This window comes from Amorphoplanes digitatis (assembly GCF_014205335.1).
Taxonomy (GTDB): domain Bacteria; phylum Actinomycetota; class Actinomycetes; order Mycobacteriales; family Micromonosporaceae; genus Actinoplanes; species Actinoplanes digitatus.
In genome coordinates this window covers 8,810,967-8,868,637 of sequence record NZ_JACHNH010000001.1, presented here as the reverse complement: position 1 = coordinate 8,868,637, position 57,671 = coordinate 8,810,967, and the positions used below count along the sequence as shown (strand labels likewise).

The 57,671-nt window shown below is 69.5% G+C and carries 44 protein-coding genes, 2 tRNA genes and 1 pseudogene (2 of these 47 cut by a window edge); 26 read left to right on the top strand and 21 right to left on the bottom strand.

All coding sequences use genetic code 11. The features are described 5' to 3' along the window. Positions 1 to 1,785, bottom strand: partial view of a transglycosylase domain-containing protein gene (locus BJ971_RS39260; RefSeq protein ID WP_184998332.1) — the 5' portion only. It extends 1,014 nt beyond the left edge of the window; the window shows 1,785 of its 2,799 coding nt (coding positions 1-1,785); its start codon is at positions 1,783 to 1,785; its stop codon lies beyond the left edge, outside the window. A 189-nt stretch (positions 1,786 to 1,974) separates the two neighbouring features. Then, positions 1,975 to 2,442, bottom strand: coding sequence for a DUF5318 domain-containing protein (locus BJ971_RS39255; protein ID WP_184998331.1), 468 nt, complete (start codon positions 2,440 to 2,442; stop codon positions 1,975 to 1,977). A 164-nt stretch (positions 2,443 to 2,606) separates the two neighbouring features. On the opposite strand from BJ971_RS39255, the gene BJ971_RS39250 reads away from it, so the two are divergent. Both BJ971_RS39250 and BJ971_RS39245 read left to right on the top strand, forming a co-directional pair. Continuing rightward, the gene (locus BJ971_RS39250; RefSeq protein WP_184999338.1) at positions 2,607 to 3,203 is read left to right on the top strand and encodes a PadR family transcriptional regulator; all 597 of its coding nucleotides are present in this window, start codon (positions 2,607 to 2,609) and stop codon (positions 3,201 to 3,203) included. 20 nt (positions 3,204 to 3,223) lie between these two features. Next, positions 3,224 to 4,303 carry an inositol-3-phosphate synthase gene (locus BJ971_RS39245; protein ID WP_184999337.1) on the top strand — a complete coding sequence of 360 codons (1,080 nt, stop codon included), beginning with the start codon at positions 3,224 to 3,226 and terminating at the stop codon, positions 4,301 to 4,303. Between the two features lie 73 nt (positions 4,304 to 4,376). Here the strand turns inward: BJ971_RS39245 and BJ971_RS39240 are convergent, their stop codons facing one another. Together BJ971_RS39240 and BJ971_RS39235 are read right to left on the bottom strand one after the other, a co-directional pair. After that, positions 4,377 to 4,835: a methylated-DNA--[protein]-cysteine S-methyltransferase gene (locus BJ971_RS39240; RefSeq protein WP_184998330.1), complete on the bottom strand. Its 459-nt coding sequence runs from the start codon at positions 4,833 to 4,835 to the stop codon at positions 4,377 to 4,379. 30 nt (positions 4,836 to 4,865) lie between these two features. Beyond that, positions 4,866 to 6,296 (bottom strand): CCA tRNA nucleotidyltransferase, encoded by a 1,431-nt coding sequence (locus BJ971_RS39235; RefSeq protein WP_184998329.1) that lies wholly within the window; start codon positions 6,294 to 6,296, stop codon positions 4,866 to 4,868. Positions 6,297 to 6,345: 49 nt separating this feature from the next. On the opposite strand from BJ971_RS39235, the gene BJ971_RS39230 reads away from it, so the two are divergent. The 8 genes from BJ971_RS39230 (at position 6,346) to BJ971_RS39195 (ending at position 15,446) form a co-directional block, all read left to right on the top strand. Then, the gene (locus tag BJ971_RS39230) at positions 6,346 to 7,245 is read left to right on the top strand and encodes a hypothetical protein (protein ID WP_184998328.1); all 900 of its coding nucleotides are present in this window, start codon (positions 6,346 to 6,348) and stop codon (positions 7,243 to 7,245) included. 85 nt (positions 7,246 to 7,330) lie between these two features. Then, a complete protein-coding gene (gene murJ / locus BJ971_RS39225; protein WP_184999336.1) occupies positions 7,331 to 9,100 on the top strand; it encodes a murein biosynthesis integral membrane protein MurJ in 1,770 nt (589 codons plus the stop codon). Between the two features lie 177 nt (positions 9,101 to 9,277). Beyond that, complete coding sequence (locus tag BJ971_RS39220) at positions 9,278 to 10,822, top strand: protein kinase family protein (protein ID WP_239087868.1); 1,545 nt, start codon at positions 9,278 to 9,280, stop codon at positions 10,820 to 10,822. A 45-nt stretch (positions 10,823 to 10,867) separates the two neighbouring features. Next, on the top strand, positions 10,868 to 11,599 hold the full coding sequence (gene sigM / locus BJ971_RS39215) for an RNA polymerase sigma factor SigM (RefSeq protein ID WP_184998327.1): 732 nt from the start codon (positions 10,868 to 10,870) through the stop codon (positions 11,597 to 11,599). Next, positions 11,596 to 12,669, top strand: coding sequence for an RsmA family anti-sigma factor (locus BJ971_RS39210; protein WP_184998326.1), 1,074 nt, complete (start codon positions 11,596 to 11,598; stop codon positions 12,667 to 12,669). The genes sigM and BJ971_RS39210 overlap by 4 nt, the downstream gene beginning before the upstream one ends. Positions 12,670 to 12,813: 144 nt before the next feature. Beyond that, positions 12,814 to 13,773, top strand: coding sequence for a thioredoxin-disulfide reductase (gene trxB, locus BJ971_RS39205; protein ID WP_184998325.1), 960 nt, complete (start codon positions 12,814 to 12,816; stop codon positions 13,771 to 13,773). A gap of 16 nt (positions 13,774 to 13,789) precedes the next feature. Next, positions 13,790 to 14,113 carry a thioredoxin gene (gene trxA / locus BJ971_RS39200; protein WP_184998324.1) on the top strand — a complete coding sequence of 108 codons (324 nt, stop codon included), beginning with the start codon at positions 13,790 to 13,792 and terminating at the stop codon, positions 14,111 to 14,113. 181 nt (positions 14,114 to 14,294) lie between these two features. Beyond that, the gene (locus BJ971_RS39195; RefSeq protein ID WP_184998323.1) at positions 14,295 to 15,446 is read left to right on the top strand and encodes an N-acetylmuramoyl-L-alanine amidase; all 1,152 of its coding nucleotides are present in this window, start codon (positions 14,295 to 14,297) and stop codon (positions 15,444 to 15,446) included. Positions 15,447 to 15,491: 45 nt separating this feature from the next. On the opposite strand, the gene BJ971_RS39190 is transcribed toward BJ971_RS39195, so the two are convergent. After that, positions 15,492 to 16,160, bottom strand: coding sequence for a GNAT family N-acetyltransferase (locus BJ971_RS39190; protein WP_184998322.1), 669 nt, complete (start codon positions 16,158 to 16,160; stop codon positions 15,492 to 15,494). Positions 16,161 to 16,359: 199 nt separating this feature from the next. Here BJ971_RS39190 and BJ971_RS39185 point away from each other — a divergent pair, with 199 nt between their 5' ends. Together BJ971_RS39185 and BJ971_RS39180 are read left to right on the top strand one after the other, a co-directional pair. Continuing rightward, complete coding sequence (locus BJ971_RS39185; protein WP_184998321.1) at positions 16,360 to 17,661, top strand: aminotransferase-like domain-containing protein; 1,302 nt, start codon at positions 16,360 to 16,362, stop codon at positions 17,659 to 17,661. 8 nt (positions 17,662 to 17,669) lie between these two features. Continuing rightward, positions 17,670 to 18,632 (top strand): D-alanine--D-alanine ligase family protein, encoded by a 963-nt coding sequence (locus BJ971_RS39180; protein ID WP_239087869.1) that lies wholly within the window; start codon positions 17,670 to 17,672, stop codon positions 18,630 to 18,632. A 2,250-nt stretch (positions 18,633 to 20,882) separates the two neighbouring features. On the opposite strand, the pseudogene BJ971_RS39175 reads toward BJ971_RS39180, so the two are convergent. The 9 genes and pseudogenes from BJ971_RS39175 to rpmH form a co-directional block, all read right to left on the bottom strand. Then, positions 20,883 to 21,734, bottom strand: a pseudogene (locus tag BJ971_RS39175) (hypothetical protein); the annotation flags it as partial. A 5,570-nt stretch (positions 21,735 to 27,304) separates the two neighbouring features. After that, positions 27,305 to 28,369: a ParB/RepB/Spo0J family partition protein gene (locus BJ971_RS39170; protein ID WP_184998319.1), complete on the bottom strand. Its 1,065-nt coding sequence runs from the start codon at positions 28,367 to 28,369 to the stop codon at positions 27,305 to 27,307. Next, positions 28,366 to 29,643: a ParA family protein gene (locus BJ971_RS42440; RefSeq protein WP_275411423.1), complete on the bottom strand. Its 1,278-nt coding sequence runs from the start codon at positions 29,641 to 29,643 to the stop codon at positions 28,366 to 28,368. Before BJ971_RS42440 ends, BJ971_RS39170 begins: the two co-directional genes overlap by 4 nt. A gap of 1,419 nt (positions 29,644 to 31,062) precedes the next feature. Beyond that, entirely contained in the window at positions 31,063 to 31,818 is a 756-nt protein-coding gene (rsmG, locus tag BJ971_RS39160) for a 16S rRNA (guanine(527)-N(7))-methyltransferase RsmG (RefSeq protein WP_184998318.1), read from the bottom strand. Positions 31,819 to 32,208: 390 nt separating this feature from the next. Then, entirely contained in the window at positions 32,209 to 32,784 is a 576-nt protein-coding gene (locus BJ971_RS39155; protein ID WP_184998317.1) for a Jag family protein, read from the bottom strand. A gap of 151 nt (positions 32,785 to 32,935) precedes the next feature. After that, a complete protein-coding gene (gene yidC / locus BJ971_RS39150; RefSeq protein WP_184998316.1) occupies positions 32,936 to 33,970 on the bottom strand; it encodes a membrane protein insertase YidC in 1,035 nt (344 codons plus the stop codon). A 1-nt stretch (position 33,971) separates the two neighbouring features. Then, positions 33,972 to 34,241 carry a membrane protein insertion efficiency factor YidD gene (gene yidD, locus BJ971_RS39145; RefSeq protein ID WP_184998315.1) on the bottom strand — a complete coding sequence of 90 codons (270 nt, stop codon included), beginning with the start codon at positions 34,239 to 34,241 and terminating at the stop codon, positions 33,972 to 33,974. Further along, a complete protein-coding gene (rnpA, locus tag BJ971_RS39140; protein ID WP_184998314.1) occupies positions 34,238 to 34,594 on the bottom strand; it encodes a ribonuclease P protein component in 357 nt (118 codons plus the stop codon). Before rnpA ends, yidD begins: the two co-directional genes overlap by 4 nt. Before the next feature lie 34 nt (positions 34,595 to 34,628). Beyond that, positions 34,629 to 34,766: a 50S ribosomal protein L34 gene (rpmH, locus tag BJ971_RS39135; RefSeq protein ID WP_184998313.1), complete on the bottom strand. Its 138-nt coding sequence runs from the start codon at positions 34,764 to 34,766 to the stop codon at positions 34,629 to 34,631. A gap of 610 nt (positions 34,767 to 35,376) precedes the next feature. On the opposite strand from rpmH, the gene dnaA reads away from it, so the two are divergent. Further along, positions 35,377 to 37,296, top strand: a complete 1,920-nt coding sequence (gene dnaA / locus BJ971_RS39130) for a chromosomal replication initiator protein DnaA (protein ID WP_184998312.1) — start codon at positions 35,377 to 35,379, stop codon at positions 37,294 to 37,296. Between the two features lie 2,121 nt (positions 37,297 to 39,417). On the opposite strand, the gene BJ971_RS39125 is transcribed toward dnaA, so the two are convergent. Then, positions 39,418 to 39,810, bottom strand: coding sequence for a TIGR03668 family PPOX class F420-dependent oxidoreductase (locus tag BJ971_RS39125; RefSeq protein WP_239087790.1), 393 nt, complete (start codon positions 39,808 to 39,810; stop codon positions 39,418 to 39,420). A 1,068-nt stretch (positions 39,811 to 40,878) separates the two neighbouring features. Here BJ971_RS39125 and dnaN point away from each other — a divergent pair. The 4 genes from dnaN to BJ971_RS39105 are packed head-to-tail and all read left to right on the top strand — an operon-like array spanning position 40,879 to position 44,666. Then, a complete protein-coding gene (dnaN, locus tag BJ971_RS39120; protein ID WP_184998310.1) occupies positions 40,879 to 42,012 on the top strand; it encodes a DNA polymerase III subunit beta in 1,134 nt (377 codons plus the stop codon). A gap of 36 nt (positions 42,013 to 42,048) precedes the next feature. Next, the gene (gene gnd, locus BJ971_RS39115; protein WP_184998309.1) at positions 42,049 to 42,921 is read left to right on the top strand and encodes a phosphogluconate dehydrogenase (NAD(+)-dependent, decarboxylating); all 873 of its coding nucleotides are present in this window, start codon (positions 42,049 to 42,051) and stop codon (positions 42,919 to 42,921) included. Position 42,922: 1 nt separating this feature from the next. Then, on the top strand, positions 42,923 to 44,050 hold the full coding sequence (gene recF, locus BJ971_RS39110; protein ID WP_184998308.1) for a DNA replication/repair protein RecF: 1,128 nt from the start codon (positions 42,923 to 42,925) through the stop codon (positions 44,048 to 44,050). After that, the gene (locus tag BJ971_RS39105) at positions 44,043 to 44,666 is read left to right on the top strand and encodes a DciA family protein (RefSeq protein WP_377885049.1); all 624 of its coding nucleotides are present in this window, start codon (positions 44,043 to 44,045) and stop codon (positions 44,664 to 44,666) included. The genes recF and BJ971_RS39105 overlap by 8 nt, the downstream gene beginning before the upstream one ends. A gap of 3 nt (positions 44,667 to 44,669) precedes the next feature. Here BJ971_RS39105 and BJ971_RS39100 read toward each other — a convergent pair whose 3' ends face one another. Further along, a complete protein-coding gene (locus BJ971_RS39100) occupies positions 44,670 to 45,236 on the bottom strand; it encodes a hypothetical protein (RefSeq protein WP_184998307.1) in 567 nt (188 codons plus the stop codon). Between the two features lie 526 nt (positions 45,237 to 45,762). Between BJ971_RS39100 and gyrB the strand changes: the two genes are divergently transcribed. The 6 genes from gyrB to BJ971_RS39075 all read left to right on the top strand — a co-directional run bounded on the left by gyrB (position 45,763) and on the right by BJ971_RS39075 (position 51,670). Next, positions 45,763 to 47,715 (top strand): DNA topoisomerase (ATP-hydrolyzing) subunit B, encoded by a 1,953-nt coding sequence (gene gyrB / locus BJ971_RS39095; RefSeq protein ID WP_184998306.1) that lies wholly within the window; start codon positions 45,763 to 45,765, stop codon positions 47,713 to 47,715. Positions 47,716 to 47,851: 136 nt separating this feature from the next. Continuing rightward, positions 47,852 to 50,362: a DNA gyrase subunit A gene (gene gyrA / locus BJ971_RS39090; protein ID WP_184998305.1), complete on the top strand. Its 2,511-nt coding sequence runs from the start codon at positions 47,852 to 47,854 to the stop codon at positions 50,360 to 50,362. Positions 50,363 to 50,365: 3 nt separating this feature from the next. Continuing rightward, complete coding sequence (locus BJ971_RS39085; RefSeq protein WP_184998304.1) at positions 50,366 to 51,244, top strand: DUF3566 domain-containing protein; 879 nt, start codon at positions 50,366 to 50,368, stop codon at positions 51,242 to 51,244. A 98-nt stretch (positions 51,245 to 51,342) separates the two neighbouring features. Next, a tRNA-Ile gene (locus BJ971_RS39080) sits at positions 51,343 to 51,419 on the top strand. 37 nt (positions 51,420 to 51,456) lie between these two features. After that, positions 51,457 to 51,585 carry a DLW-39 family protein gene (locus BJ971_RS40780; RefSeq protein ID WP_221478940.1) on the top strand — a complete coding sequence of 43 codons (129 nt, stop codon included), beginning with the start codon at positions 51,457 to 51,459 and terminating at the stop codon, positions 51,583 to 51,585. Between the two features lie 12 nt (positions 51,586 to 51,597). Beyond that, positions 51,598 to 51,670 (top strand) — tRNA-Ala (locus tag BJ971_RS39075). Positions 51,671 to 51,754: 84 nt separating this feature from the next. Here the strand turns inward: BJ971_RS39075 and BJ971_RS39070 are convergent. The 4 genes from BJ971_RS39070 to BJ971_RS39055 form a co-directional block, all read right to left on the bottom strand. Further along, positions 51,755 to 52,309 carry a hypothetical protein gene (locus BJ971_RS39070; protein ID WP_184998303.1) on the bottom strand — a complete coding sequence of 185 codons (555 nt, stop codon included), beginning with the start codon at positions 52,307 to 52,309 and terminating at the stop codon, positions 51,755 to 51,757. Between the two features lie 241 nt (positions 52,310 to 52,550). After that, on the bottom strand, positions 52,551 to 52,925 hold the full coding sequence (locus BJ971_RS39065) for a YciI family protein (RefSeq protein ID WP_184998302.1): 375 nt from the start codon (positions 52,923 to 52,925) through the stop codon (positions 52,551 to 52,553). Between the two features lie 117 nt (positions 52,926 to 53,042). Then, positions 53,043 to 53,495, bottom strand: coding sequence for a bacteriocin immunity protein (locus tag BJ971_RS39060; protein WP_184998301.1), 453 nt, complete (start codon positions 53,493 to 53,495; stop codon positions 53,043 to 53,045). 10 nt (positions 53,496 to 53,505) lie between these two features. Continuing rightward, positions 53,506 to 54,006 (bottom strand): GNAT family N-acetyltransferase, encoded by a 501-nt coding sequence (locus BJ971_RS39055; protein WP_184998300.1) that lies wholly within the window; start codon positions 54,004 to 54,006, stop codon positions 53,506 to 53,508. A gap of 231 nt (positions 54,007 to 54,237) precedes the next feature. Between BJ971_RS39055 and BJ971_RS39050 the strand changes: the two genes are divergently transcribed. The 3 genes from BJ971_RS39050 to BJ971_RS39040 all read left to right on the top strand — a co-directional run bounded on the left by BJ971_RS39050 (position 54,238) and on the right by BJ971_RS39040 (position 57,198). Continuing rightward, complete coding sequence (locus BJ971_RS39050; protein ID WP_239087789.1) at positions 54,238 to 55,416, top strand: winged helix DNA-binding domain-containing protein; 1,179 nt, start codon at positions 54,238 to 54,240, stop codon at positions 55,414 to 55,416. A 105-nt stretch (positions 55,417 to 55,521) separates the two neighbouring features. Continuing rightward, positions 55,522 to 56,058: a helix-turn-helix domain-containing protein gene (locus tag BJ971_RS39045; protein WP_184999331.1), complete on the top strand. Its 537-nt coding sequence runs from the start codon at positions 55,522 to 55,524 to the stop codon at positions 56,056 to 56,058. 738 nt (positions 56,059 to 56,796) lie between these two features. After that, the gene (locus tag BJ971_RS39040) at positions 56,797 to 57,198 is read left to right on the top strand and encodes an NUDIX domain-containing protein (RefSeq protein ID WP_184998299.1); all 402 of its coding nucleotides are present in this window, start codon (positions 56,797 to 56,799) and stop codon (positions 57,196 to 57,198) included. Positions 57,199 to 57,542: 344 nt separating this feature from the next. Here the strand turns inward: BJ971_RS39040 and BJ971_RS39035 are convergent, their stop codons facing one another. Continuing rightward, positions 57,543 to 57,671 carry the end of a GNAT family N-acetyltransferase gene (locus BJ971_RS39035; protein ID WP_184998298.1) on the bottom strand. 357 nt of this gene lie beyond the right edge of the window, so 129 of the gene's 486 nt are visible here — the last part of the coding sequence; its start codon lies beyond the right edge, outside the window; it ends in the stop codon at positions 57,543 to 57,545.

The window sequence follows — 57,671 nt, the reverse complement described above, 5'->3', positions numbered from 1 at the left end:
CGGCGGGCACTTGAGGCTGCCGCCCTCGCGGCCGGAGTTGTTGATCTTTCCGCCGCCGTTGACCTTCTCCAGCGTGGAGTCCCAGATGGTGTCCATGCCGTAGCCCTCGCTGAGTGCCGCGAGCAGCGTGTAGATCTTGAACGTCGAGCCCGGCGGGCGGCCGCCACCGATGAAGGTCTTGCCGTCGTCGGTGTAGTTCGGTCCCGCGTAGTCCCAGCTCGCCGCGTCGGGGCCGCCGTAGTACGCCAGGACCCGGCCGGTGTCCGGGTCGATGGAGACCAGCGCCGACTTGTAGGTCTCGGCCATGCCGTTCAGCGGCGACTTCTCGCTGGCGCGGTTCGCCGCCTTCTCCGCCGCCTTCTGCACGTCGGGGTTGATCGTGGTCCTGATCTGCAGACCACCCTCGTTCAGCTTCGCGTCGGTGATGCCCATGTCGCGAAGCTCGCGCTTCACGTACTTGACGATCTTGGCGCTGGGCTTGTTGTTGGCGCAGGTGGTGGTGCACTTGTCGGGATTGAACTTGATCCATCCCAGCTTGCCGTCTTTCGCCTCCGCGGGGTACTCCGTCGGCGGGTTGATGCCCGCCGGGACCCCGGCCGCCGGCATGCCGGCGGGCAGCCCGAGCTCGGTCATGTTGCCGACGGTGTAGCGCCACCGGTCCTGGGCGTCCGGGAGGTTGTTGCCCGGGTCGTATCCCCGGTGCGTGGCGGTCGGCTCCGGCTGCTTGATGACCGAGGCCAGGATCGCGGCCTCGCCGGCGGTGATCGCGTTCGGCTTCCCGACCGGGGTCAGCGCCGAGCGGTTGTTCCCGAAGTACGCCTTGACCGCGGCCTCGACGCCGTAGGCGCCGCGGCCGAAGTACACGGAGTTGAGGTAGCGGCCGAGGATCTCGTCCTTGCTGTACTCGTCCTCCATCTTGCGGGCGATGACCGCCTCGCGGAGCTTACGGTTGTAGCTGATCTCCTTCAGCTTCGCGGCGTACCGCGCGTACTGCTGGGTGATCGTGGAGGCACCCTGGGTGTCGCCGCCGGTGAAGTTGTTCCACGCGGCGCGGGCGATGCCCTTCATGTCGATGCCGTTGTGGTCGTAGAAGCCCTTGTCCTCGGCCGAGACCACCGCGAGCTTGATCAGCGGGTTGATGCTGGCGTTCGGGACGATCGAGCGGTTGAACTGGCCGAGCGAGGCGAGCACCGTCTTGTTATCGCTGGCGAGCAGCTGGGTGGTCTGCGTCTCGGCGGCCGGCTCCTTGAAGTCGACGCTGTCGAAGAAGTAGGTGCCGCCGACCACGCCGGCGCCGGCCAGGATGACCAGCACGGCCGCGGCCGCGGTCAGGATGTTCATCCGGCGGCGGCGCTTGGAGGCCTTGTTGAGGATCTTGGCGGCGCTGCCCCGGTTGCCCTGCCCGGGCACACCCGGCCCGCCACCGACGGTCGGGGGTACCGGCCGCACCGCGGCGCGCGCGACCGCGCCGCTGCCGTATCCCGGGCCGTCGTCGACGGCGCCGACCGAGGCGCGGCCGCCGACCCGGGCGGAGCCGACGGTGCCGGCACCGACGGAGGCACGCCCCGCGCCGACGGAGGCACGCCCGGGTGCCGCGCCGACGGGTGCCGCGCCGCGCGACATGCCGCCGCCGACGCTCGCGCGACCACCGGCCGGACGCCGGTAGGCGTCGGGAGCCGCGCGTTCGTCGTAGCCGGACTGGCCGTCGTCAGGCGTGGAAGCAGCGGACGGCCCGGGCACTCGGGCCCGGGCACGCGCAGACTGCGGATCGCCGTACGAGTTCATTCGGTCACACCTGCCGGTCGCGGTGGCTCGCCAGAGAAGCCCTGGAGGGGCCTCGGAGGCGGTGCCACGGGCGGACGATTGTGGGCTGCATCTCCGCAGCCGCCCTGTCGGATGTCAAAATTGACCGACTGCGGCGCTGGATGCCCGTATCGGTCAGGATCGTGCCCACGTTAGCGTCGTTGAGACCAATCACTGTCGGCCCTCCCGGCGATGTGACGACGACCCTGTCTCGCGGTGGCGGCCCGAGGCGGACGAGGCAACGGCCCCGCCCTGGTCCAGTTCGTCGGCTTGAAGCGCGTCCCGGCCGAGCACGTACTGCTCGATCAGGTGGTTCCACGCGCAGGATTGGCACACCTCCACCACGAACACCTGAAACTCACGCAGCGTCATCGCCAGTACCGGCAGGTCAGCGAGCCTGTGCGCCTGCCCGGCGGAGTGCTTGAGCTCATCGCCGTAGATGTAGTGGACCAGGGTGAGGTTGTCGCGACGGCAGACCGGGCAACGTTCATCGGTCGGCTCGCCATGGAACCTAGCTGCGTTTTTCAGGTACGGCGATGCGTCACAGACCTCGAGGGTCCCGACCTTGCCGTTGTGCACGTCGCGCAGCAGCGCTCGCTTCTGAAGCGAGTAGTCGACGACCTGCCGCTGCGTGCGCATGGCGAAGAGAGTACGCGGTCAACACCCGTACGGCGACAGCCATCACACAGCGTGGCGCGACGACTCCACAACCATGCCCGGCCTTGCGGCGAGGCGCAACCCGATCTACGGTGACGATGTATCGGGCCGATACATCGTGCGAGACAGGTAAAGGGGTGAGCACGTTGTTGGAACTCGCGATCCTCGGCCTGCTCCAGGAATCCTCGATGCACGGCTATGAGCTGCGCAAGGAGCTTGCCACCAAGCTCGGCACGATCCGCGCCGCGATCAGCTACGGCACGCTGTACCCGACCCTGAAGCGCCTACAGACCGCGGGCTGGATCGGTGCTGCCGAGACCCCCGACAGCGAGATCATTCCCCCCTTGACCAGCCGCCGTGGCCGGGTTGTCTACAAAATCACGGCCGAAGGCAAGGAACGGTTCGCCGACCTACTCGCCCAGGCGGGCCCGGAGACCTACGACGACGCCGGCTTCGGCGTGCATTTCGCCTTCTTCTCCCGGACCGACCGGGCGACGCGGCTGCGGATCCTGGAGGGCCGCCGCCGCCGGATCGAGGAACGCCGGGAAGGCCTGCGCGACGTGCTCGCGCGCGCCTCCGACCGCCTCGACGCCTACACCCTGGAACTGCAACGCCACGGACTGGATGCGTGCGAGCGCGAGGTCCGCTGGCTGGAGGAGCTCATCACCAACGAGCGCTCCGGCCGCTCCCCAGCAGGGGAGACACCCCCCGAAGACCCGCGTCCGCATCAGGACCGGCCGTGATGAACAAGGAGGCAAACGCGATGGGCTCCGTCCGCGTCGCCATTGTCGGTGTGGGTAACTGCGCCTCGTCCCTCGTGCAGGGCGTGGAGTACTACCGCGAAGCCGACCCCAACGACCGCGTCCCGGGTCTCATGCACGTGACCTTCGGCGACTACCACGTATCCGACGTGAAGTTCGTCGCGGCGTTCGATGTGGACGCCAAGAAGGTCGGCATGGACCTGGCCGAGGCGATCGTCGCCAGCGAGAACAACACGATCACGCTGACCGATGTCGCGCCCACCGGCGTGACCGTGCAGCGTGGCCCGACCTTCGACGGTCTCGGCACGTACTACCGCGAGATCATCGAGGAGTCGTCCGCCGAGCCGGTGGACGTCGCGCAGGCGCTGCGCGACGCCGAGGTCGACGTCGTCGTGTCCTACCTGCCGGTGGGCTCCGAGGAGGCCGACAAGTTCTACGCGCAGGCCGCGATCGACGCCGGTTGCGCGTTCGTCAACGCCCTGCCGGTCTTCATCGCCTCGGACCCGGTCTGGGCGCAGAAGTTCACCGACGCCGGCCTGCCGATCGTCGGCGACGACATCAAGAGCCAGGTCGGTGCCACGATCGTGCACCGCGCGCTGGCGAAGCTGTTCGAGGACCGCGGTGTCGAGCTGCTGCGCACGTACCAGCTGAACTTCGGCGGCAACATGGACTTCATGAACATGCTGGAGCGCAAGCGCCTGGTGTCGAAGAAGATCTCCAAGACCCAGTCGGTGACGTCCCAGATCCCGCACGAGATGTCCAAGAGCGACGTGCACATCGGCCCGTCGGACCACGTGCCGTGGCTGGACGACCGCAAGTGGGCCTACATCCGGCTCGAGGGCCGCAGCTTCGGCGACACCCCGCTGAACGCGGAGCTCAAGCTCGAGGTGTGGGACTCGCCGAACTCGGCCGGCGTCATCATCGACGCGGTCCGCGCGGCGAAGATCGCCAAGGACCGCGGCGTCGGCGGCCCGATCCTGTCGGCGAGCTCGTACTTCATGAAGTCCCCGCCGGTGCAGTACAACGACCACGACGCGAAGAACGCGGTCGAGGCCTTCATCAAGGGCGACATCGAGAGCTGAGTCGGCGCCAGCCGACAGAGAGACCGGGTCGCCTCGCGGCCCGGTCTCTTCGTGTGAGCCTCACCACAAGTGATCAGCCCCAGGCCCGCTCCAGGGCGACCCGGGCCTCCAGCTCGAGCAGGTGCCGCTTGCGCGGGAGCCCGCCGCCGAAGCCAACCATCTTGCCGCCCGCGCCGACCACCCGGTGGCACGGGACGATGACCGGCACCGGGTTGTGGTTGCACGCCGTCCCCACGGCACGGGCCGCGCCCGGATCGCCCAGTGCGGTGGCGATCGCGCCGTACGTCAGCATCTCGCCGTACGGAATTCTGGCGATCTCGCCCCACACGGCCCGCTCGAAATCGGAGCCGCCGCGCAGCTCGAACGGCACGGTGAAGTCCGTCAGCGATCCGGCGAAGTAAGCGGCCAGCTGCTCGACGGCCGGGTGCCCGCCCGGCTCGCCGTGGCTTGCGCCGAACCGCACACCGATCACGACGTCGCCGTCGAGCCTGACGCCGAGCGGTCCGATGGGTGACTCCACGAGCAGCTGCATGACTCCGATTCTGCCGCGTGGGTACGACAGTCAGGAGATGTGGCCGTGCTCCCGCGCCCAGCGCCAGAGCTCGGCCTCCGCCTCGTCGCGGTCCAGCGGCCCGCGGTCCAGGCGCAGCTCCTTGAGGAAACGCCAGGCCTGGCCGACCACCGGCCCCGGCGGCACGCCGAGCAGCTCCATGATCGCGTTGCCGTCCAGGTCGGGCCGGACCCGCGCCAGGTCCTCCTCGGCCTCGATCCGGGCGATCCGCTCCTCGAGCGCGTCGTAGTCGGCCGACAGGGCCGCGGCCTTGCGCCGGTTGCGCGTGGTGCAGTCGGAGCGGGTCAGCTTGTGCAGGCGGGGGAGCAGCTCACCGGCGTCGGTGACGTAGCGGCGCACCGCCGAGTCGGTCCACTCGCCGCGGCCGTAGCCGTAGAAGCGCAGGTGCAGCGCGACCAGGTCCACCACGTCGGACGTGACGTCCTTGGGGAACCGCATCGCCTTCATCCGCTGCCGGGTGAGCCGGGCGCCGACCACCTCGTGGTGGTGGAAGCTGACCCGTCCGTCGCGGCCGACCGCCTTGGTCGCGGGCTTGCCGACGTCGTGCATCAGCGCGGCCATCCGCAGCACGAAGTCCGGGCCGGCGTCGCCCTCGAGCCGGACGGCGTTGGAGACCACGATCAGGGTGTGCTCGTAGACGTCCTTGTGCTGGGCGTGCTCGTCGATCTCCAGCTTGAGGCCGGAGATCTCCGGGATGAACCGGTCGGCCAGCCCGGTGTCGACGAGCAGCCGCAGCCCGGCGATCGGATCCAGCCCGCAGAGCAGCTTGGTGAACTCGTCGCGGATCCGCTCGGCGGTGATCCGGTCGAGGTCGGCGGCCATCTCGGTCATCGCCTCGGCGACCGGCTTGTCCACTGTGAACCGCAGCTTGGCCGCGAAGCGCGCCGCGCGCAGCATGCGAAGCGGGTCGTCGCCGAAGGAGAGCGCCGGCGAGTCCGGCGTCTTGATGACCCCGGCGGCCAGGTCGTCCAGTCCCCCGAACGGGTCCGTGAAGTCGTGGCCGGGCAGGCTGACCGCCATCGCGTTGATCGTGAAGTCCCGGCGGCGCAGGTCGTCCAGCAGGTTGTCGCCGTAGCGCACGACCGGGTTGCGGGTCAGCCCGTCGTAGGCCTCGGCCCGGAACGTGGTGATCTCGAGCCGCAGGCCGTTCTTCAGGATCCCGATCGTGCCGAAGTCCCGGCCGGTCTCCCAGATCCCGTCGGCCCAGCCCTTGACCAGCGCGAGCGTCTGCTCCGGCAGGGCGTCGGTGCAGAAGTCGAGGTCGTCGCCGAGCCGTCCGAGCAGAGCGTCCCGCACCGACCCGCCGACGAGGTGCAGCTCATGGCCGGCGGCGCCGAAACGGCGCCCCAGCTCATCGGCGACGGGTGAGACCCGTAGCAACTCCGCGACGGCGTTGCGTTGGGCTTTAGTCAACTCAGACATGGGACGACCAGGGTATCGGTCGTGGCGGTCCCCGAGCGCAGCGGGCAGGATGGTCAGCGTGCCCGTTTCCGAGGCGCTGCATCGCCTCAGCGAGGACCCCCGGTTCTGGTCCTTCCTGTTCGTGAACGACGGCGCGTACCCCGACACCGACCCCGCCGAGGTCCGGGTCAGCCTGCCGGTCACCGGTGGCTACGGCCTCGTGCTCGACATCGACCTGGTCACCGGCGAGCAGACCCTCGGCCTGCGCGTCCCGTCGAGCAACGATCCCGTGCAGCTCTGCTCGGCCGAGCCGGGACGGCCCGCGCCGGCCGCGCTGCGCTGGCACGAGCTCGAGCTCTGCGCCCGGGTGATCGCCCTGGAGGATCCGACGCTGCCGCACCCCGGCCTGGTCGTGGCGTTGTTGTCCCCGTTCGCGCCGGCCACGCCCGACGACGACGGTGACGCGGTCGCGGCCGTGCGCGAGGCCGCGTACCGGTCGCTGCGCCGGGAGGTGCACCCGGTCACGTCCGGCGGTCCCGAGCAGGCGCCGCTGCCGCTCTTCGCCTCCGACGACTGGTGGCCGCGGCCACCGTCGCCGTCGCCCCAGGTGATCGACGAGGCCGCGATCGCGGCCTACACCGCCCCGGCGTCCGTGCGGCTCGAGGTCCGCGGCGGCTCCCGCTTCCCGCGCGAGGACCTGGCCGAGCTGGTACGGCGGGCAGCGCAGCGACTGTCCCGACTCCCCGAGGAGCGGTGGTACGCCCAGGTACGCCCGCTGGCGCGGCGGATGGCGGACACCGGCGACCTGGGCCCGGTCAAGGATCTCCTCGGGGTGCTGACCGAGGCGGGCTGCGACCACCCGACCGTGCTGGACGCGCTGAGCGAGCCGATCGTGGAGGCCGAGGCGTGCTGGATGGTGGAGACGCTGGCCGGCGCGGTGCCCGGCAGCCTGCGGCGGCGGCAGCCCTAGACGCGAGGTGGATCATGGTCGGACGGCACCCCGGGCACGTCCTGGCTAGGGTGGCGTCTGTATCCGCACCCCCGTGGAGGTCTTGGTGAACGGCGGCCTGTACCGCAGCGCGCACTCCGCGAGCGACGGAGACCCCGAGCGGTCCGACGGCGCGATCCTGATCTCGGTCGACGGCTCCCCCGGCACGACCGCCGCCGGCGACCAGGCGTTGCCGCCGGAGGACGTCCCGCCGACCGGCGGCGGCACCGAGGGCGGCAGCACCGCGGGCAACAGCGCGATCATGGCGGCCGGCAGCATGGTCAGCCGATTGATCGGCTTCGTCCGGAACATGCTGATCGGCATGACGCTGGGCGCCGGCATCGGCGACGCCTACACCAGCGCCCAGTTCCTCCCGGGTCAGATCTACGAGCTGCTGCTCGGCGGGATCCTCTCCAGCGTGCTGATCCCGCTGCTGGTGCGGCGGCGCAAGGACGACCCCGACGGCGGCCAGCTCTTCACCCAGCGGCTGCTGACCTTCGCCATCGTCGCGCTCGGCATCGCGACGGCGCTCGTCGTGGCCGCGGCGCCGTGGATAACGGCGATCCAGGCGAGCAACAAGAGCACCGAGGCGTACCAGGACCTGGTCACCGCGTTCGCCTACCTGATCCTGCCGATCATCTTCTTCACCGGCCTGTCCGCGATGATCGGTGCGGTGCTCAACGTGCGCGGGCACTTCGCCGCGCCGATGTGGGCACCGATCCTGAACAACCTCGTGGTGATCGCGACCTGCGGCGTCTTCATCGTGGTCTTCGGCACCACGAAGGGCTTCCAGCCGGAGGACATGACGCCCGGCCGGATCATCCTGATCGCCGGCGGCACGCTGCTCGGCATGGTCGCGCAGGCCGTCGGCCTGCTCCCGGCGCTGCGCAGGGTCGGCTTCGCCTGGCGCTGGAAGTGGGCGCCGCGTTCGCTCGGTCTCGGCGAGATCGGCCGGCTCGCCGGCTGGATGCTCTGCTATGTCGGCGCCAACCAGCTCGCCGTCTTCGTCGTGGTCCGCAAGCTCAACGCCGTCTCGGGCGGCAACAACGCCAGCGTGCTGGCATTCAACAACGTCTACCTGCTGACGATGATGGCCCACGGCATCATCGGCGTCTCGGTGATGACCGCGCTGCTGCCCAAGATGAGCTCCGCCGCCGCCGACGGCCGCTACGCCGATGTCAGCGCCGACCTGAGCCGCGGCATCCGGCTCACCACGACGGCACTCGCCCCGATCGCCGTCGCGTACGGCGTGCTCGGCGTGCCCATCGCGGTCTCGCTCTTCCAGGGCGGCGCCTTCACCGACAAGGACGCGTTCGCCACCGGCACCGTGCTGACCGTTGCCGCCTTCGCGGTGATCCCGCTCTCGATCAGCTACCTGTGCACCTATGCCTTCTATGCGCTCCAGGGCAACAAGACGGTCGCGCTGATCAATGTCCCGGTCGTGCTCGTACGCATCGCCGGCTACGTCGTCCTCGCCGAACTGCTCTCCGAGTCCTTCGCCGCGGCCGGCATGACCGCCGCCAACGCGATCTCGTACCTGCTCTCGGCGCTGATCTCGCTCGTCGTACTGCGCCGCCGGATCGGCCGGCTGAACCTCGGCTCCGTCGCCAAGGCGCTGCTGAAGGTGCTGGTGGCCGCCCTGGTCGCGACCGGGGCCGGCCTGCTCGTCGTGTTCCTGCTGCCCGGCGGTGACACTCCCGGGCGATTGACAGCGGCGCTTCAGGTTGTCGTCGGCGGCGGCGTGATCGTGCTGGTATACCTCGGGACGGCGGCGCTGCTGCGGGTTCACGAGGTCAGTCAGGTGGTCGGGATGGTGCGGCGCAAACTCGGCCGCTGACGTTGTGGAAAACCTGTGGATAATTCTCTGATCAGGTACTTTTCGGCCACCGAGCGGCGGAAACGTTCCTGGCGAGCGGCCTCGGACGGGTACGGCACCAGGGGTTGACCTGTGGGCCGCTGGTCCGGTGCGGGTAAGGTCGTGTGCGACACGTGCGGACTCACCGAGGGAGGACGGGTGACCCAGGTCGGCGAAGGCCACGAGACCGCGGCCGATGAGGCCGGACCGGTCATGACCTTCGGTGCCCCCACCGTCGGTGAGATCCTGGCCGAGCGGTACCAGCTCGAGGAACACGTCAACAACGACAGCGCGGGCCGGCAGGTCTGGCGCGGCATCGACGTGATCCTGCGGCGCCCCGTCGCCGTCGTGCTCCGATACCCCGGCGGCGACTCCGCTGCCGAGATGCTGCAGGCGGCGGTCGACGCCAGCCGCGTCATCCACCCCAACCTGGTCGGCGTCTACGACGCGATCGACGAGGGCACCCGGGCCTATGTCGTCCGGGAGTGGGTCGACGGCGAGGCGCTGCGCGAGCTCGTCGGGCAGGACGGTCCGATGGACCCGGCCCGCGCCACGTCCATCGCGCACTCCATTGCCGACGCGCTGGCGGCGGTCCACGCCACCGGCATGGTCCACGGAAACGTGCACCCCGGCACCACGCTGATCGGCGACGACGGCCGCGTCGTACTCGCCGACGCGCGGGCCGACTCCGCCGACAGCACCGAGCGCGACGTCCGCTCCGTCGGCGGCATCCTCTACTACGCGCTGACCGGCCGCTGGCCGCACGCCGAGATCGGCCGCTCCCGGCTGCCCGACGCCATGCGCGACGCCAACGGCGTGATCGCCGCGCCCCGGCAGATCCGTGCCGGCGTCCCGGCGTACCTCGACGACCTGACGATGGACCTGCTCGACAAGCGGGTGGTGGCCCCCGAGGCCGACGCGCTCGCCGCCGAGCTGGCCCGCCTGGACTCCGCCGACGACGACTACGAGGATGTCGGGCCGCTGCGGTTCGCGCAGGGCAGCGCGGCCGAGCCGGTGCGCAGCACCCGCAAGATCATGATCGGTGTCGGCGCGCTCGCCATCATCGCGGTGATCGGCCTCATCTTCGGCATCAAGGCGATCAGCGACTCGGGCTCCGAGAAGCCGCCGGCGACCACCCAGGCCGGCAACACGCCCCAGGACGACACGGGCGACGACACCGGCGACGGCGGCACCGAGAACGAGGCTCCGGCCGCGGCGCCGACGAAGATCCCGCTGACCGCCGACATGGTCCGCATCGTCGACCCGCCGAACGGCGACCGCACCGACGAGGGCGAGGCCGCCTTCACCGTCGACAACGACGAGGACACCGTCTGGCGGACCTCGGGCTTCAACCAGTCGAAGATCTACAACAAGCCCGGCATGGGTCTGCTGATCAACCTCGGCACCCCGCGCACGGTGAGCGATGTGCGGGTCGAGACCTCACAGCCCGGCATCGCGATGGACATCCGGACCGGCCCCAGCGATCCGGGCAACAACTCCAACGGCGACGACCAGATCGTGAAGACCTACAAGAAGCTGGGCGACGGCGACACGGAGAAGACCAAGGGCACCAACGTGGTGTTCCCGGTCTTCGATGAGACCCAGAAATACCAGTACATCATGGTCTTCATCACCGATCTGCCGCGCGACACCGACGGCAAGTACCGCGCCGAGATCAGCAAGGTCGAGGTCTACGGCAACTGACAGCGCGGTCAACCGCCTGTCGCCCCTCTCGGCTAGATTGCTGGCGTGACCCCCGGCGACGCGCAGCCCGACGCGACCGCTCCGGCCGACAGGCCCGATCGGACCGACGCGGAGCTGCTGCGCGCCCACGTCGACGGTGACCCGCAGGCGTTCAACGAGCTGGTCCGCCGGCACCGCGACCGCCTCTGGGCGGTGGCGCTGCGGACCATCGGCGACCGCGAGGAGGCCGCCGACGCGGTGCAGGACGCGCTGCTGTCGGCGCACCGCGGCGCGGCCCGGTTCCGCGGCGACTCGGCGGTCACGACGTGGCTGCACCGCATCGTGGTGAACGCGTGCCTCGACCGCATCCGCCGCCGCCAATCCCACCCCACCGTCCCGCTGCCGGACGGCCGGCACACCGACGACGGCGGCGCGGGCGGACCCGAGCCGGCCGCGCCGGCGCAGGACCACGACACAGCCCTAGTCGTGCGCGCGGCCCTTGCGGCGCTGCCGGTGGAGCAGCGCGCGGCGCTGGTGCTGGTGGACGTTCAGGGCTACCCGGTGATCGAGGCGGCCGAGATTCTCGGGGTGGCCGAGGGCACGATCAAGAGTCGCTGCGCCCGCGGCCGCGCCCGGATGGCCCTGTCCCTCGGCCACCTGCGCACCGGCTCCGACGAACCGCCGGGCCGGGGAGACGGCGGTCACGCGGGGAACCGGACGGCCACCGGACGCGTCCCATCCGGGTCGGGAGCGGCAGCGCAGCACCCGTCCGCGCCTGACAGAGGGGACAAGCAGTGACCGGGGCAGAGTTCAGCGGGGTCGATGTCGACCTGCTGGCCGACTATGTCGGCGGCGCCCTGGACGGCACCCCCGACGAGGCCGTCGTCACCGCGCTGATCGCGGAGGACCCCGCCTGGCACGACGCTTACGCCCTGCTCTGCGGCGGCGTCGAGGCCGTCAGCACCGAGCTTCGGACGCTCGGCTCGACGCCCGAGCCGATGCCCGCCGACATCTTCGCCCGGCTCGACGCCGCCCTTCTCGAGGCCTCGGCGACGCGGGGCTCCTCGCCGGACGCCGGCACGGGCTCCGCCGACAGCACGCAGGGCGCCCGGCACGACCCGGTCGATGCCGACGACCCTGGCGGCGCGAGGGTCATCGCGATCGGCACGGCCCGCGAGCGCGCCTCCGGTCGTGGCACGGCCGCGCCCGGTGCGCCGGCGAGCGACGGTGCCACACCCGATCAGCGTCCGGTCGCCGTACCGTTCGATGCCCGCCGGAGGCGGACGCGCCGCCTGCGGGGGGCCGCCGGTGTCGGAATCGCCGCCGGGGTGCTCGCGTTCGCCGGTTTCGGCGCTCAGCAGCTTGCCGTTTCGACGGACTCGCAGACCGCCTCGTCCGCCGGATCGGCGGCGGACCGGGCGGCGGACCAGGGGGCGCCGCAGTCCGCGGAGCTGGCCGTGCCCGGAGTGCCGCCGATGCAGATCACCGAGTCCGGCCTCGACTACCGCCAGGCAACGCTCGGCCAGGCTGGCGCGCACACGCTTGCCGCGCCGAACGCGTCGGACGCCGACAAGCTCGACGGTTCGCGCAGCAGCGCGTCGGCACCCACCGCGAAATCCGAGACGACCGACGCGCTGAGCCGGCTGCGGGTCCAGGCGGCGCTGATCGCCTGCATCGACGCCATAGCCGACAAGAGCGGCCTCGCACCGATCACCGCCCAGTCCGTCGACTTCGCGCGCTACGACGGCGCGCCGGCCGTGATCATCCAGTTCGCCGCCCCCGGCGGCAGCTGGGTGTGGGCGGTGGGTCCCGGCTGCGGCGCGTCCGGAGTCGGCGCCGACAAGCTCGGTTCGGTGCAGGTAGGCTGAACAGACGCCGTCCCGTCCTCCGTGAGGTCGGCCACGTATGCCCTCCCACACATGCCGTGACGCGTGGGAATGCGCCCTCATACGATGACGTTCCAGCACCCGATGGCGCCGGTGGATCGGCGAAACCAGACTGAGGAGTCGGCAGTGGACGAGGTCCGAAACCTGATCATCATCGGCTCGGGTCCGTCCGGTTACACCGCGGCGCTCTACGCGGCCCGGGCGAACCTCAATCCGCTGGTCATCGAGGGTGTGCAGTCCGGCGGTGCCCTGATGACCACCACCGAGGTCGAGAACTTCCCGGGCCACCCGGACGGCATCATGGGCCCTGAGCTCATGGACAACATGCGCAAGCAGGCCGAGCGTTTCGGCGCCGAGTTCATCACCGACGACGTGACCCGCGTCGAGCTGGCCGGTAAGCAGACCGAGGCCGGCACCGAGGCACTCAAGACGGTCTGGGTCGGCGAGACCGAATACTTCGCCCGCGCGGTCATCCTCGCCACCGGCTCCGCCTGGCGCCCGCTCGGCGTGCCCGGCGAGCAGGAGCTGCTCGGCCACGGCGTCTCGTCCTGTGCCACCTGTGACGGCTTCTTCTTCCGCAACCAGCACATCATCGTGGTGGGCGGCGGCGACTCCGCGATGGAGGAGGCGACCTTCCTCACCCGCTTCGCCGAGACCGTGACGATCGTGCACCGCCGCGACTCGTTCCGGGCAAGCAAGGTGATGGCGCAGCGCGCGCTGCACAACCCGAAGATCAATGTCGAGTGGAACAGCACGGTCGAGGAGATCCTCGGCGCCGACGGCAAGGTCTCCGGCGCCCGGATCCGCAACGTGCAGACCGGCGAGACCAAGGTGCTCGACATCACCGGCGTCTTCGTCGCCATCGGACACGACCCGCGCAGCGAGCTGTTCAAGGGCCAGATCGCGCTCGACGACGAGGGCTACGTGAAGGTCGAGCACCCGGGCACCCGCACCAACGTCGCCGGCGTCTTCGCCGCCGGTGACCTCGTCGACCACACCTACCGCCAGGCCATCACCGCCTCCGGCACGGGTTGTGCCGCCGCGCTCGACGCGGAACGCTTCATCGCCTCGTTCGTAGAGCTGTAATCAGGAGGAATTTCCCGTGGGAGCAACCAAGGCGGTCACCGACGCCACCTTCGTCACAGACGTACTTCAGTCCGACAAGCCGGTGCTGGTGGACTTCTGGGCCGAGTGGTGCGCGCCTTGCAAGAAGGTCGACCCGCTGCTCGCCGAGATCGCCAACGAGATGGGCGACAAGGTGCAGATCGTCAAGGTCAACATCGACGAGAACCCGGAGACCGCCCGCGCCTACCGGGTGATGTCCGTGCCGACGCTGACCATGTTCAAGGGCGGCGAGGCGGTCAACTCCGTCGCCGGCGCCAAGCCGAAGGGCGCCCTGGTAAGCTTCATCGAATCGGCGCTCTGACCTGCGCTTATGCCCCGCATCCGCCCGGATGCGGGGCATTTGCTCAACCGCGTGACGCCCGGTCGACACGACCGTGAATCCACGTACGGGGCGTACCTCGCCACCCGGCCGATCCGGGCGCCGAGGAGTACGCTCCGGAGGTTGCCGTCTGCTCTTCCCCTCAGTCGTTAGGGAGCCGCCCGTGCGTTCGATCCGACGTGGAGACACCGGACCGGCCGTGGAGGAGATTCAGTCGATCCTGGTGGGCCTGGAACTGCTTCCGGCGATCGGCGAGGACTTCGACGAAGCCACCGAGAACGCCGTCCGCGCCTTCCAGCAGAGCCGCGGCATCGGTGTCGACGGCATGGTCGGCTCGGAGACGTGGCAGGCGCTCGACGGCGCGCGGTGGAAGCTCGGCGCCCGCACCCTCTACCACTCGGTGCCGACGTCGCTGGTCGGCGAGGACGTCCGGGCGTTGCAGGAGCGGCTCCTGGAGATGGGCTTCGACAGCGGGCGCGCCGACGGCATCTACGGCCCGCGCACCGCACGGGCGGTGGCACAGTTCCAGCGCGAGGTCGGGCTCACCCCGGACGGCTCCTGCGGCCCGCAGACCATGAAGGGCCTGCGCCGGCTCGGCCGCAAGGTCGTCGGCGGCCGCCCGCAGTGGCTGCGCGAGGCCGAGGCGTTCCGCCAGTCCGGTTCCAGCCTGGTCGGCAAGACGATCGTGATCGACCCGGGCCACGGCGGCGCGGAGGACCTCGGTGTCGTCGTGCCCGACGGTCAGCTGCGCTGGACCGAGGCCGACCTGGCGTTCGACATCGCCACCCGGCTCGAGGGCCGGCTGCTCGCCGCCGGCATGCGCGTGCACCTGACCCGCGGCCCGTCGCCGGTTCAGCCGATGACCGGCCAGGAGCGGGCCGCGCTGGCCAACAGCCTCGGCGCCGACCTGCTCATCTCGTTGCACCTGGACGGCCAGCAGACGACGACGGCCGACGGCGTCGCCAGCTACCACTACGGCACCGGAAACGGCGTCACGTCGACGGTGGGCGAACGGCTCGCCAATCTGGTGCAGCGCGAGATCGTGGTGCGCACCGGGATGCGGGACTGCCGCATCCACTCCAAGACGTGGGAGCTGCTGCGCCTGACGCGCATGCCCGCCGTACGCGTGGATCTGGGTTATCTGACCTCGCCCATCGACCGGGAGCGGCTGATCGATCCGTCCTTCCGCGAGCAGATCGTCGAGGCGATCCTGGCGGCGGTGCAGCGGATGTACTTCCCCGTCGAGGCGGACGTGCCGACCGGCTCGATCGACGTGCGGCAGCTACGCCTGGCGCTCGCCTCGCGCAACGCCTGACCAGACCCGAAACGGAAACGGTGGCCTCCGGGCCACCGTTTCTCGTCAGCTCGGTGTCGAGGTCGTCGCCGCCGCCGGGCGGACCGGGCGCAGCAGGGTGTCCGGGCTCATCGAGCCGAGGAGCTTCTCCAGCGCGTACTCGACGTCGGACTTCCACGACAGCGCCGTGCGCAACTCCAGCCGCAGCCGCGGGTAGCGCGGGTGCGGGCGGACCGTCTTGAAGCCCACCGAGAGGAAATAGTCGACCGGCGCGACGCAGCCCTCCGCCTCGCCCTCGCCGGCCTCGCCGAACTTCGCGTCACCGAACGCCTCGATCGCCTTCACGCCGCGCTTGGTGAGATCGCGGGCAACGCCCTGCACCAGCATCCGCCCGAGACCGCCGCCCGCGAACGCCGCCACCACGTGCGCGGTCATCAGCAGCGCCGCGTCGGCCGAGACCGGAGACGTCGGAAACGCCATCGAACGCGGAACGTAGGCCGGAGGCGCGTACATGACGAACCCGGCGGGCATGCCGTCGACGTATGCCAGCTTTCCGCAAGACCCCCATTCGAGGAGGGTCTGCGACACCCAGGCCTCCTTCTCGAGACCAGGATCACCCGACGCGCACGCGCGCTCGGCGGACACCGGATCGAGCTCCCAGTAGACGCACTGGCGGCAGGGCCGGGGCAGGTCCTCGAGCGTGTCGAGCGTCAGGTTGACGAGGCGTCGCGACATGCGGGACCCCCTGAATATCGGCGGACTTTCCGGACTCGAAGCACGGTCCCGTTCACATGCTTGTCCGCGCCCCCCGAGGGATACTACGCCGCAATGGGCCTTAACGGGAGCGCATCGGTGCTTATCCACAGGCACGGGAAGGCGCCGGGCGCCTAGCATGTACCCCAATGTGTCCGACGATCTTTCGAGGTGAAGCCGCATGACCGGCACTACTCAAGACGACTACACCGAACGGTACGCGCGGCGGGTCCGCGGCATGACGACATCCGAGATCCGCGCCCTATTCGCCGTCGCCAGCCGCCCCGAAGTGGTGTCGCTCGCCGGCGGATCGCCGTACATCGCGGCGCTGCCGCTGGACGCGGTCGGCGACATGATGGGCCGGCTCGCGTCCGAACTCGGCACGACAAGCCTCCAGTACGGCATCGGCCAGGGAACCATCGAGCTGCGCGAGCGCATCTGCGAGGTCATGAGCCTGTCCGGCATCGACGCGTCGAACGGTGCGTCCCCCGACGACGTGGTCGTGACCGTGGGCGGTCAGCAGGGCATCGATCTGGTGGCACGGCTGTTCCTGGACCCGGGCGACGTGGTGCTCGCCGAGGGGCCGACCTACGTCGGCGCACTCGGCGTGTTCCAGGCAGCCCAGGCACAGGTACGGCACGTGGCAATGGACGCAGACGGCCTGATCCCGGCGGCACTCGAGGAGGCCGTGGTCGCCGCAGCGGGCCGCGCCAAGTTCCTCTACACGATCCCGACCTACCAGAACCCGGCCGGCGTCACGCTGACGGACGCTCGGCGCGACGAGATCCTCGACATCTGCGAGCGGCACGGGCTGCTGGTGGTCGAGGACGACCCGTACGGGATGCTCGGCTTCGAGGGCGAGGCGCCGCGGCCGCTGCGCGCCCGCCGGCGCGAGGGCATCATCTACGTGAGCACGTTCTCCAAGACCTTCGCCCCGGGCCTGCGGGTCGGCTGGATCCTGGCGCCTCACGCCGTACGCGAAAAGCTCGTCATGGCCAGTGAGGCGAACATCCTGTGCCCGAGCGCGTTCGCGCAGGGCGCGGTGACGCAGTACCTGTCGACGATGCCCTGGCGCGAGCAGATCAAGTCCTACCGCGAGATCTACCGGGAGCGCCGCGACGCGCTGCTCGAGGGCCTGCGCGACCTGATGCCGGCGGGCACCACCTGGACGCGGCCGAAGGGCGGCCTGTTCGTGTGGGCCACGCTTCCGGAGGGCCTGGACTCGAAGGCGATGATGCCGCGGGCGATCGCGGCCCGCGTCGCCTACGTGCCCGGCACCGGTTTCTACGCGGATGGGACCGGAACCGGCCATATCCGGCTCAACTTCTCGTTCCCGCCTCCGGAACGGATCCGTGAGGGCGTACGAAGGCTTGCCGGGGTGATGGAGCAGGAGCTCGCGATGCGCGCGGTCTTCGGACCGACCACCACCCACCGCCGTCGTGGGCACGCCGGTGCCGACACGCCCGGCCCCGACTTGGCATGATCACCGCCATGGGTACGCCTTCCGAAACGCACGTCCTGGTCCTGGCCGGTGGCCTGTCCTACGAACGCGACGTGTCGCTGCGCTCGGGCCGGCGGGTGCTCGACGCCCTCCGCGCCGCGGGCCTGTCGGCGGAACTCCGCGACGCGGACGTGTCGCTGCTCCCCGCCTTGCAGGCGGATCCGCCGAGCGCGGTGGTGATCGCCCTGCACGGCGCGACGGGCGAGGACGGTTCGCTGCGCGGGGTGCTAGACCTCTGCGGAATCCCGTACGTGGGCAGCGGCGCTCGGGCCTCCCGGCTGGCTTGGGACAAGCCGTCGGCGAAGGCGATGCTCCGCGAGGCCGGTATTCCGACGCCGGACTGGGTGGCGCTGCCGCACGACCGGTTCTCGGAGCTGGGTGCGGTCGCGGTGCTGGACCGGATCGTGGAACGGCTCGGGCTGCCGCTGATGGTGAAGCCGGCGCAGGGCGGCTCCGGCCTGGGGGCGGCGGTGGTGCACGAGGCGAGCGACCTGCCGGCGGCGATGGTGGGCTGCTTCGCGTACGACTCGACGGCGCTGGTGGAGCGCTTCGTACCGGGTACGGATGTTGCGGTTTCGGTGGTGGATCTCGGGTCCGGGCCTCAGGCGCTGCCGGCGGTGGAGATCGTGCCGCGGGACGGGGTTTATGACTATGCGGCTCGTTACACGGCGGGGCTGACTACCTGGCATGCGCCGGGGCGGCTGTCGGAAGGGGTCGCTGACGCGGTGGCGGCGGCGGCCTTGGCGGCGCATGGGGCGCTTGGGCTTCGGGACCTTTCGCGGGTTGACCTGATCGTCGACTCGGACGGGCGGCCGCATGTGCTCGGGGTAAATGTCTCTCCGGGGATGACGGAGACGTCGCTGCTGCCGCTGGCGGTGCAGGCGGAGGGACTCGACTTCGGAAAGATGATGGCGACGTTGGTCGGGCGGGCCGGCGCACGCGGGGTCGGCTGAGGGTGTAGTTCCGGACCGCGGTCCCAGGCCCCGGCCTCGGACCGCGGTTCCGTGTCACGGCCTCGGTCATAGCCCCGGACCGGACAACGGGCCACGGCCTCGTGTTGGTCGGGCGGGCTTACGCGCGCGAGGTTGACCGAGCGGCGCAGTCCCGGACCGTCGTCCCGGGGTCACGGCCACAGCCACGTTGGTCGGGCGGGCCGGCGCGCGCGGGGGTTGGCCAAGCAGCGCAGCCTGGGACCAGGTTCCTGGGGTCACGGCTTCGGGCGATCGCCTAGGCCCACGATCCTTGGAACGCTGCACACGGGCCACGTTGGTCGGACGGGCCGGCGCGCGGGGTCGGCTGAGAGGCGCAGTCCCAGAGCACGGTCCCGCCCCTCAGCCTCGGACCGCGCGCGGTGCCGGGCCACGGCCTCGGTCAGCCTCGAACCGAACCACGGGCGCGACCGCTGATCGGGCGGGCTGGCGGGCGCGGGTTGGCCGAGAGCCGCAGTCCTAGACCACGGCCCGAGCACCCAGTCCCGGACCGCAGTGCGGATCACGGCCTCGGGTCAGCCTCGGACCGGACCACGGGCAGGACTCGTCGGTCGGGCAGGCTGGCGCGCGGGTTGGCCGAGAGCCGCAGTCCTAGACCACGGCCCGAGGACCCAGCCTCGGACCGCAGTGCGGATCACGGCCTCGGGTCAGCCTCGGACCGGACCACGGGCAGGACTCGTCGGTCGGGCAGGCTGGCGCGCGGGTTGGCCGAGAGCCGCAGTCCTAGACCACGGCCCGAGCACCCAGCCTCGGACCGCAGTGCGGATCACGGCCTCGGGTCAGCCTCGGACCGGACCACGGGCGCGACCGCTGATCGGGCGGCCTGGCGGCGCTGGTTGGTCAAGAGCCCAGTCCCAGACCGCGGTCCCAGGCCCAGCTACGGGCTATCGGCTACGGGGCACGACTACGGCCCACAGGCACGTTGCTTGGGCAGGCTGGCGCGCGGAGAAAGCCGAGAGGCGCAGTCCCGGACCACGGACTACGGCCACGGCCTCGCGCCACACGGGCTACTGGACACGACTACGGCCAGAGCGCAGGGCAACGGGCACGTTGCCCGGGCAGGGCTGCCGCTCGATCCAGCACCTCTGCCGATCCAGGAGGCGACACAGGCGCCTCTGGATCACTGACGCGCGGAGATGGCCGAGAGGCGCAGTCCCGGACCACGGCCTCGGGCCCCGGGCCTCGGACCACGGTCTCGGGTGGCTCTCGGGCCACGTTTCACAACTTCGGGCCACTGGCTGCAGCCACGTTGGCCGGGCGGGCTGACGCGCGGGGGTTGGCCGAGAGGCGCAGTCCCAGACCGCGGTCCCAGGCCCCAGCTTCGGTCCGTGGTCCCGGGACCACGGACCACGGCCATGGATCACGGTCCGGAACATGGCCATGGGCCCACCGTCCGGCACGCGGCCACGGGCCACCGCCTCAGGCGAACGCCCCGGGCCACCGTGTCGGACCACCGCCCCGGATCACAATCATGGATCGCGGCCTAGGCCACCTTCTAGGAGGCCAATCCACAGCGACGGCTACAGCATCGGGGCCACTGTCCAGGCCATGGTCCCGGGTGTCACGGACCGACTCATGACATCGCGCCGCAGCTCTGGACGGCGCTGGATCGCGGCACATGATCGTTGTCCAGGGCCACAGCTCGGAGGACCACACGACGCCGGTCCCAGCTCAGTGCCGGGTCGCAGTTCCGGATCGCCACCCGATCCCGGCGATCCGGCGCTCGTACTCACGCGCCGCAGAACCGTTCCGACGTGTGGCTTTGAACTCGACTCAGCGAGCCTCTGGTACGACGGTTGCGGCGCCCTGATCGGCCTGCGGACGAGGCTCCTCGCCACCCGCCTCCCGGTCGTCGCCGTCGCGCTCATTGTGGGCCGCTGGACCGCTGGGCCGATACTGCAGCGGAATCGCGCCGGCCCTGACCGCGTCCGGCGCTGCGCCCGCCTCGGTCGCCCCACCCACGGCGGCTGCGACGGCGCGGGGATCCGGGGAGCCATCGCCGTCCGATTCTGACTCGTCCGAGTCAGACACGGCCAGCTCGCCCGCCGTGTCGGAGGAGGCGTCCACGACTCCCGGCTTGGGCGATTCAGCATCCCCAGAACCGATGGCCGCAGGAACCTCCGAGGGGTCGTTGCCCCGCCCGGTCCCGGCATCCGCGGACACCGCTTCGCCAGATCCGGTGTCAGCTGAGTCGGCGTTCACGGGGCTGCTCTGGTCGGCCGGGGCGGTCGGGTCGGCCGGAGCGGCCGGGGCGGCCGTGGCGGCTGCCGTGACGGTGTAGGCGGACAGGTTCCGCGTCTCCGCGTCAACATCGGTCACCCCGCCGCGACTCGGACCTCCGATGCCTGATTCACCGGTAGCCGCGCCGTCAACAGCCGCGTCATCGCTCGGACTGCCGCCGGACTCCGGATCCCCGGCGCCCAGGACACCGGACGTGGAGCCTGCTCTCGGCAGATTGGACTCGGGGTCCGCGGTGCCGCCATCGTGCCAAGCATCGGCAGCGACAGTCGTGTCCGCCTCTGCCGTTGGCTCGTTGCTGAACGTGGATGGCGACTGCCAGTGGATGTGGGGAGGCTCGGCGATCGCGCGCCCGCCGAAGTCCGCGAGCCACGCAGCGACAAGCGCCAGGTTCTCGAGCCACTGCTCCTCCGGGATGACCGGAAGGATGTCGTCCCAGAGCGACAGGAACGTCCCGCGCAGCTGCAACTGCCCGTAGGGCCGCGCCAGGAACCACATGTGCAGGTGCGCCGACCCGTCGCCCCAACGATTCACGTGAACCCGGGCCACGCCGTCGAGCGTCCTGATCGCCCGCTCCAACCGCACGGTCATCACGCCGAGCTCGGCCGCCAAGAGGTTCGGCAGGTCGCCGATGTCCAGGTGTGAGCGGCACTCAAGAATAAGGACCATCGGCAACCCCGTGGGCCGGTCCATGCCGCGAACCCGCCATCGCTCACTAACCCAGATGTACGCGTCGTCGGGAGTGTTGCAAGCGACGCAGTCGCCGGCGTCCTCGCCACTTCGCGGAGGCTCTACGGCGACTGGTTCGGCGAGCGTCTTGACACGCATGTCGCCCTCAAAAGGGAACGAAGGCCAGCGCGTGAAGTCAGGGAGCGAAGCGGTGTTCTCGGGCACGACGCTGACCCTAGCCCAGCCTGCCAGGCACTGTCCCGGGTCAATTTCGAGCGAAGCCGCCGATCCGACCTCAGCCGTTCAGCCAACCCCCGAAACGAAGATCGCCATCACATTCCGTGGGCGCCACAACACAGTGCACGTTATCCACAGGAGTTATCCACAGGCGGCCCAGTTTCACGTGAAACACGACGTAGAACGCGTGCACCCCCTGTGGATACCGCAGTGGAGAACGCCCAGTTCATCGGCGTTGTTTCACGTGAAACACCCAACCCGCGGTTCCACACAGCCTGTACGCACAGCTTGTGGATACTGCTGCCCACCGATCTCAGAACCCGCTCCCGATGCACCCGATGCACACAGCGGCACCGCCAACAACACCCCTCGCCGTCCTCCTTCACTGGCCTCCCAATGCTGTAGCCCCGGGAAGGTCACAGTTGGCGTTTCACGTGAAACTCCTCCATCCGTGAAAGATCCACTCGCCCAGGCCCGCACTCCATCAACCCCCACGCCGCCACTGAGAACCCCCGAGCAACGGGCCGCCTGAAGCGACCCCAACGACCCCACAGACCTCGCCCCTGTCGTAGCTCAAGCGTTCAGTAACGACACGCAAGCCCCCGCGCAGCGACCAAGGCGCTAGATCCGACTCGGCGGGCAGACCAGCCACCACCCAAGGCCGATTCGTCGACCAGCTACGACCGCGGTCACGCCTGGAGTTGAAGTCCCCTCCCCGCATCGCCAGCGGGCCGACAGCGAGAGCTCCTCCAGCGAGCAACCCACCGACCGCGGCCGGGCCCAGCGACTCGGCGGCTCAGCGGCTCAGCGGCTCAGCGGCTCAGCGGCTCAGCGGCTCAGCGGCTCAGCGGCTCAGCGGCTCAGCGGCTCAGCGGCTCAGCGGCTCAGCGGCTCAGCGGCTCAGCGGCTCAGCGGCTCAGCGGCTCAGCGGCTCAGCGGCTCAGCGGCAACGAAGGGGAATGGGCCTTGGATTCGGCCCCTCCGTGGTCGGTCGCCTGGCCCACGTTTCACGTGGAACATCGGTCTCACCCGGCACTAGCGCACCGGGCGGCCGAGAGGCACGGTGCGATTGCGGGACTCGACGAGGCGCCTGCGACTGCGACCGGCGCCCAGGCCCTGGCGCGGGACACCGCGTCCTACGGCCGGCGTCCAGCTGATCCCGGGCCGGACGGAGGCCGTGGCCCGGTCTGGCCTTGATCGCCAAGAACCCGCGCGTAGCCGACCGAGAGCGATAGCGCAGTGCCGTTGGTAGCTGCCGCTCGATCCAGCACTTCTGCCGATCCAGGAGGCGACACAGGCGCCTCTGGATCAGATCGGCCGGACCACTCCACTCAGCCTGACTAGACCGCCCGCTCGGCGCCAGACAACATCCCCGTTTCACGTGAAACGGGGGCTCCGGGCTCCGGGCTCCGGGCTCCGGGCTCCGGGCTCCGGGCTCCGGGCTCCGGGCTCCGGGCTCCGGGCTCCGAGCTCCGAGCTCCGAGCTCCGAGCTCCGAGCTCCGAGCTCCGAGCTCCGAGCTCCGAGCTCCGAGCTCCGAGCTCCGAGCTCCGAGCTCCGAGCTCCGAGCTCCGAGCTCCGAGCTCCGAGCTCCGAGCTCCGAGGGATTGTCGGACGGGTGGCCATGTTTCACGTGGAACGCCCTGCGCCCAAATCTTCCGGCAACACCCAGCGGCCCTAAAGCGAAGGCGAACCCAGCCCGGTGCTCCTGCACCGCACCCAGGTGTTCCGGCTGGGGGCACCGACCGCGCCCGAGACAGCGTTGCCGTCTGGGCGTCCCGGAATAGCGCAGCCTGAGACTTAGGTCGGCCGGTCTTGGTGCGCCCATGCAGTTCGCCAGCAGACCGGCTCCGACCCGAGTCGGGGCCGAATCGAGATCTCGAGTCGACCGAGATTCCCGCCCGGGAGTACCCAGAGGCCGACTGCCACTCAGGCCGGGAACCGGACCTGGTCTGGCCGGATCATGCCGACCCGGAGCCCCGCTGTTAGCCACTCACCCCGCCCATGAATGCCGCTCGCGTCTCGACCGCTGACCGACGCGAGGGACGCCGCAGATTCATCGCTGGCCGCGGCAGGCCACAGGCTCGACCCCTTGCAGGCTAAAGCACCACCGACCACCGTTTCACGTGAAACAGCCAGACCCCGGCACGGCCCAACACCGTTCAATGCCGAGCCAGCATGATCCGCAGCCCGATTGGAACCTCGCTCGCACGCTGCCCCAGCCCCACGGCGATGAAGGGATCGGGAAGGCGCCACGTTCGCCGGAGCGTCGATAGCGAGTTCCGGGGAGGCGAAACGGCGGCGCCGAGACTGGCAGGTCGGGTTGACGTCTGTCGGGCACAGGACTGCCTTCGCAAAACAGGCACAGGTCTTGCCTTCGCTAAAGGGAACATCGCCAGACCACCAGCCGGCGCCGCCGTCTTCGACAGGGAACCGACCCAACCTCGGTGGGTCACCGAACAGGAGCCTTGGTGGGTCACCGAACAGGAAAGATCGGTCCCAGCTCCGGACCCCGTTCCGCCGGCACCACCCGCCAATGCGGACCCCGCCTCCCACGCCCGGAGACTCATCGCCGGCGCCGGGCGACGAGCCCTGCGAGACGGGACACGATCCCGGCGCCGCAGGAATTCGTGAGGAGCACCTGGGCGAGCGACCCCCAATTCGGCCCTGCACCCAGATCGAGATTGATCCTGCGCTCAGGATGCCGTGCGGGAGTCAGCCAGTCAGAGAGCACGCCGGCAGAAGAGCACCCCCGACGTTCCAACCAGATGAATCGTCGTGGCGCCATCCCTATGGCTGGTGGTGGCAGCATCCCCGGCAGGGCACACCATCTCGGGCCCTCGCCGGAGATCCTCGCCGAGGTGCGCGGACGGCCGCCAACAACCCCAACGCCGCGCTTCATGGCCGACACGATGTGTCGTCCGGAAAGGCTGGCCCATCCGGTTTGCCACGGCCACCGAAGCCGCCGGCTGATCTGTGCCTCAACGCACGACCTCCCATGCCTTAGGCGAGAAAGCAGCAGGGAGGTGAGGCCCATCGCCCGAAGCAGTCCCTGAGCCCTGGCGCCCAGGGACTCTGATCACGCAGGACCAGGAGGGCCTAGTTGAACCCCCCACACGTCACGCTCGCGCTGTAAGGCTCCAAGGGCTTCCCGGGCATCGGCGGCACCTCAGCCTTGGCCCAAACGCCGGGCCTCCCGCTCGAGAACCGCCACCAACCCGACCAGCCGCGATCACGGCCCCTGGTTTCACGTGAAACACAGATCTCGGCTCGAGCGAGTAGCCAACTCAAGAACCAAGCCATGAGGCTTGGCGACTCCGACTCCACCTAGCATCCCCACGGTCGCCCCACGAACATCTCGCCGGACCAGGCCCGCGTCTGCCTCCGCATCCGACTCCAGCACCCACGCCCACGCCCACGCCCACGCCCACGCCCACGCCCACGCCCACGGAATCATCAACAGGCAGCGCCATACGCACCGAGTCACCGGCAGGCAAGGAAGAGCCGTGGGCTCCGGGTGCGCACTCCGCAATAGCTCGCACCATTCGGTCGCAACCGCTCGCGCGATCAAGGCCCTTTGGCCTGTGGGTGGATCGAGGCCGCAGCCCAAAATCGAGGTCGACATCACGGCCAATACCCGTGGCCACGAGTAGAGATGGCGGCCCGATCCTCGTTGGCCGGGGTAGGCGGTATATGCCAATGCCTGTGGACGCGGTCGAGATCATGGCCTCGGTATTCGACCGCGGCCGAGATCGACGACTCGGTCGCGGCCCGCGCCCCAGGGTGAGCCCAGGCCAGTGGACATGTTCAAGGTCGACGTCGTGGCTCGTGGCCAAGGTCGAGGACCAGTCGCGGCTCGTGCCCAAGGCCAGGCGCCGAGATCGGGGCCAGGACGAGGACCATAGCCGAGACCGGAGCCGGGACCGAAGCCGAAGGCGGGACTGGTATCGAAGCCGGGACCAAAAGCCCGTAGCCGGGACCGAGGCCGGGATCGGGAGCGGGAGCGGGGGCCGGGACCGGGGAGCGGGCCGGGACCGAGGCTGGGACCGAAGCCGGCCGGGGCCCGCAGTCACAGGGCGGTGGGCACGGTCTAGTTCGACGCTGTGGCTTGTGGTTGAGGTTGTGGTCTTTAGTCGCGGCAGAGGCCGAGGACACGGCCGGCGAAGTGGTTGAGGATGTGGTCAATGCCGTTGCGTCGGACGGGCTCCCCGGGGAGTTCGATTGAGACTCAGGTGGGCTAAGCAGCCGAAGCTTCTAGGGCACGGCGGAGCCGCACTGGATGGGAGTCCGGCTGAGGCGCGCTGGTCCGCGCGGCACCAGCGTTGGGGGGACTCATCAAAGGTCTCCTGGCGTCCGTGCGGGCCTCGTTGGGTTCTCGTCAGATCCTGACGGCAGGAGGGGTGTGACCGCGCATCCTCGCAACTCGGCTCTACCAACGGCATGCGCGTCCTCAGGACAACGTTCTGGTCCGGGCCCGCGCCGGGAGAAGCGATCCTGACAAGCCGGTGCCGAGCTGGCAGACGGCGGGCTGGCAGCTGGCGGGCCATGCCTGGACTCCGGTTGCGCGCCGAGGCCAGGCCGCCCTGGTCGACGGATCGACAACAGATGCAGAGCCGCCAGTGCCATGACCGTAAAGGTTCGCTCGCCGCGATCCGCCTTCGCCAGCAGGTGCTGCCGTGTCGGACAGCAACGGCGCCGAAGCCGGGATCCCTCCAGCTCCACCACCCGCGACCATCGCCTGCCCTGAGTCGCCAGCATCGAACCGACTGGCAGGGGGTCGGCGACGCTCTTGACTGAGACACAACGTAGGTCAGGACTCCGCCGGCGTCCCGCCGTCCAATCCCTCAAGCCGGGCCTGCATGACTGGGGCAAGACGGCCAACAGCTCGTGGGCGATGCGCCGGGCTGCCAGGCCGCTCGATTCGGAAGTGATTCCAACTCGGTCAGCATCGGCGTGATGTCGGGTGCTTGTACCGAGGGCCGGATCCTGAATCCGCACAACTGCTCGAAGCAGCGAAGCGGTGAAACAAGATGGACCCGCTGACGCTGACACCGGCGAAGCCGACGAACGAGACACAGTCGATCGAGACACCATGAGGTACCTACGCGATCCAGCCGGCCATCAAATTTGTGCGCCTACATAGCTACATAGGAGCATAGGTTCATCAAGACATACCGCCCTGAAATGGCGACGGCAGCTCGCGTTTTGGGGGTGAGCTGGGCTCGTCGCGGGTCCAATGGGCAAATCATGATGTTTCGGGCGCGGAGTTTGGGTGGCTAGGAAGATCCGGATGATCCGGAAACCTCAGGAGAATGGCTCTGACAGAACCGATGATCATCCAAAGCCGACCTGACCTCACGTTTCACGACTCCGGCTCGGCCCCCGAATCGGCTCCCAATCAAGATCAACATCGGGATGTGAAGAAGGCACGTGATCCGGCGGATCACGTGCCTTGCATTCCGAGCCTTGGCGCCGGTAGCCAACCCGGCTCAGTCACTCCTCGATCGCGTCGGAGCCTTCCTCTTCGACTCCGATCATGCCGACGATGCGTTCCAGGTCGTCGACCGTCGCGAACTCGATCGTGATCCTGCCCTTGTTGCGGCCGATGTCGACCTTGACGCGGGTGTCGAAGCGATCCGACAACCGGTCGGCCAGATCGTTCAGGGCCGGCGCGTGAACCTTGGGTCGGCGTGTGGGTGCGGACTTCTTCACTGGGCCGTCGGCGATCGCCAGCGACACCAGTTCCTCGGTCGCTCGGACCGACAGGCCCTCGGCCACGATTCGAAGCGCTAGCTTCTCCTGGGTCTCGCCGTCGTCCAGGCCCAGCAGTGCGCGCGCATGCCCGGCCGACAGGATTCCCGCCGCGACGCGGCGCTGCACCGGAGCCGGCAGGTTCAGCAGCCTGATGGTGTTCGAGATCTGCGGACGGCTTCGACCGATCCGGCGCGCCAGTTCCTCGTGCGTCGCGCCGAACTCCTCAAGCAGCTGCTGGTACGCGGCCGCCTCTTCGAGCGGGTTCAGGTTCGCCCGGTGGATGTTCTCCAGCAGCGCGTCGCGGAGCATCGCGTCGTCGCGGGTGTCCCGGACGATTGCGGGGATGGTCTCCTTGCCGACCGCCTGCGCCGCTCGCCAGCGACGCTCACCCATGACCAGTTCGTAGCGGCCGCCGCCGGCGTCGCGTACGACGATTGGCTGTAGGAAGCCGACCTCCTGGATGGAGGTCTTCAGCTCTTCCAGCGCGTCCTCGTCGAAGACGAGGCGCGGCTGCTTTGCGTTCGGCTCGATCGCGGAGACAGGGAGCTCAGCGAAGCGGGCGCCGGGCACCGGCGCCAAGCCGCCGTCGCCGTTGTCGACGGAGGCCGCGGGCGGCGGGGTCTCGGCGGGCGCGATGAACTGGGTGGACGCGGGTGCCGGCTCGGAAGGAGTCGACGGATGCAAGGCAGGGGGTATCGAGGGGGGCGGTTCCTCCGACGTCGCTACCCCGGCACCGGCCGGGGGCGCGGTTGGGATCAGTGCACCCAAGCCGCGGCCGAGGCCGCCCCGTGGACGGTTCTTCATGCAGCGCCTCCCGTGTTGACCCCGCGCATCGCGATCTCCAGAGCGGCCTCGAAGTAGCTCGTGGCGCCCCGCGAACCCGGATCGTAGGTCATCACGGACTGGCCGTAGCTCGGAGCCTCCGACACACGAACGTTCCGCGGAATCACGGCCTCGAGGACCTTCGAGCCGAAGTGGTTCCGGACGTCCTGCTCTACGGCGTCCGCGAGGCGCGTGCGGCGGTCGTACATCGTGAGCAAGATCGTGGAGACGTCGAGCGTTGGGTTGAGGTGTTGCCGTACCAGGTTGATGTTGTTGATTAGTTGGTTCAGGCCCTCGAGCGCGTAGTACTCGCACTGGATCGGGATGAGGACCTCTTGGGCCGCGCAGAGCGCGTTGACCGTCAGCAGGCCGAGTGAGGGCGGGCAGTCGATGAAGACGTAGTCGAACTTCTCGGGGTGTGCCGTGATCGCGCGCTGGAGCCGCGACTCGCGCGCGACGACCGAGACGAGCTCGATCTCGGCACCGGCCAGATCGATCGTGGCGGGTACGCAGAACAGGTTCGGGATCCCCTCGACCGGCTGCGCCACGTCCGCGAGCGGCACGTTGTCGATGAGACAGTCGTAGACATCGGGTACGCCTGCGTGGTGCGGCACGTTCAGACCGGTCGACGCGTTGCCCTGCGGGTCGAGGTCGACCACGAGCACGCGGTTTCCGTGCAGCGCCAACGCCACCGCGAGGTTGACCGTCGTGGTGGTCTTGCCGACGCCACCCTTCTGGTTCGCGACGCAGAACACCCGCGGACGGTCAGGGCGCGGCATCACGATGTCGCCGCTCGGGTTGAGGATCTGCACAGCACGCAACGCTTCCATGGCGAGCGGCGGATCACCCTCGTACCCATCCGGTGTTTCACGTGAAACATGTTCGTTTGCGGACGCGCTGTCGCCGCCGACTGGCTGCGCCACCACCGCAACCGGATGACCCGATCCCGATGAGCCGGCGAGCTGGGCCGAAGGTGACGAGGCGACTGAAATGCCATGACCATCCGGATCCGACGGGCCGGAGCGTGGCGCCGGGGCAGACCGTCGAGGCTCGCCTGTGGTGGCGTCGGACTCGTTCACCGGGGCGCCGTAGACCTGGCCGCCGTTCCCAGCTCGTGGTTGAGGCACGCCCTGCTCCCCACTCTCGAAGCTCACACTCAAGCTCGCGCTTCGATCGGAGTCGGCGTATGGATCTGTTTCACGTGAAACACGATCCCAGCCTGGGGCGCCTTCGGGGCCCCTGCCATAGTCATGCACCGTCTTTTCCCTGCCTGCTTGGATTGGGTCGGCACCGCGAACGTGCGGTCCGGCAGGAAGCGGCGGGGCGCCTGGCTCTCCCACCGTCCGGTCCACACTATCGACGCGCGGCCAGCCTACGGCCGCCGGGCGAACGTCGCCACGATTGTCCGCCTGATGAGTCGATGTCAACAGCCCTTCCGACGTCTCGAAGACCATGAATCCGGACACGTTTCGCAGCCTTCCGGCGTACCCCCGAGGTTTGTTCGTGGGACGGCCCTCGCCGGGCCCGGAAGTGAAGCCTGCGATGGGGGTCGACTCGGTGGGATCTTGAACCCTTCTCTGTCCGGGGGGATCACCGGGAGACCGGCCCGCCACCGGGCCCGGGCCTGGGGGATTGGGCCGTGTGAAGGCCGGACGAACGTGGTCTGGGACCTCGCCCGTCGACGTCGATGTCGACGTCGGACCCGGAGGCGGATTGGACGTCGGACCCGGACGCGGACTGACTGCGCGTGCCGCTTTAGAGGTGGGCAGCGCTCCTTGTCGCGTAGCGGGTACCCCATCACGGTTGTCACCAACCGCGAGCTCGCCGGAATTCTGGGTGTCGTCCGTTGGCGTGGAGGCCAAGTCTGAACGCGTATGGCCGTCCGCTGACTTCGAGGCTCGGTGGGACCGCGAAGAACCACCCGCCGGCTTCAAACCCGGATCCGGACGCAGAGAACCACTCGCCGACTTCAAGCCCCGGCCCGACCGCGAAAGAACATCCGCCGACTCGGAACCCTGGTCCGACCCCGAAGGACCACCCGCTGGCTCCGAACCCCGGTCCGACCCCGAAGAAGCACCCGCTGGCTCCGAACCCCGGTCCGACCCCGAAGAAGCACCCGCTGGCTCCGCACCCCGGTCCAACCGCGAAAGACCACCCGCTGGCTCCGCACCCCGGTCCAACCGCGAAAGACCACCCGCTGGCTCCGCACCGCGGTCCAGCCGCGAAGAACCACCGGCTGGCTCCAAACCCCGGTCCGACCCCGAAAGACCCGCCGACTCCAACCCTCGGTCAGATCGCGGATGGCCATCTGCTGTCTTCGAACCCAGGTCTGACCGCGAATGACCGTCTGCCAGCTTCGGATCCAAGTCTGGCCGTGAATGACCGTCTGCGATCTTCGGACCCCGGTCCGGCCGCGAAAGACCCTCCGGCGGCCTCGGCCCTCGGTCAGATCGCGGATGACCGGGCGCCGCTAGCGAAGGGTCAGTCCTGCCCGCGGGCGCGGAGTCCGCGCCGGGCCGGGTCCGGTCTGCCATGGAAGAGGGAGAGGGGCGATCCGGCGAGCCGTCGGCCTCCGACTCGGGCGGGGGCCACTCCGCCGAAAGGTCCCCCCTCCCGGAGCCTCGACTGGGTCGTGGGAGTTTCCCCGTTCGCTTCCGCACGCCCCGCCTGGCCATCTATCCCCTCCGCGATCTCCTCTTCCCGGAGCCGCGACCGCCGGCGCTGCCGGTGGAGCGGCCCGGGTCGGCCGTCCTTCCGGACGTCCTCGGCCTTGGTTTCACAACGGCACGCTCCCGGACGATCTCGACGACGGTGGTCGGCGGATCGATCAGCCCTTCCCCGCAGAGCCGGACGACCGGATCGGCGCCGCCCAGCCGGGCGATCGCCTCGCGGTGCTCCGCCACCTCCTCCGCGGCCGAGGCGCCCTTCAGCGCCAGGAGCCTGCCACCGACGGCGGCGAGGGGCAGGCACCAACCGGCGAGCCGGTCCAGCGGCGCGACCGCGCGCGCGGTGACGACATCGGCGGCGGGGGGTCCACCAACGAGATCCTCCGCGCGGCCCCGGACGACCGTCACGGTCGCGTCGAGCCCGAGTGCGGTCACCGCCTCGGACAAGAAAGCGGTTCGTCGTGCCAGCGGCTCGACCAAGGTGATCGTGAGATCAGGTCGGGCCACTGCAAGCACGATACCGGGCAAACCGGCACCAGACCCCACGTCGATCACCGAAGCGCCGATAGGGATCATCTCGGACATAACACAGCAGTTGATCAGATGGCGTTCCCACACGCGGGGGGCCTCGCGCGGGCCGATCAGGCCCCGCACCACGCCGTCGGTAACCAGCAACTCCGCATACCGCACGGCAAGCGGAAGCCGATCACCGAAGGCCCGCTCAGCCGCAGCCAAATACTCAACGGGCGGATCAACGGAAGGCACCCCAGACCCGGAACCTGACAACCCGGAACCTGACGACCCAGAACCCGACGACCCAGAACCCGACGACCCAGAACCCGACGACCCAGAACCCGACGGCGACGATCCCAGGGTCGTGGAAGGCCCAGACTCGCTGACTGGCCCGGACGAACCAACAGGACCCGACGATCCGACGGGACCAGCGGAACGCGCAGCACCGGACGAACCAACGGAACCAGCCGAACCAACAGAACCAGACGAACGCACAGGACCATACGAACCAACAGAACCAGCCGAACCAACAGAACCAGACGAACCAACAGAAGCGGTGGAAGGCAGCGGAGACGACGACGGCCCGGGCACGACATCACCCGGGCCGTCGTCACCCGCGCCGAAGCGTGGGTTGGTCATAGCTCAGTCAGCCGGCCGAACCACAATGCGCCGACTCGGCTCAACGCCCTCGGACTCGCTCTGCACGCCCTGGATCGCGTTGACCACGTCATGCACGCACTTGCGCTCGAACGCCGACATCGGCTCCAGCCGAACAGCGTCCCCGTGCTCCTTGACCTTCTCGACCGCATTACGCGCCACCGCGGTCAGTTCCTTCCGGCGCGTCGCCCGGTACCCGCCGATGTCCAGCAGCAGCCGGCTCGGCGAGCCGGTCGCCCGGAAGATCGCAAGACGGGTCAGCTCTTGCAACGCCTCCAGCGTGGCGCCGCGCTGGCCGACGAGCGGCTGAAGCCGGCCGCCGACGACCTCGACCATCGGCCGGCCGGCCGACACGAGCTCGTCGATGTCGCCGTCGTAGTCGAGGATGTCGAGCAGGCCCTCCACGTAGTCGGCAGCGATCTCGCTCTGCCGGAACAGGTCGGAGTCCGTGGTCGTGGACTCCGACTTCTTGGTCTCCTCGGTACCGGCGGACTCCGCGGCGGTGGCGGAAGCGGTCTCCTCGGAGGACTGCTCTGCGCTGGGAGTGCTGGTGTCGGTCACGGTCTCATCTCCGTACTCACTCGGGCCGGACCTGCTCGGTCCGCTGTTTCCCGCATCGGTGCCCGGTGGGCAAGCCGGCGCGGGGAGGTCTTTGTCGCCACGCCGTCAGGGGGCGCATGCGGCCCGGGTCGGAACCCGGGCCGCTGCCGCGTCATCCCTGCGGTTTGTTGGCGGGTCTGGCGCCCTTCTTCGGGTTCACCGGCTTGGCGCCGGGCTTGGGCGCCAGCGCCTTGGTGTCCACCACCGGGCTCTTCGACTCCGGCTCCGCGGCCGGCTTGCGGCCGAACAGGCCGCCGGTGCGGCCGCTCTGGATGGGGCTCTTCGGGCCCTTGGCGCCGGGCTTGGCCGCGGAGCCGCTCGGGCGGGTCGTCGAGCCCGACTTGGAGTTGGCCATCTGCGGCGGCGGGAACTTGCGCAGGACCCACTGCTGCTGCGCCAGGCTGAAGAGGTTGTTCGTGACCCAGTAGATGACCACGCCGATGGGGAACAGCGCGCCGGAGACGAGCAGCGAGAGCGGGATGCCGTACAGCATCAGGCGCTGGATCATCTTCTGCTGCGGGTCCTCGGCCCAGCCGGTCTTGAGGATCATCTGGCGGCTGGTGAGGTACGTGGTCGCCATCATGATCAGAACCAGGATGCCGGCGACGATCTTGACCGTGGTGCCGTTCGCGCCGAGGGCGGCGAGCTCGGCCGGGGAGGAACCGAACTTCGACGGCAGCGGCGCGGTGAACAGCGCCGCGTGGGTGGCGCTGTCGAACTGCTCGACCGTCCAGCCGTACAGGGTCTTCTGGGTGTTGTCCGGGGAGAGCCGGCGCAGGACGTGGAACAGGCCGAGGAAGACCGGGATCTGCAGGAACATCGGGAGGCAGCCCATGAGGGGGTTGGCCTTCTCGACCTTGTACAGCTCCATCATTTCTTTCTGGAGCGTCTCGCGGTCACCCTTGTGCTTCTCCTGCAGCTCCTTCACCTTGGGCTGCAACGCCTGCATCGCCCGCTGGGACTTGATCTGCTTGACGAAGACCGGGAACAGGATGATCCGGAGCGTCACCACCAGGAAGACGATCGCCAGGATCCAGGCCCAGTTGGTGCCGAGCACCGGGGTCGAGGGGATGCCGATGGCCTCCCACAGGCCGTGCCAGCGAAGGAGGATCCACGAAATGGCGTAGTAGATCCAGTCGAGACTCAATTCATGCTCCAGTCACATCAGCAGGACGGTGACGGATCGGGTCAGGCACCGGATCGAACCCGCCAGGGTGGAAGGGGTGGCAGCGCAACAGCCGCCAGATCGCCAGGGCGGTCCCTCGAAGAGCGCCGTGCTTCGCGATGGCCTCCAGGGCGTACGCGCTGCACGAGGGGTAGAACCGACAGCGGGCCGGCAGTGCCGGGCTCAAGTAACGACGGTACGCGACGATGCCCCACGTCAGCACCCGGGCGACCGGTCCGCGTGGCGTGGTCATCGCCGCCGCCGGGGCGACCGTGCCGCCGCGAGGGCGGCGTCCAGATCGGTGCCGAGCCTCTCGAAGGAGGCGGAGGCCGAAGCCGGGAGCGCGCGGACCACCAGCAGGGTGCCGTCCGGCAGATCGGTCAGGCGGGGCCGGACCAGGTGGCGCAGCCGCCGCCGGACCTTGTTGCGGACCACGGCGTTGCCGACGGCCTTGGACACGACGAAGCCGGCGCGCGCCGTGGAGGCTTGCGCCGGCTCATCGAGAAGTAAATGGACGACCACCGTGCCCCGGCCTGCCCGACGACCACCGCGAACCGCTGCGGCGAAGTCGGTGCTACGCCGCAGTCGTTGCGCCGCGGCCAGCACGACTACCCGGGCATCCGGCCTGACCAGCTTCGGCTCAGGCCGACAGCTTGTCGCGGCCCTTGGCGCGACGGGTGGCGAGGATGGCACGACCGGCACGGGTGCGCATGCGCAGCCGGAAACCGTGGGTCTTCGCGCGCCGGCGGTTGTTCGGCTGGTAGGTGCGCTTGCTCACGTCAGAACTCCGTCTTCGTCGGACGACCCGCAGGCGTCCAGGGGGCATCAAAGCTGCAAGACGCCACTTTAGCAGAGGGCGGCGGAGCAACCGCCCGACCCTACGCAGCGCCCCTACCGTGGTCAACCATCACCGGGACGGCACGCCGACAGATCCTCTCCCGGCTGCGCTCCGTCACTGAGGTCGGCCATTCTGCGTACGGAGTGAATCTTTTCGTGCCAGGTCTTACCCGGGGTGGGTACCGGCGGTTGATGCAGGACCGGCCGCGCTGTTAGCGTGCCCGTTTGCTGGTCTTCAGCGCTGTTCGCATACCGCGTCGAGCTGGCCAAAACCGGACGAGGCGGTAAATCGTTCGGCACGGTGAGCCTGTTTTCCCGCGCCAGCACAGGCTCCGGGAAGTCTGCCGACCATCCGGCCGGGGAGCGACCGCCGACAAGTGCACAGGTTGTGGATAACCTGTGGATAGCCGGCGCCGCCGCGCACGTTCAGCAGGTTGAATGTGCTGGGTTGGGGGAAGCCGGTCCGTCGCCCCTACGGGCGACGACAGGCAGGATCGGCGGAAGCCGGACAAGGCCACCGGGGAACCGGCGGCGATGGGGGTGGCGCGGCGGTGGCCGATACGGTCGACCTTGGCGGGGTATGGACCGCTGCGACGGACGAGCTGGCGGACGAGATCGCGTCCGCCCAGCAGCGTGCGTACCTGCGGCTCACCCGCCTGCGCGCCATAGTTGAGGACACCGCGCTGTTGTCGGTGCCCGACACCTATACCCGCGACGTGATCGAGTCCCGGCTGCGGCTGGCCATCACCGAGGCGCTGTCGCGCAGGCTGGGCCGGCCGATCCAGGTCGCCGTGACCGTGCGCCCGCCGGAGGACGGCACGGGTCACCCGGGCACGGTCTACGGCACGCCCCCGCCCGAGCCGGCGACGCAGCTGCCGCCCGCGCACTACGCCGACCAGCAGCCGCCGTCCTACCCGGACCGCTATCCCCAGGCGCCGTCGTTCGGTCATCCGGAGAGCTACCCGCAGACCTTCGACGACCAGTACGAGCAGAACTATGAGTCGGCGGACGGCCCGACCGGTTCGGCGCAGGCGCCGTTCCCGCGCCCGGCCCAGTCGGGCCACCCGCGCGACGGCCAGGACGCGCTGTTCGCAGCGCCGCTGCCGCAGCAGCCCGAGCCGGCCAAGTCACCGGCACCGGAGCAGAAGGACCCGAAGTCCCCGGCGCCGAACCGCGCCGACTCGGAGCCGCAGCGCCGCGAGGCACCCCGGCAGATGCCGCACTTCGCGGACCCGTCGAACGACCAGGGCGGCCGCCGGATGGCCTCCGACCAGGCACAGCTGCGGGACAACCAGCGCCGCCCCGACGACCGCCCGGCCCTGCTCGGCCAGGACCGCCGCGACGACAACGTGCAGATGCGCCACGGCGGCGACAACGGCCCCGGCCGGGCACCGATGGACATGCGCGGCCAGCCGGGCGACCGCCGTCCGGGCGGCAACGACGGCAACCGCCTGAATCCGAAGTACATGTTCGAGACGTTCGTCATCGGCTCCTCGAACCGCTTCGCGCACGCCGCCTCGGTTGCCGTCGCCGAGTCACCGGCGAAGGCCTACAACCCGCTGTTCATCTACGGCAGCTCGGGACTGGGCAAGACACACCTGCTGCACGCCATCGGCCACTACGCGACGACCCTCGGCCACGCCCGCTCGGTCCGCTACGTCTCCACCGAGGAATTCACCAACGACTTCATCAACTCCCTGCGCGACGACAAGACGCAGGCCTTCCAGCGCCGCTACCGCGACGTCGACATCCTGCTGATCGACGACATCCAGTTCCTGGAGAACCGCGAGCGCACGCAGGAGGAGTTCTTCCACACGTTCAACACCCTGCACAACGCCAACAAGCAGATCGTGATCAGCTCGGACCGCTCGCCGCGCCAGCTCGCCACGCTCGAGGACCGGATGCGCACCAGGTTCGAGTGGGGCCTGCTCGCCGACATCCAGCCGCCGGACCTCGAGACCCGCATCGCCATCCTGCAGAAGAAGGCCGCGCAGGAGCGCATGTACGCCCCCGACGACGTCCTGGAGTTCATCGCCTCCCGCGTCTCGAACTCCATCCGCGAACTCGAGGGCGCCCTCATCCGCGTCACCGCCTTCGCCAGCCTGACCCGCTCGTCGGTGCAGCTCTCGCTGGCGGAAGAGGTACTCCGCGACTTCATGCCCGACGGCGCCGGCCCGGAAATCACCGCGGACCAGATCATGGTCTCGACCGCGGACTACTTCGGCGTAAGCCTCGAAGACCTCCGCGGCCACTCCCGCTCCCGCGTCCTGGTCAACGCCCGCCAGGTCGCGATGTATCTCTGCCGCGAACTCACCGAACTCTCACTGCCCCGCATCGGCCAGGCCTTCGGCGGCCGCGACCACACCACCGTCATGCACGCGGACCGCAAGATCCGCCAGCACATGGCCGAGCGCCGCTCCCTCTACAACCAGATCGCGGAACTAACCAACCGCATCAAACAAAACACCTGATCAAACCCCAAATCCTCCAGTACGCCCACCGGCCACCCCAACCGCAACAACCGCGCCGACCACCTCACCGGACCGCCCCGTGGCCGGTCCCTCCCCGACCCACGCCGCCGGGCTGACCCGCCACCACCCAAACCCCGGCGCCACCCAACCCAGCCGAACCCGCACCCGGACACCCGCTCAGCTTCGGCCTGGCCGGAGGGCCGGTTCTACGGCTTCGACCGGCGGCGAGGGCCAGTTGCGCGGTCTGTGCACCACCGGGGCGAAGCGGTAGTACCGGCGGCGGGATCGGCCGCCGCGCCGCAGCCAGTAGGGCCACCACAGACCTCCGCAACGGCCGGCCGCTCAAGCGCCCAAGCCACAAACCCGGCGCGCACCCACGACGAAATCGCGACCGCTCGCACCACCGTCACACTCACCGCGGTAGCAATAGCTGGATCGCCAAGCCAACCGGCACATCGCTATAAATACAGCTGGTGGGCCGCGCTGGTCCGGAGCTGAAGGGCAGGCTCAGCCCGACGGTGACCGCAGCGAGGTCGACGGTCAGGCCAGTGGCGAAGCGACCGATGCCTGGCAACGCGGCCTGCTCGGCGTAACGCGGCCTGCTCGGCGTAACGCGGCCTGCTCGGCGTAACGCGGCCTGCTCGGCGTAACGCGGCCTGCTCGGCGTAACGCGGCCTGCTCGGCGTAACGCGGCCTGCTCGGCTGCGGTGATCCACCCGGCGAGACGTCTCCCGTTCAGTCGGTCATCGTGTCGGCCAGAGCGGACCAGTTCCACAACGGATCGCAGCTCTGGGCAGCGGTCCAGCATCTGCCGGGGCTGCTCGATGTCGCGGTCGACCAGGTTGTCCGGGTGCCGGCAGATCCACCCGTCCACGTGTCGCACCGACCGCAGGCGGGGCGTTACCGCAGGCGGGGCGTTGTCGCCAGGTCGGGTTTGCCGCGGACGCCGGATCGGGTCGCCATCCACCCGACCACCCGCAGACCCATCGCCCGGCGGCGGCACCCTGTTCCTGCTGCTGGTCATGGTCGCGCTGTCGCTGATGATGGCCCGCGCGGTCGCCCGGCCGCTGCGCCGCCTGACCTTCTCCGCCGACCGGATCGCCCGCGCCGCGGAGACCGAGCTCGAGTTTGCCGGGGCTGCGGCCGTTCGACGAACTTACGGACAGCCGGGTAGCTGTCGGTGTGACGCCATGAGCCGTGATCTCGCGACACAGGGTGCTGACCTTGACACGGCATTCACCGATGCCGCGAAGCGATCGGGCTTGAACGGTTCGACCAGGCACGGTCGTGGCCTCTGTCCACCACCGACTCCTGCCAGGTGGCGAGGTGGTCAAATTTCGATACCCGCGCGGTGCGACCAACCATGATGCCCGGCAATCTGCCGGAATCCGACACCGTGCGCCAGCAGCTCGTGGACCAGGGCACGATGGGCGCGGCTGCGTTCGGCCATCCCCCGGTCGGCTCGACGGCCACGCCCGCGCACCTGCCCCCGCACCCCGGGGATGAGCCGGCCGTCCCGCCCCAGCCGGCTCGACCGCCACCGCCCCAGCCGGCTCGACCGCCACCGCCCCAGCCGGCTCGACCGCCACCGCCCCAGCCGGCTCGACGGCCATCGCCTTGGTGGGCGTGGCGGGGTCGGGTCGATCGGTTCGTCGAGGTAGCTCTCATGCCGGTATGCCGGGCGACGGCCTTATCCACAGCGGCGGCTAGGTACTCCCAACACCGGGGCCAGGTACTTCCAACAGCCGGGGGCAGGTATTGCCAAAGGTGGAAGCGGTCGGCGACCTCAACCGCCTTCAGCCGTGCAACGACTCGTCGGCCGACGTCCATCACCTAATCTGCGCCAGAGCCTCGAATCCGCGGAGATAGTCAACCGCCGCTGCGCTACCCACTAGTGCGGCCGATCGACCCCGTCGTCGGTGAGCCGAGCCGGCCGGTCGGCGCCCTCGTCGGTGAGCCGAGCCGGCCGGTCGGCGCCCTGCCGAGCTGTCTTCGGTGCCGTTGGGGCCGCGTTGGTGGATGTCGCCGCGGTCTGGCCGGGTGAGGCGAACTAGTGCCGTGACAACAGGTAAGAGAAGGGGCAAGCGGCGGGCCGGCGCAGCCGCACATCCTGCCTCGCCCTCAGCGCGCAGACCAGGACGACCAGCGGTGCACCTCGATGCGCAGGAACGGCCCGGCCGGCGGCATGGCCGTGTACTGCGGGTACCTGGCCACGAGGGCCGCGCGCCCCTCCGCCGAGTCGGGCAGTACGGCTGCGGTGCCATCGGCGCGGACCCACCACAGTCGGGTCCAGTCGTCGTCGTAGTGGTCGGCGAGCACACTCACCCGCGGCTCGTGTGCGACGTTGGCGAGCCGGCGCAGCCGGCGATGCCGCTTCGGCTTGTCGTCGACCGCGCTGTAGATGACGTCGCCGACCAGGGCGAAGACGATCGGCACCAGGTGCGGCGCGCCGGTGTCGTCGACCGTGGCCAGGTGGGCGACCCGCGCCCCGGCGAACAGCTCGGCGGGCGTCACCGACCGGTGACCTCCGCGATCGCCAGCACCGCGATCGCCAGCACCGCGATCGCCAGCACCGTGATCGGCGGCACCGCGATCGGCGGCACCGTGTTCCGGCCGGTCACGGCCCGCACGATCATCGCCCGGCGTCATCGGATCGGTGAACCAGTGCCTCGACGGGTGACACGTAACGGCTGCTGACCTTCCTGGTCATTGAGCCGCCGTGCCTGAACGGGATCTGCCACCGTCACAGCCTGAAGCCCGTACCGCCGCCCACCCAACAAGGCGGACGGCGTGTCGGGCGGGGTGACGAGAGCGGGCCGGGTGACGTGAGGCGAGTGCTTCACGGGCCATCTCGGACGGAGGTTGTCGTCCCTACAGGATCGTCGGCCGGCCACAAGCGGTCCCCGATCGCGGGGTTTTCCCCAACTCGTTCGTGTCAACGTCGGGACGGCACCGGATCGTGCCAACGTTATCCACAGAAGTTCACAGGCGTTCACAGGTAGTTATCCCCAGCGGTGGACAACCCTCGCCGCCGTTCCCCACAGATGTGGATGAGCCCTGGGGAAATCGATGTGGACAGACACGCACCGTCACCAGACTCCACACAGGCTGTGGACGCGTGTGGATTTCCTGTTGAAGGTTCTGGGGACGACGAGCCGGTAGCGTTCCGGCGTTATCCCCAGGGCTGGGCACAAACCCCGTGGATAACCGGTGGATAGCCGGTGGACAACGGTGGACAACTGCCGTCGGGTCGACGACTGTGGACGCAGCCCGGGGTTTGTACCCTGGTTTTCCACCTGTGAATCACCGGTGGATAACCTGCTGGCCTGCGCAAACAAGAGTTCTCCACACTTTGCACAGGACCGATGAAGACGACTAGATATTTCTCTGAGACAACAAAAAGCAATCATCAGCGTTGGGGAAGGTGTGGATGAGCGGCTTGCCGCCTCGAAGCACCACTGGCTCACTTCGCAGCACCGGGGCCGGGCGCACACAGCACCGACCCGAGCCATAGAGTTCAGTAGGCGCCACCAGCACATCCGAAGTTGGTTCGTCGAGGAAGAGTGACGCGGAGGGCATGGCATGAAGTTCCGGGTGGAGCGAGACGCACTCGCCGACGCCGTGGCGTGGACGGCGAAGAGTTTGCCGAGCCGCCCGTCGGTACCGGTGCTCGCCGGCGTCATGCTGCGGGTGACCGACGGCAGGCTGCACGTGTCTGGCTTCGACTACGAGGTCTCCAGTCAGGTGAGTGTGGAGGTGCAGGCCGACGCCGACGGCGCCGCCCTGGTCTCGGGCCGCCTGCTCGCGGAGATCACCAAGGCACTACCGAACAAGCCGGTCGACATCGCGGCCGTCGGTGCGCATCTCGAACTGGTCTGCGGCAGCGCGCGCTTCACCCTGCCGACGATGCCGGTCGAGGACTACCCGACCCTGCCGGACATGCCGTCCAGCGCCGGGACGGTCAACGCGCAGGTGTTCGCCGCCGCCGTTCAGCAGGTGGCCATCGCCGCGGGCCGGGACGAGACGCTGCCGATGATGACCGGCGTCCGGATCGAGCTGAACGGCACCTCGATGGCGATGCTCGCCACCGACCGTTACCGCCTCGCGATGCGCGAGCTCGAGTGGAGCCCGGACGACCCGGAGATCAGCCTCAACGCGCTGGTGCCGGCGAAGACGCTGAACGACACCGCCAAGACGATGGGCCCGCTCGGTGGCGAAGTCACCCTCGCGCTGGCACAGGGCAACGCCGGCGAGGGAATGATCGGGTTCGCCGGCGGCACCCGGCGCACGACGAGCCGCCTGCTCGACGGCGCGAACTACCCGCCGGTGCGCTCGCTGTTCCCGACGAACCACAACGCCGAGGCGCGGCTGAGCGTCTCCGCGCTCGTCGAGGTCGTCCGCCGCGTCGCCCTGGTCGCCGAGCGCACCACCCCCGTCCTGCTCAGCTTCGGCGAGGACGGTCTGGTGGTCGAGGCCGGCGGCACGGAGGAGGCGCGGGCCAGCGAGGCCATGGAGGCGACCTTCACCGGCGAGCCGCTCACGATCGGCTTCAACCCGCAGTACCTGATCGACGGGTTGCAGAACCTCGGCGCGCAGACCGCCGTGTTCTCGTTCGTCGACGCCTTCAAGCCGGCTGTGATCTCCCCCGCAGCGGAAGACGGCGAAATCGTGCCGGGATACCGCTATCTGATCATGCCTATCCGGGTAACGCGCTGATACTGGGCTGACAGAGCCAACACCTAGGGGGACACCATGCAGCTCGGCCTCATCGGTCTCGGCCGGATGGGCGGCAACATGCGCGAGCGGATCCGTTCCGCCGGGCACGAGGTCGTCGGCTACGACCGCAACCCCGACGTCTCCGACGTCGCCAGCGTCGCCGAGCTGGTCGGGAAGCTCGCGGCGCCGCGGGTGATCTGGACCATGGTCCCCGCGGGCGAGATCACCGAGAGCACGATCGACCAGCTCGCCGACCTGCTCTCGCCCGGCGACATGATCATCGACGGCGGCAACTCGAAGTTCACCGACGACCAGCCGCGCGCCGCCCGGCTGGCGCCCAAGGGCATCGGCTACCTGGACTGCGGCGTCTCCGGCGGCATCTGGGGTAACCAGAACGGCTACGCGCTGATGGTCGGCGGAGCCGCCGAGCACGTGGCGCACTGCATGCCGATCTTCGAGGCGCTCAAGCCGGCCGGGCCCTACGGCTTCGTGCACGCCGGCCCGGTCGGTGCGGGCCACTACACCAAGATGGTCCACAACGGCATCGAGTACGGCATGATGCAGGCCCTGGCCGAGGGCTGGGAGCTGCTCGAAGCCTCGGAGTACGTCGACAACGTGCCCGGCGCGATCAAGAGCTGGCGTGAGGGCAGCGTCGTGAAGTCCTGGCTGCTGGACCTGCTCGACCGCGCCCTGGACGGCGACCCGGAGCTGGCCAAGCTGAAGGGCTACGCCGAGGACACCGGCGAGGGCCGCTGGACGGTCGACGAGGCGGTCCGGCTGGCCGTCCCGGTGCACGTCATCGCGGCCTCGCTCTTCGCCCGCTTCGAATCGCGACAGATCGACTCTCCCGCCATGAAGGCGGTGGCCGCGCTGCGCCAGCAGTTCGGTGGCCACGCCGTCGTCGGCTGAGATGTACGTACGCCGGGTCGAACTGACCGATTTCCGTTCGTACGAGCGGGTGGCGGTCGACTTCGATCCCGGCACCGCCGTGCTGGTCGGGCAGAACGGCATGGGCAAGACCAACCTGGTCGAGGCGCTCGGTTACGTGGCCACTCTGGATAGTCACCGGGTGGCCACGGACGCGCCGCTGGTCCGGGCCGGCGCGAGCTCGGCGGTGATCCGCTGCGAGATCGTCCACGATGGCCGTGAGCTGCTGGTCGAGCTGGAGATCGTGCCGGGCCGGGCGAACCGGGCCCGGCTGAACAGGTCACCGGTGCGCCGCTCCCGCGAGGTCCTCGGCGCGCTGCGCATGGTGCTGTTCGCGCCGGAGGACCTAGAGCTGGTCCGCGGCGATCCCGGCGAGCGCCGTCGCTACCTCGACGACCTGCTCGTCGCCCGGCTGCCCCGGTTCGCCGGTGTGCGCGCCGACTACGACCGGGTCGTCAAACAGCGCAACGCCCTGCTCCGCACGGCGTACCTGACGCGCAAGGTCGGCGGTTCCCGCGGGCAGGATCTTTCGACGCTCGCGGTCTGGGACCAGCACCTGGCGCAGCACGGCGCCGAACTGCTCGCCGGCCGGCTCGACCTGGTCGCGGCCCTCGGGCCGCACCTGACCAAGGCCTACGACGCGGTGGCGGCCGGCCGGTCGGCGGCCTCGATCGCGTACGCGTCGCGGCTCGGCGAGTCGCTCGTCGCCGATCGCCGGCAGCTCGAACAGGACCTGCTGGCATCGCTGGCCGAGCGCCGCCAGAACGAGATCGAGCGCGGGGTCACCCTGGTCGGCCCGCACCGCGACGACCTCTCGCTCACGCTGGGCGAGCTGCCCGCCAAGGGGTACGCGAGCCACGGCGAGTCCTGGTCGTTCGCGCTGGCCCTGCGGCTGGCGGCGTACGACCTGTTGCGGGCCGACGGCATCGAGCCGGTGCTGGTGCTCGACGACGTCTTCGCCGAGCTCGACTCCGGCCGCCGGGAGCGGCTGGCCACCCTGGTCTCGGACGCGACGCAGTTGCTCGTCACCTGCGCCGTGCCGGAGGATGTGCCCGCGGCCCTGCGAGGGGCACGCTACGACGTCGGAGCAGGGACGGTGACCCGTGGCTGAGCCACCCGCGGAGAAGTCGCCGAAGGCCGCCAGGGGCGGGCCCGCGCGCAAGGCGGGCTTGCCATCCCCACCGCCGGCGGTCGCGGCCACGGCCGAGACCACCGACGCGGCCGCGTCGGGCGGCCCCGAGCTTGCTCGTGCCGTACTGGATGCGGCCCTTGCCAAGCGCCGTGCCGCGCAGCAGGCACCGCGCCGCCGCACCGGGGCCGGCGAGGGGTCCGGCCGGCGGCTGCGCGGCTACTCCGGTCCCGGACCCGATCCCCGCGACCCGCAGTTGTTCGGCGTGATGCTCGAACGGATCATGAAGCAGCGCGGCTGGCAGAAGCCGGCCGCCGAGGCGACGGTCTTCGGCGCCTGGGAGAAGGTCGTCGGGCCGGACGTCGCGCAGCACAGCCGCCCGATGAAGCTCGACGCCGGCGTGCTGACCGTCGAGGCCGAGTCGACGGCCTGGGCCACGCAGCTGCGGCTGCTCGCCGGCAACCTGCTCAAGCGGATCGCCGCCGAGGTCGGCCACAACGTGGTCACCAAGCTCAACATCCACGGCCCGGCGGCGCCCTCATGGAACAAGGGCCCGCGCCGGGTGCAGGGCCGCGGCCCGCGCGACACGTACGGGTAAGGCTCAGTAGTCGGCGAAGACCGCGAAGCCGCGCTCGGCGCAGCGCCGGTAGAAACCCCCCAAGATCGCCAATTCGGTACGCGCGAAGCTCCAGTGCGGTGCGTTGCCGGATTCGTCGCGCAGCGCCGCGAGCCGATGGTCCAGCCACCGCAGCTGCTGCTCGGCCAGGCGCCCGGCCGCGACGGCGGCCCGCATCACGCTCGCCACGCTGTCGAAGGTGACCAGGTCGCCGTGCTCCTGGTGGCCCTCGACGAAGCGCTCCAGCCCGCCGGCGATCCACGCGCAGCCGTCCGGGTCGATGACCGGGTCCTCGTCCTCGGCCGCCGCGTCGGTGGCGTAGAGGACACCCTCCAGCCCGAGCAGCAGATCCACCAGTTCGGTGTACGCGGTCGCCCGTACGGTGCCGGTTTTGGCGATGTGCAGGGCCAGGGCTCCGGTGGGCGCGGCGATGTCCGGCGCGTCGGCGACGGCGCCGAAGTCGACGAACTCGGCGGGGGCCACCGGGTCGTAGAACCGGTTCGTCCGTGGCCAATGCACGGCGACGTTGTCCAGCCCCTTGTCCAGCGCCATGGGGGCCCACCTCTCCTCGACTGCCGGCTGCGGACCCTCATGGCCGTGTTGCGGCCCGCGCGGGCGAGGTTACGACACTGCCGCCTGCCGCCGTCAGGCAGTGTCGCAGCGCGTGGCCCGGCTGCTCGCGGCCGCGCGCCGGAGCCCGACGCCGAACGGTTCGCCGTTGCGGGGCGCCCGCATTCCGTGTAGGGGGACTCGTGGGAGCGCCCTTCAGTCGCGCTACGGCAATCTGAGGTACCCGGAAGAGGGTGCCGGACCCTCTATATCTCGCTCGGACGGAGTAGAATCGGCAGCGACCGGGAAAGTCTCTCTCGTGGCGCTACAACGTCACGCTACGCGATTTTTCCAGCCGATCACGATCCGCGGGCTGACCGCGGCGACCGGCGCGCTTGGTTCCACCGGTGGTCCGCCTGAACTCCGCGGCTCGTCGCCGGCGGTTCGCCCTGCCCGCCGGACGTCGACGACTGCCCGCCAACCCCGTGTCCGGCCCGTGACACGGGACGGTGCGAGAAAGTGGCCGAGGGTGGCAGAGAAGAAGCAGGAATACGGTGCCGAGTCCATCACCGTGCTCGAAGGCCTCGAGGCGGTCCGCAAGCGTCCGGGTATGTACATCGGTTCCACGGGCGAGCGGGGCCTGCACCACCTGGTCTGGGAGGTCGTGGACAACGCCGTCGACGAGGCGCTCGCGGGCCACTGCGACACCATCGACGTCGTCCTGCTGCCGGACGGCGGCGTCTCCGTCACCGACAACGGCCGCGGATTCCCGGTCGACCTGCACCCCAAGCTGAAGAAGCCGGGTGTCGAGGTCGCGCTGACCGTCCTGCACGCGGGCGGCAAGTTCGACGGCAAGGCGTACGCGGTCTCCGGCGGTCTGCACGGCGTCGGCGTCTCCGTGGTGAACGCGCTCTCCACCAGGATGTTCGTGGAGATCCACAAGTCGGGCAACGTCTACCGGCAGCACTACAACGCCTCCAAGCCCGGCCCGCTGGAGAAGGGCGAGGCCACCTCGACGACCGGTTCGAAGGTCCAGTTCTGGCCCGACCCGACGATCTTCGAGACCATCGAGTTCGACTGGCAGACGATCTACCGCCGGATCCAGGAGTACGCGTTCCTCAACAAGGCCCTGACGATCAACCTGGTCGACCAGCGCCCGGAGCACCTGGACGAGGAGGGCAAGGGCCGCGAGGTCACCTTCATGTACGAGAACGGCATCGCCGACTTCGTGCGCCACCTCAACAACACCAAGACGCCGATCCACAAGGCGGTGATCGAGTTCGAGTCCGAGGCCAAGGACCAGGGCATGGCCGTCGAGGTCGCCATGCAGTGGAACGAGTCCTACGGCGAGTCGGTCTACACGTTCGCCAACACGATCAACACCCATGAGGGTGGCACGCACGAGGAGGGCTTCCGGGCCGCGCTGACGAGCATCGTCAACCGCTACGGCGCCGAGAAGAAGTTCCTCAAGAACGACGAGAAGCTCTCCGGCGAGGACATCCGCGAGGGCCTGGCCGCGATCATCTCGGTGAAGCTGGCCAACCCGCAGTTCGAGGGCCAGACGAAGACGAAGCTCGGCAACACGGACATGAAGGGCTTCGTCCAGAAGATCGCCAACGAGCAGATCGCGGACTGGTTCGACCGCAACCCCGCCGACGCGAAGCAGATCATCACGAAGGCCTCGCAGGCCGCCCGGGCGCGCATCGCCGCGCAGCAGGCCCGCAAGCTGGCGCGGCGCAAGTCGCTGCTGGAGTCCGGCTCGATGCCGGGCAAGCTGGCCGACTGCCAGTCGACCGACCCGCGGGTGTCCGAGCTGTTCATCGTCGAGGGCGACTCGGCCGGCGGCTCGGCCAAGCAGGGCCGGGACAGCCAGATCCAGGCCATCCTGCCGATCCGCGGCAAGATCCTGAACGTCGAGAAGGCCCGGATCGACCGGGTGCTGAAGAACAACGAGGTCCAGTCGCTGATCACGGCGCTCGGCACCGGCATCCACGACGACTTCGACATCGCCAAGCTGCGCTACCACAAGGTCGTGCTGATGGCGGACGCCGACGTCGACGGCCAGCACATCCAGACGCTGCTGCTCACCCTGCTGTTCCGCTTCATGCGGCCGCTGGTCGAGCAGGGCCACGTCTACCTGGCCGCCCCGCCGCTCTACAAGATCAAGTGGAACAAGCGCGGCGACGACGCGCAGTACGCCTACTCCGACCGCGAGCGGGACGGCCTGGTCGAGCTGCGCCAGCAGAAGAAGCCGAACGCCAAGCCCGACGACATCCAGCGGTTCAAGGGTCTCGGCGAGATGAACTTCCACGAGCTGTGGGACACGACGATGGACCCGGCGACCCGCACGCTGCGCCAGGTGACCCTCGACGACGCCGCGACCGCGGACGAGCTGTTCAGCGTCCTGATGGGTGAGGACGTGGAGGCACGGCGCTCGTTCATCCAGCGCAACGCCAAGGACGTGCGCTTCCTGGACATCTGACCCTGGTGAGCGGCGTCGGGCGACGCCGCTCACCTCGGGTTATGCACAGCGATACACCGCTTTCCACAGCGTTATCCACAGCGAAATGCGTAGCTCGACGCCGTTTGTCGGGTTCGAACGTCAGTAAGGGTTAACTGTGACGGATACTCCCGAGATCCCCGCCGAGGAACCGCAGGACGAGCCCGGCGGCGGCGTGAGCCAGCGCGTAGAGCCGGTCGGCCTCGAGGTCGAGATGCAGCGCTCGTACCTCGACTACGCGATGAGCGTCATCGTCGGCCGAGCCCTGCCCGACGTGCGCGACGGCCTCAAGCCGGTGCACCGCAAGATCCTCTACGCGATGTACGACGCCGGCTTCCGGCCCGACCGCGGCTACGTCAAGTGCGCACGCGTCGTCGGCGACGTCATGGGTAACTACCACCCGCACGGCGACTCCTCGATCTACGACGCCCTGGTCCGGATGGGTCAGCCGTGGTCGCTGCGCTACCCGCTGATCGACGGCAACGGCAACTTCGGCTCGCCGGGCAACGACCCGCCGGCCGCCATGCGGTACACCGAGTCGAAGCTCTCGCAGCTGGCGATGGACATGCTGCGCGACATCGACGAGGACACCGTCGACATGCAGGACAACTACGACGGCCGGACCAAGGAGCCGTCGATCCTGCCGGCGCGGTTCCCCAACCTGCTCGTCAACGGCTCCGAGGGCATCGCCGTCGGCATGGCCACCAAGATCCCGCCGCACAACCTGCGGGAGATCGCGGCGGCCGTGCAGTGGTACCTGGACCACCCGGAGGCGGACGAGGCCACCACGCTCGAGGCGGTTCTCGAGATCGTCAAGGGACCCGACTTCCCCACCCGGGGCCTGATCGTCGGTCAGCAGGCGATTCAGGACGCCTACCGCACCGGCCGCGGTTCGATCCGGATGCGCGCCGTCGTGGAGGTCGAGGAGGACGCCCGCGGCCGGCCGTGCCTCGTGGTCACCGAGCTGCCGTACCAGGTGAACCCCGACAACCTCGCCGAGCGGGTCGCCGAGCTGGTCAAGGAGGGCAAGCTCACCGGCATCGCGGACATCCGGGACGAGTCGTCCGGGCGTACCGGAATGCGGTTGATCCTGGTCCTCAAGCGCGACGCCGTCGCGAAGGTCGTGCTGAACAACCTGTACAAGCACACGCAGCTACAGGAGACGTTCGGCGCGAACATGCTGGCGCTGGTCGACGGCGTGCCCCGCACGCTGAACCTGGCCCAGTTCATCCGCTACTACGTCGAGCACCAGATCGAGGTCATCCGCCGGCGCACCGCGTACCGGCTGCGCAAGGCCGAGGAGCGCGCGCACATCCTGCGCGGCCTGGTCAAGGCCCTCGACATGCTCGACGAGGTGATCGCCCTGATCCGGCGCTCGCCGACGGTCGAGGACTCGCGCCAGGGCCTGATGCAGCTGCTCGAGGTCGACGAGATCCAGGCCACCGCGATCCTGGACATGCAGCTGCGGCGCCTGGCGGCGCTGGAGCGGCAGAAGATCATCGACGAGCTCGCCAAGATCGAGATTGAGATCGCCGATCTCAAGGACATCCTGGCCAAGCCGGAGCGGCAGCGTGCGATCGTCTCGGACGAGCTCGCCGAGATCGTGGCCCGTTTCGGAGATGACCGAAAGACCCAGATCATCCCGTTCGATGGTGAGGTCTCCATGGAGGACCTCATCACGCGCGAGGACGTTGTGGTGACCATCACACGTACCGGTTACGCGAAGCGCACGAAGGTCGATCTGTACCGGTCGCAGCGGCGCGGCGGCAAGGGCGTGAGCGGGGCATCCCTGCGCCAGGACGACATCGTCAGCCACTTCTTCGTCATCTCGACGCACTCCTGGATCTTGTTCTTTACGAACAAGGGACGGGTCTACCGGGCCAAGGCGTACGAGCTGCCCGAGGCGAACCGGGTAGCGAAGGGCCAGCATGTCGCCAACCTGCTCGCCTTCCTGCCGGACGAGCACATCGCCCAGGTCATCCAGATCCCGAACTACCAGGTCGAGCCCTACCTTGTGCTCGCAACCAAGAATGGTCTTGTGAAGAAGACCCGCCTCGAAGAATTTGACTCCAACCGCAGCGGTGGCATCATCGCCATCAACCTGCGGGAGGATGACGAGTTGGTGGGAGCCACACTGGCCGCGCCGGACAATGACCTGCTCCTGGTCTCGAAGCAGGCGCAGGCCATCCGGTTCAACGCCACCGACGAGGCACTGCGCCCGATGGGGCGCGCGACCTCCGGTGTCATCGGCATGCGCTTCAGCGAGGACGACCAGCTCCTGGCGATGGAGGTGGTTCGTGAAGGCCTGGACGTTTTGGTCGCCACCAACGGCGGGTATGCGAAACGGACGCCGATCGAGGAGTATCCGGTGCAGGGCCGGGGCGGCAAGGGCGTGCTGACTGCCAAGATCACGGAGCGTCGTGGTGGGTTGGTCGGAGCGCTCGTGATCGACCCGGAGGATGAACTATTTGCCATCACCAGCAATGGTGGTGTCATCCGGACTCCCGTGAAGCCTGTACGGCGCACGCGGGATCGGAACACAATGGGGGTCAAGCTGATGGACCTCCCAGAAGGTGTAACCATCGTGGCGCTTGCTCGCAATGCCGACGAGCCTGACGAACAGGACTAGTTGATGCCGGAGACACAGGCGAAGTCGGGGGGCCCGGGATCCTCGGCAACTCCGGTCGAAGAGGGGTCGAAGACGGACGGCACCCCCTCGGCCGGCCGCGAGCCCGCCGGGCGGGCGGCGGTACCCGCCGATGCCCCGACCCAACCGAAGTTCACCCGTGCGCCGGGCATGACCCCGCCGCCCGGTGAGCCGACCGCGGAAAGCGACGCGCAGACCGAGCCGAAGCGCCCCGCAGGCCCCTCGGTGGCGAAGGGTTCCGCCTCCGTGCCGATCGTCACGAAGGGCACGAGTGGCGCGACTGCCACGCCGGGCCAGGCGGCACAGCCCGGGCGCCCGGGTGTCATACCGTCGGCCAAGCCCGGCGCGGGCCCTCAGCGTGCCGGTGAGGTCCCCAAGCGGCCCGCCGCCGCCACGGCCGCGAGCGGCTCGGCGGCAGTCGGTGCCGCACGAGTGTCGGAGGCCGTCCGGTCTGCCCGCTCGGCGGTCAGCTCGGCCGCGGCCCGCGGCCCGCGCCGCGCCCGGCTGAACCTCAAGCGGATCGACCCCTGGTCCGTGATGAAGTTCGCCTTCGCCGTGTCGGTGGTCCTGTTCATCGTCGTGGTCGTCGCCACGTCGGTGCTCTACCTGTCGCTGGACGCCATGGGCGTCTGGCAGGAGGTCAACACCAGCCTCCAGAGCCTGGTGAACGCGAGCGGCGGCACCGACGGCGCGGCCGACGGCGGCTTCCGCATCACGGCCTGGGGCGTCATCGGCACCTCGATGCTGATCGGCGCGGTCAATGTGGTGCTCTTCACCGCGCTGGCCACGCTGGGCGCCTTCATCTACAACGTCTGCGCGGACCTGGTCGGCGGCATCGAGCTGACGCTCGCCGAGCGCGACTGACCCCGCGACTCCCGGTTGCGGCCGCCGTGCCAGACACGGCGGCCGCCCCCAATTTGGGGGACCGAGACGGGATACGGTAATCTTCGTGTCGCTGTCACGGGGCTATAGCTCAGTCGGTTAGAGCGCAGAGCTGATAACTCTGAGGTCGCTGGTTCGATTCCAGCTAGCCCCACCACGCACATCCTCCGCCGCAGATCTGAGGGGATCCAGACATGCTGAAGAAGCTCCTGATCCTTACCGCGGTTGTCGGCGCGGCCGCCCTGATCGTCAAGAAGGTCAAGGCGTCCAGCGACGAGCGCGCCCTGTGGCACGAGGCGACCACGTCGCCTGATCTGCGCTAGCACTACCCACCGGGGGCCCTAGCTCAACTGGCAGAGCACCGCCTTTGCAAGGCGGGGGTTAGGGGTTCAAGTCCCCTGGGCTCCACTTTATATGGCCTCTGAGCAGGCCGAACGCAGCTCCAAGATCGCCGGGCCCAGGTCACCACCGGCCCTCGGCTGGCTGGGTTGTTCAGGCCCGAGTCCAGGTGCGGGTGGTCGTGTACTTGACGTTGCCGAGCTTGTCGTACGCGCGGACCCGGACCTTCATCGTCTTCTTCTGCGATTTGGTCTTGAACGCCAGGACGTAGCCGGCCACGATGCAGGCGGCTACCTTGATTGAGGTGTTTTCGTAGGCCAGCTTGCCGTCGACGAAGATCCGGCAGGTCGCCTTGTTGTCGTCGTCGGGGACGACCAGGAGGGTGGTCCGTTCGTCGGTCCGGTCCGCGGTTTCGGGGACTGTCATCGACCACGGTGTTCCGACGTGGGTCTTGAACTCCTTCAGGTAGTCGGTGTCGTCCTCGTCGAATCCGATGGCCCAGCTGATCGAATATGCCGTGCCGCTGTCTGTCTCCGCCTCGAAACGGATACCCCGATTGGTGTCCGTGCTGTCACCGCGGACGGCGAAGACGATTGCTGATCCGGCCAGGATGAGAACCGTCAGGCCTGCGGCGAGGTAGAGCGCCGGCCAGAATCGGCGGGGTCGGGGTTCGGTGGGGAGGCTGTTGGCGCCGCCAAGAGCGACCATCGCGGCAGCCTAGAGTATCGGCGATCTATGCCTGCGGTCTGAGATGGAGGGCTTTCCTCGATCGGGTCACGGCCGTGGTCTGGGATGGCGGGTCTTTCTCGGTCGGGTCACGGCGGTGGTCTGGGATGGCGGGTCTTTCTCGGTCGGGTTATGGCGGTGGTCTGGGATGGCGGTGAGAACGCCGCCATAGCGCGCACCGGGCAGTCCGGCCACTCCTTCTCGGTCGGGTGTCGCTGGGATGTCATCGTGGGGTGTCCGCCTCGCGGAGGATTGCGTCCAGTTCGGGGTCGGGGCCGAGTTGGCGGACCTCTTGCACGCAGCGGCAGGCTTCGGCGAACTTGGCGGCCCAGGTCAGCGCTTCCTTGTGCGTGGGCACGTCGACGACCGCGAGTCCGCCGATGACCTCCTTGGACTCCGGGTAAGGGCCGTCGGTGACCATCCCGTCCGGGGCCACGATGCTTGCCCTCTGGCGCTCGAGTCCGCCGCCGAACACCCACACGCCAGCGTCCATGGCCTCCTGGGCCACCGCCTGCGCGGCCTTGCCTACGTCGGGAATCTCCGCGCTGGGGATGTGGTCCATCGCGCCTTCACTGAACGAAATCAGGTACTGCGTCATCTCATGGCTCCCTTGTCACGGCGGCCTTGATCTGCCGCCTCTCGCCTGTTCTACGAACAACTCGCCGCGGATCCGACGCTATGCCAGAGGAATTCTTGCCAGTTGGCGACGCCGTGGTCAGAGTGTGATGGATTGGTAACTCAAGGCTGTGTCGACGATGCGTTCCGGTGGTGCGTCCACCAGGTCGGGCGGCGGCCGGAAGATCAGGTCTCCTACCCGGGGGTGCGGAACGTTTGTCGTCAGCAGGAGGAGGTAGTAGTCCGAGGCGTCTTCGGCGGCGAGGATCCGGCGAACGATCTCGACCAGTTCGTCGCGGGTGATGTCGGGGACCTTCGGCCGCGAAGGGCGGGCCGCTTCGAGTGCGAAATCCTCGACGTCGCGAGATTCCCAGTACGTGAGGAAGTGTTCCGCGTTGTAGGAGTGGCCGGTGTCGGCGTTGAAGGTGGCGATCGCGGCATCAGCCGGTTCGCCGCATTCGAGCAGCTGGGCGATGTCCTCGATGGCAGCACGAAGCTGCGCGACGCGCTCGGATGAAACGGCCGGCGGGCAGAGTTCGGGGCGCAGCTCCATCAGGCCATTGTCAGAGCCCTGACCGAGTGGGGGTAAGTGCGCGGACATGCCGCAGACCGGGTTGCCCGGCGAGCAGCACCTCGCCGACCGCGGTGAAGCCGGTGCGCCGAAGCACGCCGAGCGAGCCCGCGTTGTCCAGCGCGGCCCGGGCGACCAGGGTGTGCAGGCCGTAGTCGTCGGCGGCCAGTTCGATGACCCGGCGAACGCCGTCGGTAGCCACGCCACGACCGGTCGCGTGCTCGGCCACCCGGAAGCCCAGCTCGGCGGTGCCGTCGGCGACGTCGACGAGGTTGAAGCGGCCCAGCACCGCGCCGTGCCCGTCGACCAGGACGTGTAGGTGGATCAGACCGGTGGCCTGCTCCGCGAGCAGGTCCGCGTGGCGCGCGGCGAAGCCGGCGAAGTAGTCGTCGCCCCGGTCCGGCACAGTGCGCGCGAAGAACGCCCGGTTCTCCCGCTCGAAACGCAGCAGCGCGGCGGCGTGCCGCTCGTGGAGTCGCTCGAGGCTGGTCATCGGGCGACCCTAGAGGGGCGGCCTTGGTGGGTGGCCTTGGTGGGTGGCCTTGGTGGGTGGCGCTGGTGGGTGGCGCTGGTGGGCGGCGCTGGTGGGCGGCCCTAATGGTGGCCTTGGGGGTGGCCTTGGAGGGCGGCCCTAAAGGCGGCTCTGGAGGGCGGCTCTGGAGGGCGGCCGCGGCGCGGGTCGATCGCGGACGCGTACACCCGCCTGCGGCGTACGGTGACGAAGGTGCGGTTGACCTGGGATGACGTGTCCAGTCGGCGGCTGGCGCGGCATCACCTCACGGACGGCGACCGGGCTGGCGATCCGGCCGCGGCCGCTGCTGGCGCGCTCGGGATCCATGCGCAGGTCATGTCCGCGGCCGAGGTGTCGATCGGGATCCGGACCGGCGGCGTGACCCGCGCCGGCGTCCGCGACGCGCTCTGGGCGGCGGCATCCGAGCCGCCTGCCGCCGAATGTTCATTGATCAAGTCGCGGGGTCCACGTGGGACGGTGCATCTGCTGGCCGCAGCGGATCTCCCGATGTGGACGGGGGCGCTCCAGGCCGTGCCGGCCGGCGCGAGCCCGTTCGCGCCCGGGGTGCGGATGACCGGAACGCAGACGGACCAGGTCGTTGCCGCGATCTCCGACGCTGTCGCGGTGGCGGACGCCCCGTTGACCGTCGATGAGTTGACCGCGGCGATCGTGGTGCGTGCCGGGCCCTGGGCCGGAGAGCGCGTCATGCCGGCATTTCAGGATCTGTGGCCGCGCTGGCGGCAGGCGGAGGCCGCGGCGATGAACCGCGGCGCCATGTGTTTCGGGCCGGACCGCGCGCGCCGGGCCACCTATATGAGTCCCGCGCGCCGGATTGCCGGCTTTCGGCCGGCGCCCGTCGACGAGGCGCTCGCGACGCTGGTCACCCGGTATCTACGGACATACGGGCCGGCGACCCCGGCACATTTCGCGCGCTGGCTGGGCGCCTCGCCCGCCTGGGCGGCGGGGCTCTTCACCCGCTTCGCGGGTCTCATCGAGCCGGTCGACTTCGACGGCGTCGAGGCCTGGGTCGCCCTGGGCGACACCACGTTCGAGGGCCGACGGTACGGCGGGCTGCGGCTGTTGCCGTACTTCGACGCGTACCTGATCGGGTGTTCTCCGCGGGCGACCCTGTTTCCCGGGCGGGCGGGTGAGCGGGCGTTGACCAACGGTCAGGCGGGTAACGTGCCGGCGCTGCTGGTCGACGGGGTCGTCGCGGGTGTCTGGCATCAGCGCAGGTCGGGGCGCCGGATCGCGGTGACGGTCGAGCCGTTCGTCCCGCTGGGCGCGCGGCTGCTGCGGCTGCTGGACGCCGAGGTCGACCGGATCGCCGAGATCCTGGAGGGCCGGGCGGAGCTGACCGTCGGACCCGTCACCGTGGGTCCGCACGCGTGAGTGGCGGCCCGGCCGGGTGATCTCCGCTAGGCCATGATGAAAGAGTCAAGAGCCGTTCGGTTGTTGCGTCGGCCTTCGGCGGAACGCCAATATCCACGTGTGACGATGCGCAACCGAGAGCTGCTGACGACCGGCGAGGCCGCTGTGTTGTTGCGCTCGTCGCGGGCGCATGTCGCCGATCTCTGTCTGCGCGGGCTACTTCCGTACGTGACGATCGAACGGCAGCGGCGCATCCGGCGCAGCGACGTCGAGGCGCTGATCCGTCCGAAAATGAACAGGGAGCAGCAGGAGAAGCTGTGGCTGCACCGAGCGGTCGCGGGCCGGCTGGTCCGGGACCCGCGCGCGGTGATGGCGGCGGCCGAGATCAACCTGCGGCGACTGCGGCGGATGCATCCGGAGGGCCGGGCCTGGGAGTGGCTCGACCGTTGGGATGCTGTGCTCGACGAGGGGGTCGAGGCGGTGCTGGAGGCGCTCACGTCGTCCGCCGCCTTCGCGGTTGATCTACGGGAGACCTCGCCGTTCGCGGGGATTCTTCCGGAGAAGGAGCGCGTGGCGGTGTTGGCTGCACTCGCTGACAGCCGGCGCGACCGCGCGCGCCCGATGCGCCCGGAAAGTTTCGAGCGGGTGCTGCGCAGCGTCTAGGGATGTCTCCCGGAGCATGACGGCCCACGGCGGGCCGAGCATCCGTCTCGCTAGGGCCCGGCCTGTGGCGGGTCAGAGTCGCGTTGCTGGGCCGGCCCGTGGTGGGTCGAGCGTCCGGGTTGCTGGGCCCGGCCTGTGTCGGGTCGAGCGTCCGGGTTGCTGGGCCGGGCGTGTGGCGGGCTGAGCGTTCGTCTCGGTGGGCCCGGCCCGTGGCGGGTCAGAGTCGCGTTGCTGGGCCGGCCTGTGGTGGTGGAGTGCCCGGGATGTTGGGCCCGGCCTGTGGCGGGTCGAGTGTCCGGGTTGTTGGGCCGGGCGTGTGGTGGGTCGAGCGTTCGTCTCGGTGGGCCCGGCCTGTGGCGGGTCAGCATTCGCGTTGCTCGGTCGGAGTGTGGCGGGCCCAGCTTTCCTCTCGGCCGGCTGGAAGGGTGGCGGGCGGCGTGTTCCAGCCGGTGCTCGATGTGCGTTAGCGAGGCGGACCGGTTGAGGGATACGACCGGTATTCGCACTTTCGCTGGCGGGTGCGGGACGAAACTTGGGCCTGGTCTCGGTGATGCGTTGTTCTATGGAACGGCTCCTCGTGGCGTCGTAGGCGGCGGCTGGGAGCGCGGCTCGGGTAGTGAGGTTCTGCCTTCGTACTCGCGGTCGTCGGGTTCGTGTTGCTTGCCGTTCTGTTTCGCCTCTTGGCGTCGTGGGTTCCCCGTGACCTTGCAGACACGGTCAGGCAGCTAGCCTTCATTCGTGAGTGGACGGAAGCGAGCCGCGGCCATCATCGTGCGGGACGGCCGGGTATTGATGGTGCACGAGCGGAGCCTGCGCGACGGCAACCGTGAATGGTGGACGCTGCCCGGCGGCGGTATCGACCCTGGCGAGACGCCGGAGGACGCGGTCCGGCGCGAGGTGCTCGAGGAGGTCGGCCTGGTGGTGAAGGAGGCCCGCTTCGTGCTGGACACCCCGTACCCGTCGGGGATGACCTCGGTGTTCGCGGTGACGGTGGCCGACGGGGAGCCGCAGCTCGGGCCGCACGTCGGCGGGCCGCTGCCGGTCGGCCTCGCCTGGGTGCCGCTGCCCGAGGTGAGCCCGGACGGGCCGGGCATCCCGATCCCACCGATGATCTTCGCGTTGCCGCAGGTCGAGGGCTGACGGTCGGCTCTCGGATCATGACGGCCTGCGGCGCGGGCTGGACGGACGGACGGACGGACGGACGGACGGACGGACGGACGGACGGATACACCACCGCAAGTGCGGATCTTCTTCACGGCGACGACGGTGGGTGTGCTGTCGCCGACGAGGTCCATGTCCCGAGCCGTCCCGCGCCGGGCCGCAGGCCAGCGGCCGGGCTCACGGCAGGTCGCGGCCCAAGAGCCGGGATTTGCTGGCCGAGCCGCTGTCGACTGGCCGAGCCGCTGTCGAAGAGCGCTCGCCGGGGTGGTGACGCCGCGCTCGGCGCACCAGGTGACGGTGTCCGCGAGAACGACGCAGCGTGCTCAGGCGGTACCGGGCAGGTGGAGGCGCATGGCCGGATCCGGCGTGCGGACGAAACCGAGCGATCGGTAGAGCGGTTCCGCCGCTGGCGTGGCGCGCAGATCGACGGTGACGATGCCCTGGCTCCGGTA

Bases quoted from the DNA above. Each gene is read 5' to 3' on its own strand.
- BJ971_RS39255 (WP_184998331.1), bottom strand. From the start codon at position 2,442: ATGCGCACGCAGCGGCAGGTCGTCGACTACTCGCTTCAGAAGCGAGCG.
- BJ971_RS39245 (WP_184999337.1), top strand. From the start codon at position 3,224: ATGGGCTCCGTCCGCGTCGCCATTGTCGGTGTGGGTAACTGCGCCTCG.
- BJ971_RS39240 (WP_184998330.1), bottom strand. From the start codon at position 4,835: ATGCAGCTGCTCGTGGAGTCACCCATCGGACCGCTCGGCGTCAGGCTC.
- BJ971_RS39235 (WP_184998329.1), bottom strand. From the start codon at position 6,296: ATGTCTGAGTTGACTAAAGCCCAACGCAACGCCGTCGCGGAGTTGCTA.
- BJ971_RS39230 (WP_184998328.1), top strand. From the start codon at position 6,346: ATGGTCAGCGTGCCCGTTTCCGAGGCGCTGCATCGCCTCAGCGAGGAC.
- BJ971_RS39190 (WP_184998322.1), bottom strand. From the start codon at position 16,160: ATGTCGCGACGCCTCGTCAACCTGACGCTCGACACGCTCGAGGACCTG.
- BJ971_RS39185 (WP_184998321.1), top strand. From the start codon at position 16,360: ATGACCGGCACTACTCAAGACGACTACACCGAACGGTACGCGCGGCGG.
- BJ971_RS39180 (WP_239087869.1), top strand. From the start codon at position 17,670: ATGGGTACGCCTTCCGAAACGCACGTCCTGGTCCTGGCCGGTGGCCTG.
- BJ971_RS39170 (WP_184998319.1), bottom strand. From the start codon at position 28,369: ATGAAGAACCGTCCACGGGGCGGCCTCGGCCGCGGCTTGGGTGCACTG.
- yidD (WP_184998315.1), bottom strand. From the start codon at position 34,241: ATGACCACGCCACGCGGACCGGTCGCCCGGGTGCTGACGTGGGGCATC.
- dnaN (WP_184998310.1), top strand. From the start codon at position 40,879: ATGAAGTTCCGGGTGGAGCGAGACGCACTCGCCGACGCCGTGGCGTGG.
- gnd (WP_184998309.1), top strand. From the start codon at position 42,049: ATGCAGCTCGGCCTCATCGGTCTCGGCCGGATGGGCGGCAACATGCGC.
- recF (WP_184998308.1), top strand. From the start codon at position 42,923: ATGTACGTACGCCGGGTCGAACTGACCGATTTCCGTTCGTACGAGCGG.
- BJ971_RS39100 (WP_184998307.1), bottom strand. From the start codon at position 45,236: ATGGCGCTGGACAAGGGGCTGGACAACGTCGCCGTGCATTGGCCACGG.
- BJ971_RS39085 (WP_184998304.1), top strand. From the start codon at position 50,366: ATGCCGGAGACACAGGCGAAGTCGGGGGGCCCGGGATCCTCGGCAACT.
- BJ971_RS40780 (WP_221478940.1), top strand. From the start codon at position 51,457: ATGCTGAAGAAGCTCCTGATCCTTACCGCGGTTGTCGGCGCGGCCGCC.
- BJ971_RS39070 (WP_184998303.1), bottom strand. From the start codon at position 52,309: ATGGTCGCTCTTGGCGGCGCCAACAGCCTCCCCACCGAACCCCGACCC.
- BJ971_RS39065 (WP_184998302.1), bottom strand. From the start codon at position 52,925: ATGACGCAGTACCTGATTTCGTTCAGTGAAGGCGCGATGGACCACATC.
- BJ971_RS39060 (WP_184998301.1), bottom strand. From the start codon at position 53,495: ATGGAGCTGCGCCCCGAACTCTGCCCGCCGGCCGTTTCATCCGAGCGC.
- BJ971_RS39055 (WP_184998300.1), bottom strand. From the start codon at position 54,006: ATGACCAGCCTCGAGCGACTCCACGAGCGGCACGCCGCCGCGCTGCTG.
- BJ971_RS39045 (WP_184999331.1), top strand. From the start codon at position 55,522: ATGCGCAACCGAGAGCTGCTGACGACCGGCGAGGCCGCTGTGTTGTTG.